The following is a 56207-nucleotide window of genomic DNA, read 5'->3' on the forward strand; positions in this document are numbered from 1 at the left end:
AAGAAACTGTAATCACGGCGCCCGGCAACGGGCGCTAATTTAGGTTGAGGCAATCAGATGGCTATGACAGTCCATTGCGACATCGTCAGTGCGGAAGGGGAAATCTTTTCCGGCCTGGTCGAGATGGTGATTGCGCACGGTGCACTGGGTGATCTGGGTATCGCCCTGGGTCACGCGCCGCTGATCACCAATCTCAAGCCGGGTCCGATCCGCCTGATCAAGCAAGGCGGGGATGCCGAGGTGTTCTACATCTCCGGCGGTTTCCTCGAGGTTCAGCCGAACATGGTCAAGGTTCTCGCCGACACCGTGCAACGTGCTGCCGACCTGGATGAAGCCTCTGCTCAGGAAGCCGTCAAGGCCGCCGAGCGGGCTCTGCACGACAAAGGCGCTGATTTCGATTACGGCGCTGCGTCCGCACGTCTGGCCGAGGCCGCAGCTCAGCTGCGTACCGTCCAGCAGATCCGCAAGAAGTTCGGCGGTTAATCCACCGCCCGCTTGTTGTGCGATTGATAAAAAAGGGTAGCCTCGGCTACCCTTTTTTATTTCCGATTTTCACAACCCGGTCGCAGTCGCTGACCACCCAGGATTGGTAGCCAGTCATGTCTCTTGAAATCGTAATCCTCGCGGCCGGCCAAGGCACCCGCATGCGTTCGGCGCTGCCGAAGGTGCTGCATCCGATCGCCGGCAACTCCATGCTCGGCCATGTTATCCACAGCGCCCGCCAGCTGGAGCCACAGCGTATTCATGTGGTGATCGGGCACGGTGCCGATGCGGTGCGTGAGCGCCTGGCGGCCGATGACCTGAATTTCGTGCTGCAGGACAAGCAACTGGGCACCGGCCACGCGGTGGCCCAAGCGGTGCCGTTCATCCAGGCCGATACCGTGCTGATCCTCTATGGCGACGTGCCGCTGATCGAAGTCGACACCCTGCGCCGCCTGCTGAAGCAGGCAGGCCCCGAACAGTTGGGGCTGCTGACCGTCGAACTCGACGACCCGACCGGTTACGGCCGCATCGTGCGCGACGCCGACGGCAAGGTCACGGCCATCGTCGAGCAGAAGGACGCCAACGAGGCCCAGCGGGCCATCACCGAAGGCAACACCGGCATTCTGGCCCTGCCGTTCCGGCGCATGGGCGACTGGATGGGCCGGCTCTCCAACAACAACGCCCAGGGTGAGTACTACCTGACCGATGTGATCGCCATGGCGGTCAGCGACGGTCTGGTGGTGGCCACCGAGCAGCCCGACGACGCGATGGAAGTGCAGGGCGCCAACGACCGCAAGCAGCTGTCCGAACTGGAGCGCCACTATCAGTTGCGCGCCGGCCGCCGGCTGATGGCCCAGGGCGTGACGCTGCGCGACCCGGCCCGTTTCGATGTGCGTGGTGAAGTGACCGTCGGTCGGGACGTGCTGATCGACATCAACGTCATTCTCGAAGGCAAGGTGGTCATCGAGGATGACGTGGTGATCGGCCCGAACTGCGTGATCAAGGACAGCACCCTGCGCAAGGGCGCGGTGGTCAAGGCCAACAGCCACCTCGAAGGGGCGGTGCTGGGCGAAGCCAGCGATGCCGGCCCGTTCGCCCGCCTGCGTCCGGGCACCGTGCTGGAGGCCCGGGCCCATGTGGGTAACTTCGTCGAACTGAAGAACGCCCACATGGGCGAGGGCGCCAAGGCCGGGCACCTGACCTACCTGGGCGATGCACAGATCGGCGCCCGCACCAACATCGGCGCCGGCACCATCACCTGCAACTACGACGGCGCCAACAAGTGGAAGACCGTGCTGGGCGAGGACGTGTTCATCGGCTCCAACAACTCGCTGGTGGCGCCTGTGGATATCTCTGCCGGTGCGACCACGGCGGCCGGATCGACCATCACCCAGAATGTGGATAAGGCCCAATTGGCGGTCGGCCGCGCAAAACAGCGCAACATCGATGGCTGGAAGCGCCCGGAGAAGATCAAGAAGGGCTGAGTTATCCACATCAGCGGGCGGGCCGACAGTTATGCACAGGTCGACCTAACCCTTTCGCGGGCAATCCCGCTCCCACAGGTTCCGTGAGAATCATGGTGGGAGCGGGCTTGCCCGCGAAGCTTTTCCACAGAAGAAAATCCTGCGGCAGGCTTGACCATTTCTCGCTGATAGGTTTTGATTGCGCCACTTATCTTTCGAATCGAAACTTAATCGGCCATGTCGAAACGCAACACGCCCCAACGCCGCCATAACATCCTGGCCTTGCTCAGCGAGCAGGGCGAAGTGAGTGTGGATGAACTGGCGAAACGCTTCGAAACCTCCGAAGTTACGATTCGCAAGGATCTGGCCGCGCTGGAAAGCCATGGCCTGCTGCTGCGCCGTTACGGCGGCGCGATCACCATGCCGCAGGAACTGGTGGCGGACACCAGCCAGAACGTCTCGAAATACAAGCAGGCCATCGCCCGCGCAGCGGTCAAGCGCATCCGCGAACACGCCCGCATCATCATCGACAGCGGCAGCACCACCGCCGCCATGATCCCGGAGCTCGGCCATCAGCCGGGCCTGGTGGTCATGACCAACTCCCTTCACGTCGCCAATGCCTTGAGCGAGCTCGAGCACGAGCCCGTGCTGCTGATGACCGGGGGCACCTGGGATCCGCATTCGGAGTCCTTTCAGGGCCAGGTCGCCGAGCAGGTACTACGCTCATACGACTTCGACCAGTTGTTCATCGGCGCCGACGGCATCGACCTGGTGCGCGGCACCACGACGTTCAACGAGCTGCTCGGCCTGAGCCGGGTGATGGCCGAAGTGGCGCGGGAGGTGATTGTGATGGTCGAGGCCGACAAGATCGGCCGCAAGATTCCCAACCTGGAGCTGCCCTGGAGCAGCGTCCATACCCTCATCACCGATGATCGCCTGCCCCACGAGGCACGGGATCAGATACAGGCCCGCGGCATCAATTTGATTTGCGCGACTGTCAGCCAGGAGAAATAAGCATGTGTGGAATTGTCGGCGCCGTAGCTGAACGCAGCATCACCGCCATCCTGCTCGAAGGCCTCAAGCGCCTCGAATACCGGGGCTACGACAGCGCCGGCGTGGCGGTGTACACCAACGCCAACACGCTGGAGCGCACCCGCCGCGTGGGCAAGGTCAGCGAACTGGATGCGGCGCTGGCCGAGCATCCGCTGGTCGGCCGCCTCGGCATCGCCCACACCCGCTGGGCGACCCACGGCGCGCCGAGCGAGCGTAACGCCCACCCGCACTTCTCCGGCGACATCGCCGTGGTGCACAACGGCATCATCGAGAACCACGAAGCCCTGCGCGAGCAACTGAAGGCGCTCGGGTATGCCTTCTCGTCGGACACCGACACCGAAGTCATCGCCCACCTGCTCAACCACAAGCTCAAGGAACTGAAGGACCTGACCGTCGCCCTCAAGGCCACCGTCAAGGAGCTGCACGGCGCCTACGGCCTGGCGGTGATCAGTGCGCAGCAGCCCGATCGCGTGGTCGCCGCCCGCAGCGGCAGCCCGCTGGTGATCGGCCTGGGCCTGGGCGAGAACTTCCTCGCCTCCGACCAACTGGCCCTGCGTCAGGTCACCGACCGCTTCATGTACCTGGAAGAGGGCGACATCGCCGACATCCGCCGCGACAGCGTGCAGATCTGGGACGTCAACGGCCAGGCCGTCGAGCGCCAGACCGTGCAGTACAGCGACGGCGCCGAAGCCGCCGACAAGGGCGAGTTCCGCCACTACATGCTCAAGGAAATCCACGAGCAGCCAACGGTGGTGCAACGCACCCTGGAAGGCCGCCTGAGCCAGGATCAAGTCCTCGTTCAAGCCTTCGGCCCGCAGGCGGCTGAACTGTTCGCGAAGGTGCGCAACGTACAGATCGTCGCGTGCGGCACCAGCTACCACGCCGGCATGGTCGCCCGTTACTGGCTCGAAGAACTGGCCGGCATTCCGTGCCAGGTCGAAGTCGCCAGCGAGTTCCGCTACCGCAAGGTGGTGGTGCAGCCGGACACCTTGTTCGTCACCATTTCCCAGTCCGGCGAAACCGCCGACACCCTGGCGGCGCTGCGCAACGCCAAGGAACTGGGCTTCCTCGCCAGCCTGGCGATCTGCAACGTCGGCATCAGCTCGCTGGTGCGCGAGTCCGACCTGACCCTGCTGACCCAGGCCGGCCGCGAAATCGGCGTGGCCTCGACCAAGGCCTTCACCACACAGTTGGTTGGCCTGCTGCTGCTCACCCTGTCCCTGGGCCAGGTGCGCGGCACCCTGGGCGCCGGCGTCGAAGCCACGCTGGTGGAAGAACTGCGCCGCCTGCCGACCCGCCTCGGCGAGGCGCTGGCCATGGACAGCACCGTGGAGAAGGTCTCCGAACTGTTCGCCGAGAAGAACCACACCCTGTTCCTGGGCCGTGGCGCGCAGTTCCCGGTGGCGATGGAAGGGGCCCTGAAGCTCAAGGAAATCTCCTACATCCACGCCGAGGCCTACCCGGCCGGCGAGCTGAAGCACGGCCCGCTGGCGCTGGTGGACAATGACATGCCGGTGGTCACCGTCGCGCCGAACAACGAACTGCTGGAGAAGCTCAAGTCCAACCTGCAGGAAGTCCGCGCCCGCGGCGGCGAACTGATCGTGTTCGCCGACGAAAAGGCCGGGATGTCCAACGGCGAAGGCACCCACGTGGTGCAGATGCCGCACATCAACGACATCCTGTCGCCGATCCTCTACACCATCCCGCTGCAACTGCTGTCGTACTACGTCGCCGTGCTCAAGGGCACCGACGTGGATCAGCCGCGCAACTTGGCGAAGTCGGTGACGGTGGAATAACTTATCCACAGCTGACGTACCCTCAAGAATCGCAGCTTCGGCTGCGATTTTTTTCGACTCGAGGATTCCGATGGACCGCTTCCAGGAAATGCAGGTCTTCACCGCCGTCGCCCAGGAGCAAGGCTTCTCGGCGGCGGCGCGGCGGTTGGGGTTGTCGGCGGCCAGCGTCACCCGGGCGGTGGCGGCGCTGGAGCAGCGGATCGGTACGCAGTTGCTGGTGCGCACCACCCGCAGCGTTCACGTCAGCGAGGCGGGGCAGCGGTATCTGGAGGATTGCCGGCGGATCCTGGCCGAGGTGCAGGAGGCCGAGGATTCCGCCGCCGGCAGCCATGCCCGGCCCCGCGGGCAATTGACGGTGACCGCGCCGGTGCTGTTCGGCGAGCTGTTCGTCACGCCGGTCATGGCCGGTTACCTGGCGCAGTATCCCGAGGTGTCGATCAATGCCTTGCTGGTGGACCGTGTGGTGAGCATGGTCGAGGAGGGCGTCGACGTGGCGGTGCGCATCGGGGAGTTGCCGGACAGTAACCAGCACGCGATCCGGGTCGGCGAGGTGCGGCGGGTGATCTGCGGTTCGCCGTCGTATTTCGCGCGGCATGGACGGCCCGTCTGCCCGCAGGATCTGGCCGGCGCGCCGGTGGTGGCCACCTCGGCCATCGGCCAGTTGCGCAACTGGCCGTTCATCGAGCACGGCGAACCGGTCAGCGTGCGCCCGGAGCCACGGCTGGTGGTGACCGCCAACCAGGCCGCGATCGCCGCCGCCTGCCTGGGGCTCGGGCTGACGCGGGTGCTGTCTTATCAGGTGGCGGGCAAGATCGCGTCCGGCGAGCTGGAGATCGTCCTCGCCGAGTTCGAGCTGCCGCCGCTGCCGATCCATGTGGTGTATCAGGGCGGGCGCAAGGCTGCGGCGCGGGTGCGCAGTTTTGTCGACTACGCCGTGAAGGCGCTGCGTGAGCATCCGGCGCTGAAGGATGCGGCTTTATTTCACTCAGTGAAATAATCGATTGCGTTTGCTGGTGATTCTACTGATCAGGTGAAGGGTGGAAGATGGCCGCCACGGTTGTCGCCCATTCCGGGCGGCGCTTTTATCCAGCGGAGTCGACCATGCAAGCGATCAAACTCTACAACTTCCCGCGTTCCGGCCACGCACACCGCGTGGAGTTGATGCTCTCGCTGCTGCAATTGCCCGTCGAGCTGATCCTGGTCGACCTGGCCAAGGGCGAGCACAAGCAAGCGCCGTTTCTTGCCCTCAACAGCTTCGGCCAGGTGCCGGTGATCGACGACGGCGGCGTGGTGCTGGCCGACTCCAACGCGATCCTGGTGTACCTGGCGCAGAAGTACGGCAACGGCCGTTGGCTGCCGGCCGATCCGGTGGGCGCGGCACGGGTGCAGCGCTGGCTGTCCGTGGCGGCGGGTCCCATCGCCTTCGGCCCGGCGGCGGCGCGCCTGGTCACGGTGTTCGGCGCGCAGTTGAATGCCGACGAGCTCATCACCCGCGCCCACAACCTGCTCAAGGTCATGGACCTGGAGCTGGGCAAGACGCCGTACCTGGCCGGTTCTGAGCCGACCATCGCCGATGTGTCCGCCTACAGCTACATCGCCCACGCGCCGGAAGGCAACGTGTCGTTGGACGACTACGCCAATGTCCGTGCCTGGCTGCAGCGTGTCGAAGCGTTGCCCGGTTTTGTCGGCATGCCGCGCACGGTGGCCGGCCTGCAGAAAACCGCCTGATGTCCACGGCCCGGCCGAGCCGGGCCATCCACACTGCGCCGGCGGCGTAGGGGAGGCACTGTGATGGAACGTTCACCCTGGCACGCCGGCGAACGGCAACTGCAGAACCACGTCGGCGTCGCCGAGCGGATGGAGGCGTTCGGGCGCAAGGTGATCCGCACCTGGATGCCGGACCAGCATCGCGAGTTCTACCGGCAACTGCCGTTCATGCTGTACGGCGCGGTGGATGGCGAAGGCCGGCCCTGGGCCAGCGTGCTGGAGGGCGAGCCGGGGTTCGCCCGCTCGCCGGACCCGGAGCATCTGCACTTCCTGGGCCTGCCCGCCGCCGATGACCCGGCGGCGTTGCAGGACGGCGCCGCCATCGGCCTGCTCGGCATCGAATTGCACACCCGTCGGCGCAACCGCCTCAACGGGCGCATCGGCAACCTTGGGGCCGACGGTTTCGAGGTGACGGTGGAGCAATCCTTCGGCAACTGCCCGCAGTACATTCAGTTGCGCCAGTTCCAGCGCGTGCCGCTGACGGATCCGGCGACCCGGCCGGCCACGCACCTGGACGCCCTCGACGATGACGCCCGCGCCCTGATCGAAGGGGCCGACACGTTCTTTGTCGCCAGTTACGTCGAGGTCGACGGCCAGCGTTCGGTGGACGTGTCGCACCGCGGCGGCCAGGCCGGTTTCGTCCGGGTGCAGGGCAATCGCCTGACCATTCCCGACTTTGCCGGCAACCTGCATTTCAACACCCTCGGCAACTTGTTGCTCAACCCCCGGGCCGGGCTGCTGTTCATCGACTTTTCCACAGGCGACCTGCTGCAGCTCAGCGGGCGCACCGAAGTGATCCTCGACGACCCGCAGATCGCGGCGTTCCAGGGGGCCGAGCGGCTCTGGACGTTCGAGGTGGAAAAACTGGTGCGGCGTCCGGCGGCGTTGGCCTTGCGCTGGCGCTTCGAGGGCATGTCGCCCACCAGCCTGCTGACCGGCAACTGGCCCCAGGCCGAGGCGCGCCTGCAGGCCCAGGCGCTGGGCGACCGCTGGCGGCCGTTGCGGGTGGCGCGGATCGAGACGCAGAGCCGCAACATCCGCTCGTTTTATCTGGAGCCGGTGGACGGCGCCGGCCTGCCGGTGTTTCAGGCCGGCCAGCATTTGCCGCTGCGCTTCACCCTCGACGGTGAGACGCACATCCGCACCTACAGCCTGTCCGGGGCGCCGTCGGACGATTTCTTCCGGATCAGCGTGAAGCGCGAGGGGCGGGTGTCGACGCACCTGCATGACCAGGTGCGCGTCGGCGATGTGCTGGAGGCGCGGGCGCCCCAGGGGCACTTCACCGTGGCGGCGCTGGAGCGGCGGCCCTTGGTGCTGCTGGCGGCCGGGGTCGGGGTCACGCCGTTGCTGTCGATGCTGCGCGAGGTCGTGTACCAGGGCCTGCGCACGCGGCGGATCCGGCCGACGTGGTTCATCCAGAGTTCCCGCAGCCTGGCGGATCAGCCGTTCCGCGCCGAGCTGGACCGGCTGCTGGAGGACACCGGGGACGCGGTGCGGGTGCTGCGCCTGCTCAGCCAGCCCGAGGACGGCTTGCGAGAAGGCGAGGATTACGACCTGCGCGGGCGGATCGACGGTGACCTGCTGCGCAACCTGCTGACGATCGAGGACTTCGACCAGGTCGATTTCGTCCTCTGCGGCCCCGGCGCCTTCACGCAGGGCGTGTACGACAGTCTGCTGGAGCTGGATGTGCGCGATGCGCAGATCCACGCCGAAACCTTCGGCCCGTCGACGTTGCGGCGGCGGGCCGACCCGGACGCGGTGGCGTTCGTGCAGCCGCCGGCGGCCACCACGTCGGTGCCGGTGGTGTTCGAGCGTTCGGCCAAGGAGGCGCGCTGGCAGCCGGAGGGCGGCAGCCTGCTGGAGCTGGCGGAAAGCCGCGGTCTGCGTCCCGAGTTCAGTTGCCGCGGCGGTTCCTGCGGCACCTGCCGGACGCGGCTGATCAGCGGCGCGGTGAATTATCCACAGCCGCCGGCGGAAGAGCCGGAGGCCGGGCAGGTGCTGATCTGTTGCGCGGTGCCGGCGCAGGGCGGGCAGCCGCTGGTGCTGGATCTGTGACCGGCGCTTCGGGCTTGCCCGCGAAAGCCTTGCTGGCGATGGCGTCAGTACGGACGCCGCAGGTCAGGCGCAGGACAGCGCCTTTTCCTCCAGCAGTTCCTGATACAGGGCGGCCCACTGGCGGCCCATCTCCTCGGCGGTGAACAGCGCCCGGTAGCGGGCCTCCGCCTTCGCGCCCATTTCGGCGGCGCGGGCCGGGTTTTCCCACAGGGTGCGCATCGCTTCGCGAAAGGCCTGGGGATCGCTCGGCGGCACCACCAGCCCGGTCTCGTTGTGGATATTGATGAAGCTGGTGCCGGTGCCGATCTCGCTGGAGATCATCGGCTTGCCGTACATCGCGCCTTCCAGCAGCGAGATGCCGAACGCTTCGGAGCGCAGGTGCGACGGGAACACGATGGCGTAGCTCAGCTGCAGCAGCGCGACCTTGTCCTCTTCGCCCAGGCGTCCGACGAAATGCAGGTTGCGCAGCCCCAGCGCGGCGGCCTGGGCGTGCAGTTCCTGCTCCAGCGGGCCGGCGCCGACGATCACCACCGGATAGTCCACGTCCTTCAGGGCATCGAGCAGGATGTGCAGGCCCTTGTAGTAGCGCATCACGCCGACGAACAGGAAGAACTTATCCCCAAGCTGCCGGCGCCAGCGGTTCATGCGTTCGCTGTCGGCCTGTGGATAACCGGCCTTGTTCAGGCCGTAGGGGATGACCCGGGTCTTGCCCCGGAACCGCTGCAGCACATCGCTGGTGTGCAGGTAGTTGGGCGAGGCGGCGACGATCCGGTCGGCGCTGGCGAGGAAGCGGTTCATCAGCGGCCGGTAGAGCTTGAGCAGATGCTTCTGGCGGATGATGTCCGAGTGGTAGGTCACCACGCTCGGCTTGTCCGTCGAACTGGCGAAATGCACCAGGTCCATGAACGGCCACGGGAAGTGGTAGTTGATCACGTCCGCTTCGGCGGCCATCTCGCGGAACTGCTTGAACACGCTCCAGGAAAACCCGGTGGAGGCGAACTGGATGTCGAGCTTGGCGCGGTGCACCTGGTGCTGGCCGAGCTGCACCACGGCGGGAACCGGGTCGGGGCTGAGGGTCAGCACCTGGCCGTCGATGCCGTGCCGGGCGCCGCTTTCGCACAGTTGGAAGATCACCTGTTCGATGCCGCCGACCGAGTCGGGCAGGTATGTCTTGAAGAAATGCAGGACTCTCATTCAACCTCCCATGGCCTGTCGGTAGGCGCCGGCCGTGGCCTGCGCGCAACGCTTCCAGGAAAAAAGCCGGGCCTGCCGCAATCCGGCTTCGCGGCATGCCTGCCAATGCGCCTGATCGTCGATCAGCCGGTTCATCGCATCACGCAAACCGTCTGCATCGTCAGGCTCGATATAGTTGCCCGCCGCCCCCGCCACTTCCGGCATCGCCGAGGCGCGGGTGAGCGCCACCGGCGTACCGCTGGCCATCGCCTCCAGCACCGGCAGGCCGAACCCTTCGTAGCGCGACGGGAAGATCAGCGCGCGGGCGCCGGCCAGCAGCTGCGCCACCTGCTCGTCGGGCAGGTAGCCGAGCAGGCACACATGACCGCTGGCCAGTGCCTGGTGCAGTTCCGCGCTGAACTGTTCGCGCTGCCAGCCGGCCATGCCGACGATCAGCAGCGGAAAGCGCTGGCGCACGGTTTCCGGCAGCAGGGCATGGGCACGCAGGGCCAGGCTCAGGTTCTTGCGCGGCTCCAGGGTGCCGACGCACAGGAAGTATTCCCGTGGCAGGACAGCGTGGGCCTTGAGCACCGCGTCGATCCTGTGCGGCTCACGCGGACCAAAGCGCTCGGCCACACCCAGCGGCGCGACGACGAAACGTTGCGCCGGCAGGCCGAAATGGCTGGCGGCCTCGTCGGCGATGGCCTGGGAATCGGTGAGGATCAGCCGCGCCTGCTGCACGCCGGCCGCCAGCCGCCGCTCGATTTCCCGAAGGCGGGCCGCCGGTTGGGTGTCGGGGTAATGCAGGTGCGTCAGGTCGTGCAGGGTGATCACGGTCGGGCCGTCGAAGGCCAGCGGCCACAGGCTCGGTTCGTGATACAGGTCGAGGCCTTGCGTGCGGCCCCGGTCGAAGCGTTTCTGCTCCAGCCAGCGCCGCGCCTGATAGGCGCCGGGGATCTGCCGCAGCAGGGGCGTCAGGCGCGAGTAGCCGGGCATGGCCGCTTCCGGCACCGCAGGGCTCCAGCCCCAGCCGTGGAACAGGGCGACCTCGATGTCGGTGTCGCGGCGCAAGGCGTTCACCAGTTCGGCGACGTAATGGCCGATGCCGGTCCGCGGCGCCTGAAGGATGCGGGCGTTAAGGGCAATGCGCATGGGCCCCCGCTTGCGCCTGCGGCGCTTCCAGGACATTGCGCGCGGTGCGTTGCGCCAGTTGCGCGCTGGCTTCGCGCCAGCCGATCCATCGCCAGTCCGTCACCGGCCGGGGCGCCGGAAACTCGCCGCTGCGTTCAAAGGCCAGCACCTGGCCGGCCAGGCTTTGCGGGGCCTGCAAGTCGAAATAGGCCATGAATTCGCCGCCGATTTCGCGGAACACCGCGATGTCGCTGCCCATCGCCGGCAGGCCGCGCTGCATGGCCTCCACCAGCGGCAGGCCGAAGCCTTCGACGAACGACGGGAACACCAGGGCGGCGGAGCGGGCGTAGGCGAATTCGAGGCTGGTGTCGCTCAGGTCGTTGAACATGAACAGGCGGCGGTTCAGCTCGGGGTGCCGGCGGATCCGCTCCAGCAGGGCGTCGCACTTCCAGCCGACGCGGCCGGCGATGCACAGCCGGGCGCTGGAGCCGGCGGCCCAGGCCAGTTCGAAGGCGTCCAGCAGGTAGCCGTGGTTCTTGCGCGGCTCCAGGGTGCTGACCATCAGGAACACCGGGCCGGCCGCGCCGAACAGACGCTCCAGCTGCGGCTCGACCACGTCCCCGGCGGTGTGCAGGTCCAGTTCCGAACCGAGGTGGAAGTAATCGAACCAGCGCCGGTCGGCCTGGGTCGTGCCGATCCGCCGGCGCAACTCGTCGTGCACCTGGTCGCGCACCGTGGCGGAGATCGCCAGGTAGCCGTCGGCGGTGCGGGCGATCCAGTCGAACCACTGGCCGAAGACCTCGACCAGCCGGGTGTCGTAGAACTGCGGATGGGTCAGCGGGATCAGATCGTAGATCACCGCCACGATGCCCACGCCGTCGCGCTTGAGCCGTTCGGCCTGGGGGAAGAAGTCCGAATGCCAGGAGGAGTCGAGCAGCACCAGCTGATCCCCAGGCCGGTGCTGCAGCGGCGTGCAGCGCTTGGGCAGGTGATGGCGGTTGATCCGTTCGATCAGGCGCAGCGGCAGGCCGAAGGCGCCGAACGACGCCAGGCGGTAGCCGACGTACAGCAGGCGCCGCGCCAGTCGGCTGCGGACCTGGCCGTCCAGGCGCTGATGCGACTGCCAGAACCGGTGGGCGAGGCGTTCCAGCCGCTCGCCGAACGTCGCCACGGCATTGAGCAGCGGCGAGTCCAGCGCCGCCAGGCGCGTCACCCGGTGCAGCCGGCCCTTGAGCAGCACCACCGGCAGGCATTCGACGCCGTCCGCTTCGGGCGGCAGCCGGTTGATCACGTTGCGCACCACGCGCTGGATCCCCGAGTTGACCTTCGGGTGCTTGAACACGTGGGTGCATTCCACCAGCAGACGGGTCATGGCGCACGCTCGGCGACGGTTTCGGCGTTGCGCACGACGGTGGTCTTCGCCCCGAGCCATGAGCAGCCGACGAAGTCTTCCCGGCGGTTGTTGATCACGTGGAACACCAGGCCGTAGTCGCGCCACTCGAAGTTGCGGTCCAGGTGCGAATCCAGTCGCGACAGGCTCAGGGCCACGGAATAGTTGCCCTTGCCCAGGCCCATGACGAAGTCGAAGCGGTAGGTGATGCGTTCACCCGCCCGCAGGTGTTCCAGGGCCTGGTTCTGGCGGTGGGTGTTGATGCCGTACATGGCCTGGCCGAGACGGTCCTTGATCAGGAAGCCGAGCACCAGCCGTTCGATGTCCTGGCGGATCTCCACCTGCACCTCCAGCGTCACCGGCTGGCCGACCTCGGCGGCGTCGATGGCGCGTGCGCGCTCATCGAGCAGGCGCACGCCGAGGATGCCGGCCTCGCCGGTGCCGGACACCGTCTGCACCTGGCCGCCGGCCAGCAGCTCCTGGCGCACGGTCTGGCCTTCGCGTTCGGCGAGCAGGGCGTTGTAGTAGTCCATCACGGCTTCGGGCCGGTCGTGCATGACCATGTGCCCGCCTTCGAGCAGGATGGCCGAGTCGCAGATCGACTGGATCGCGGAGCGGTCGTGGGACACGATCAGCAAGGTGGTGCCGGCCTTGCGGAAGCTGCGGATGCGGTCGAAGCTCTTGTGCTGGAAGTAGGCATCGCCCACCGACAGCGCTTCGTCGACGATCAGGATGTCCGGGCGGCGCGCCGTGGCGACGCTGAACGCCAGGCGCATCTGCATGCCGCTGGAGTAGGTGCGCACGGGATGGTCGATGGCTTCGCCGATTTCCGCGAAGCGTTCGATGTCCGGCATCAGGGCTTCGAGCTCTTCGAGCGGCATGCCCAGCAGCTGGCCGGCCATCACCGCGTTCTGCCGGCCGGTGAAGTCGGGGTGGAAGCCCATGCCCAGCTCCAGCAGCGCGGCGACCCGGCCCTGCAGCCGGATCTGGCCGCAGGTCGGCTGGGTGGTGCCGGTGATCATCTTCAGCAGGGTGCTCTTGCCCGCGCCGTTGACCCCGACGATGCCCACCGCTTCGCCGGGCGCGATCTCGAAGTTCACGTCCTGCAGCACCCAGTGCTGGCGGTGGCGCGGCGGCGAGAACGGAACCAGCCATTCGGCCAGGCGGCTCCAGCGCGTGGGGTATTGCTTGTAGGCCTTGCCCAGGCCGGTGACGCGAATGTGCCCCATCAGAGTTCATCCACCATTTCGCCGACCCGCCGGCGGAACAGGCGCAGGCCGATCACGCAGAACAGCGCACCGGTCACGGCCAGCGGCAGCAACGAGCTCCACACCGGCCATTGGCCGTAGAGGAACAGGTTCTGGTAGCTGCCGATCAGGTTGGTCAGCGGGTTGAGCTGCAGCAGGCGCTGTACCCAGTCCGGCAGGATGCTCAAGGGATAGACGATGGGCGTCAGCCAGAACCAGAACTGCAGGCAGATGGCGAACAGTTGGCCGACGTCGCGGAAGAACACGTTGAGCACGCCCAGGATCATCCCCAGGCCGGCGCAGAACATCACTTGCAGCGCCAATAGCGGCACCAGCGCCAGCAGCGCCGGGCCCGGCCAGCGGCCGCTGACCAAAAGGAAACCGAGAAACAGGCCGATGATGATCGCGAAGTTGATCCCGGCGTTGAGCAGCACGATCACCGGCAGGCAGATGCGCGGGAAGCTGATTTTCTTCAGCAGGTTGGCGTTGTCCAGGAACATGGTCTGGCTGCGCAGGGTGATTTCCGAGAACAGCCCCCAGGTCAGCAGGCCGGCGCACAGGTAGACGCTGTAGGCCATGCCGTCGTCCACGCCGGGCAGGCGGGCGCGCATGATGTGGGAAAAGATCACGGTGTACACGACGATCATCGACAGCGGGTTGAGGACCGTCCACAGGGCGCCGAACAGCGAATTGCGGTAGCGCGCCTGGAACTCCCGCTGCACGCTGCCGAGGATGAAGCCACGGTAGCTGCGCAGCGAGCGGTGCAGGGAAAGCAGCATTCAGACCGTCCTGCCGTATTGGTCCTCGAAGCGGACGATGTCGTCCTCCCCCAGGTATTCGCCGCTCTGCACCTCGATGATCACCAGGTCGATCACACCGGGGTTTTCCAGGCGGTGCTTGTGGCCGGCGGCGATGAACGTGGATTCGTTCTTGGCCACCAGCGTGGTGCCGCTGCCGTTGTTGGTGACCTTGGCCATGCCTTCGACCACCACCCAGTGTTCGTTGCGGTGATGGTGCATCTGCAGCGACAGCTTGCCGCCGGGCTTGACCACAATGCGCTTGATCTTGAAGCGCGGGCCTTCCTCGAGCACGGTGTAGGTGCCCCACGGACGGCTGACCGTGCGGTGCAGGCGGTAGGCTTCGTGGGACTTGTCCTTGAGCTGCCTGGCCACCCGCCGCACATCCTGGGCGCGGTCGGCGTGGGCCACCAGCACGGCGTCGGCGGTGTCGATGACGATCAGGTTCTCCACCCCCACGGCGGCCACCAGCCGGCCTTCGCTCTGGATGAAGTTGTTGCGGCTGTCGATGAACACCGACTCGCCGCTGGCGCGGTTGTTGTCGGCATCGGCCGGCACCAGGGCCGCCACGGCGCCCCAGGAGCCGATGTCGCTCCAGTCGAAGCCGGCGGGCACCACCACGACTTTGTCCGAGCGTTCCATCAGCGCGTAGTCGATGGAGATGTCGGTGATCTCGGCGAACAGCGTCGCCGACAGTTCCTGTTGCAGGCAGCCGGCGGTTTCCACCGGTTCGCTGGCGGCCATGCAGGCGCGGGTCTGCGCCAGCAGTTCGGGGGCGTGGCGTTCGAGCTCGGCGATCAGGGTGGCGGTGGAGAAACAGAACATCCCGGAGTTCCACAGGAAATTGCCGCTCTCCAGGTACTGGGTGGCGGTCTGCAGATCGGGTTTCTCCACGAAGCGCTGCACCTTGGCCGCGCCCTTGTCGTCCAGCGGCGCGCCGGTCTCGATGTAGCCGAAGCCGGTTTCCGGGGCGTCCGGCACCACGCCGAAGGTCACCAGGAATCCGTCCTTGGCCAGGTTCACGGCGTGTTCGACCGCGCTCTTGAGGGCGGCTTCGTCGGTGATCAGATGGTCGGCGGGCATCACCACCATGATCGCCTGGTCGCCGTGCAGGGCTTGCAGCGACAGGGCCGCCGCCGCGATGGCCGGGGCGGTGTTGCGCCCGGTCGGCTCCAGCAGGAAGTGCCCGCGGTGCCGGGACAGGCGCGTGGCCTGATAGTGATCTTTGCTCTGGAAGTAGTACTCGCGGTTGGTCACCGTGACAATGTCGCCCCAGCCGTCCAGCAGCGCGGCCGCGCGCCGGTAGGTCTTGCCCAGCAGCGACTGGCCGTCGGGCAGCGTCATGAACGGTTTGGGGTGGCCCTCGCGGGACACCGGCCACAGACGGGTGCCGGCACCGCCGGACAGAATCACGGGAATCAGCATGGCCTACTCCTTGGCGACGCGTTTCATGTCCGCATCCATCATCATGCGGATCAGGGTGTCCAGGTCGGTCTTCGGCTTCCAGCCCAGCACCCGCTGGGCCTTGGCCGGGTTGCCGAGCAGCACTTCGACTTCCGCCGGACGGAAGAACGCCGGGTCGATCTTCACGTAGTCGCGGTAGTCCAGGCCCACATGGCCGAAGGCGATGCGGCACATCTCGCGCACGGTGGTGGTGACGCCGGTGGCGACCACGAAATCGTCGGGCTTGTCCTGCTGCAGCATCAGCCACATGGCTTCGACGTAATCGCCGGCGAAACCCCAGTCGCGCTTGGCGTCGATGTTGCCCAGGCGCAGCTCCTGCTGCTTGCCCTGCTTGATCCTGGCGGCGGCGTCGGTGACCTTGCGGGTGACGAACTCGATGCCGCGCAGCGGAGACTCGTGGTTGAACAGGATGCCGCTGCTGGCGTGCAGGCCGAAGCTTTCACGGTAGTTGACGGTGATCCAGTGGCCGTACAGCTTGGCCACGCCATAGGGGCTGCGCGGGTAGAACGGGGTGTTCTCGTCCTGTTGCTCGGCCTGGATCAGGCCGAACATCTCGCTGGTCGAAGCCTGATAGAAGCGGGTGTGCGGGCTGAACTGGCGGATCGCCTCCAGCAGGTGGGTGACGCCCAGGCCGTCGACGATGCCGGTGGTCACCGGTTGGTCCCAGGACGCGGCGACAAAGCTCTGCGCGGCCAGGTTATAGACTTCGTCCGGGGCGGACTTGATGACGGCGCGCTGCACCGAGCAGGCATCGGCCATGTCGCCGTCCAGGTAGACGATGTCGGCCTCGATCCCCATCTCGCGCAGGCGCCAGCGCGAATCGCTGCTGCGCCGCGCCACCAGGCCGTGGACCTTGTATCCCTTGTCCAGCAGCAGTTTGGCCAGATAGGCGCCGTCCTGGCCCGTGATCCCTGTGATCAATGCACTCTTTGTCATTCTTGTCGTACTCGCGTCTCCCAGTCGGACAGGATCGCCCGCAGGGATTGTTGTGTAGAGATTTCAGGCGTCCATCCTGTGGTCCGGGCGAGCCTTTGGTGACTGCCGCAAACGCGACGCTGATCCGCTCGGCGAAGCCGCGCCGGATCCTGAACCAGTTGCACCTGCACCTGCGCCAGGTCGGCCAACTGCTCGATCAGGCTGCGGATGCTCTGTTCGCGCCCCGAGCAGATGTTGTAGACCTGCCCGGGCGCGCCCTTTTCCAGCAGCGCGAAGTAGGCCGAAACGACGTCGCCGACATCGAGGAAATCCCGTGTCACATCGATGTCGCCGACTTCCAGTTGCGGTGCCTGCAATCCTTGCTTGATACGGTTGATCTGCCGTGCGGCGCCGGCCACCACGAAGCTGTCCTTCTGCCCGGTGCCGATGTGATTGAACGGCCGCGCCACCAGCACCGGCCAGCCCTCGCTCATGCCCCATTGCAGGCTGAGGAACTCGGCCGACAGTTTGCTCACCGCGTAAGGGTTGCGCGGGCAGGGCGGCTGCCGCTCGGTGATCGGCAGTTCCGGCTCGGCGACCTGGCCGTAGACGTCGCCGGAGCTGACGTACAGGAACGTGCCCCGGAAACCGCGGGCCTTGAGGGCCTGCAGCAGGTTCAGGGTGCCGGTCAGGTTGATGTCCAGGGTACGGGCCGGATCGCGGAAGGCCTCGGGGACGAAGGTCTGGCCCGCGAGGTGGATGACCGCGTCGGGCAAGTGCGGCCAGAGGCCGGCGAGGCTGTCCGGCTCAGTCAGGTCGTAGGGTGAGGCGGCAGGCAGCAGTTCCCACGGCGAATCCGTCCGGTTCAGGTGCGACTGGATATGGTGTCCCACGAATCCGCTGAGACCCGTGACGAACAGACGCTTTTTCAAACAGCGATCCCTTGGTCTTTAACTTTTGCCGCTTCCTGCAGGCTAATGCGGAAGGTCTGTCAGACCGGAGGAAATACCGGCAGGACGACAGGCAAAGTCGTTGTTGTAGTTGTTTGGTTGCCAATCTGTGCCAATTGCTCGGCAATTTCAACAGGCCAAACCGTGACTGGTCAGTTCTCGTCAGCGTAGCCGGATTTATTCTCGCCGGGCGGTTCGCGAATCCTCGACGGATGTGTTTAGAATGCCCTTCGCCGCGATCGTCAGGGCGTTGCCGGGACGGTTGCGCAACGGGGTGAACCGACCATTAAAACAAGAACGAAGACGTACCCGAAGACGCAGTTCGAGCGCAGGCATTGCCCGCCCGGGCCGGCGCCGGGCCGTCACAGCATGACGCTGCCGGGATGGCGGCTTCATCGTGGGATGCCATGAATTTCATTCTCTACTCGGACGTCAACGACAGTTCCATCAGCCAGAGCCTGGGACGTCCCGAATACAGCTACTACTTCGTGCTCAAGGCCTATCGCCCGGTGCTCGAAAGCCTCGGGCGGGTGCACGTGGTGTCCTCCACCGCCGAGGTCGACCCGCTCCACCGGCAGTTGCTCGCCGCCGGCGAAGACAGCGTGTTCCTGTCGTTCACCCCGCCGCAGAAAACCCCCGCCGACCTTCAATGCCCCACGATCTGCGTCGTCGCCTGGGAGTTCGACTCCATTCCCGACGAGCAATGGGACGGCGACCCGGGTCAGGACTGGACGCGGATGCTCGCCCGCCACGGCCGCGTGATCACGCTGTCCAGCCATACCGCCCGGGCGATCCGGCGGGCCATGGGCGAGGACTTCCCGGTGCTGGTGTTGCCGACGCCGCTGTGGGAAAACTTCGCCGCCCTGCGCGAGCCGCCCGCCGGCGCAGCGGTCAACCCCGGCGCGGCCCTGGCGATCAAGGGCTGTCTGTTCGACAGCCGCACGCTGGGGCTCTGCGCCGATGATCTCGCGCCCAAGCCGCTGACCCCCGAACAGGAGGCCGAGCTCGAGGCCCTCCGCCCGCCGCCGCTGACCCTCAAGCGCCGCTATGTCATCGCCCGGCATTACCTGCGCCTGTGGCTGCTGAACCCGGAGCGGGCGCCGAGGGTGAAGTACCTGCACCATTGGTACTGGGAAGGGATCCAGGACCTGCTGTCGGAACCGCGGCGCAAATGGCTTGCCCGGCAGTTCCCGGCGATTGCCGGCCCGCAGGCGGTGGCCGTGGCCGGGCCCGCGCCGCAGGATCTGCCGGCCACGGACTCGGTGGTCGAGACCGAGGTCGAAGGCGTGGTCTACGTCAGCGTGTTCAACCCCAGGGACGGCCGCAAGAATTGGCACCATCTGGTCACCGCGTTCTGTGCGGCGTTCCGTGAAACGCCTGACGCGACCCTGGTGCTCAAGATCACCCAGAACGACCTGTCGTCCTACTACGGCGAACTGATGACCTTGCTGGCGCAGCTGTCGCCGTTCGCCTGCCGGGTGCTGGTGATGCACGGTTACCTGGACGACGCGCAGTACGCCCGGCTGTACCGGGCGGCCAGCTTCTATGTGAACGCCTCGCGCTGCGAAGGGCTGTGCCTGCCGCTGATGGAGTTCATGGCCAGCGGCAAGCCGGTGATCGCCCCGGACCACACGGCGATGGAAGACTACATCGACGACTCGGTGGCGTTCGTGGTCAAGTCCAGCGAAGAGCTGACGATCTGGCCCCAGGACACCCGCATCGTCTACCGCACCCTGCGCCACCGGCCGGACTGGGGCTCGCTCAAGAGCGCCTACGAGAACAGCTACCGGATGGCCACGACGCAACCCCAGGACTACCGGCGCATGTCCGCCGCCGCGGTCGAGCGCATGCGCGGCTACTGCGCGTTCGCCCCGGTGCAGCGGCGCATGGCGGACTTCTTCGGCCTGGTGCCGCTGGCCGCAGACGCGGCGCCCGTGACGGATAACGCCTCATGCTGATCATCATCCATTCGGAAACCAACCGACACACGATTGCGCAGAACCTGGGCCGTTCGGAGTACAGCTATTACTTCGTGCTCAAGGAATACCGGCCGGTGCTCGAACGGCTCGGGCGGGTGATCGAAGTCACCGACCCGGCGCGGGAAGTCGATGCGCTGTACCTCGAATGCCTGGGCCGGGGCGAGCCTTGCGTGTTCCTGTCGTTCTCGCCGCCGCACCGCACGCCGGTGCACCTGGCCTGTCCGACGCTGCCGGTGTTCGCGTGGGAATTCAGCACCATCCCCAACGAACCGTTCGCCGGCGAGCCGCGCAACGACTGGCGCACGGTGCTGGCGGCCTGCGGCGCGGCGATCACCCATTCCAGCTATACGGTCGATGCGGTGCGCCAGGCGATGGATCCCGGTTACCCGATCGTCGCGGTGCCGGCGCCGGTGTGGGACCGTTTTGCCGAGCGCGGCGCGCAGTTGTCGCGCGAGCCGCTGGCCGGCGCCGTGCAGCTGAAGATCAAGGGGCTGGTGGCCGACAGCCGCCGGCTGGCGCTCGATGCCTTCGGGCCTGTGCACCTGCGCCGGGGCAAGGGCATCGACTTTGCGGCGCCGGTCGCCGAGCAGACGCTGACGCTCGATGGCGTGGTCTACACCTCGGTGTTCAATCCCGGCGACGGGCGCAAGAACTGGGAAGACATGCTCAGCGCCTTCTGCGTGACGTTCCGCGACACCGAGGACGCAACGCTGGTGCTGAAGCTGACCCATCACGATGCCGAGGAGGCGCTCGGCGACATCCTCCATCACCTGTACAAGAACCAGCCGTACCGTTGCCGCATCGTGCTGATCTACGGCTACCTCGCCGACGCCGACTACGAACGGCTGGTGCAGGCGACCCGCTATGTGGTGAACACGTCCTACGGCGAAGGCCAGTGCCTGCCGCTGATGGAGTTCATGTCGTGCGGCAAGCCGGCCGTGGCGCCGCGCACCACGGCGATGATCGATTATCTGGACGCCGGCAACGGCTTTCTGGTCGAGTCCACCGATGAACTGACGTCCTGGCCCCACGATCCGCGCAAGGCGTTCCGCACCCTGCGCTACGTGACGAACTGGGCGTCGGTGTGCGCGGCCTACCGGGCCAGCTACGAGGTGGCCAAGCACGATCCCGAGCGCTATGCGCAGATGTCGGCGCAAGCGGTGAGCAGCCTGCAGGCGTTCTGCAGCCAGGCCGTGGCCGAGCAACGGCTGCGGCTGTTCCTCGCACAGGTGACCGAACGCCGTGCCGCCCCGGCGGCGGAAGCGGCCGGCACATGATCCGGGCCTGGCTGCGACGCCTGCTGCCCGCCGCGCAACCTGCGCCCGTTGCCGCCCCCGAACCGGTGCCGGCGGGCGTTTCGCCGCGGGACATCGGCCTGCACGACGCGATGCTCGACGGCTGGTTTTGCGGCGACCGCGGCGAACTGCTCAAGGGCTTCGCGATCACCCCCGGCGACACCGTGCTCGACGTCGGCTGCGGCGAAGGCGTGGCGACCCTGTTCGCGGTGCGCCAGGGCGCCTCGGTGATCTTCACCGACAGCGAACACGACAAGGTGCGCGACCTTGCCCGGCAGGTGCAGGCGCAGTCGGAGCAACCCAACCTGGGACTGGTCAGCAACAGCCTGCCGTTGCCGCTGGCCGATGGCTGCGCCAGCAAAGTGGTGTGCATGGAAGTGCTGGAGCACATCGACCATCCCGAGCCGTTCATGGCCGAACTGGTGCGCATGGGCCGTCCCGGCGCGCAGTACCTGCTCAGCGTGCCGGCGCCGGTGGGCGAACACTTGCAGCAGGGCATCGCCCCGGCCAGCTACTACCGCTCGCCCAACCATGTGCAGATTTTCACCCCGGAGCGTTTTGCGGCGCTGGTGGAGGAGGCCGGCCTGGTGATCGAGCACCGCCAGGCCACCGGGTTCTTCTGGGTGATGGGGATGATCTTCTTCTGGGCCAGCGAACGGGCCGCCGGGCGTGACCTGGGCGGCGCGGTGCGCGACCGCATCCAGGCGCCGTACCCGCCGCTGATGGAAAGCTGGGCGCGCACCTGGCAGGACCTGCTGGCGCAGCCCGACGGGCTGGCGATCAAGCGGATGCTCGACGGCTTCATGCCCAAGAGCCAGGTGATCATCGCCCGCAAGCCGCCGGCGGCCGAGGTCGCGCGATGAGCGGCAAGCGGATCATGGACATCGAAGTGCTGCGCGCCGTCGCGGTGCTGGGGGTGCTGTTCCATCACCTGCAAGGCAGCCTGTTCACCGATACGGTGCCGCTGCTCGAGAAGATCCACGCCTGGGCGCAGCCGTGGTGGGGGGTCGACCTGTTTTTCGTGATCTCCGGGTTCGTCATCGCCCGTGGCCTGATTCCCGCGTTGCGCGCCTGTGAGACCCGCCAGGCGCGTTGGGCGCAGATCCGCGGCTTCTGGCTGCGCCGGGCCTTCCGGTTGCTGCCCTCGGCCTGGCTGTGGCTGGCGCTGATGCTGCTGGCCTGCGTGTTCCTCAACCGTTCCGGCGCCTTCGGCACCTGGCACGCCAACGTGCAGGCCACCCTGGCCGGGGTGCTGCAGTACGCCAACTTCCGCTTCGCCGACAGCTTCTTCCATTACGAGTACGGCAGCAGTTTCGTGTACTGGAGCCTGTCGCTGGAGGAACAGTTCTACCTGCTGTTTCCGCTGCTGATCCTGGTGTGCCGCAAGCATCTGGCCTGGGCCTTGCTGGCGCTGGTGGCGGTGCAGCTGTTCACCGTGCGCACGCCACTGCTGATGGTGATCCGCACCGACGCGCTGGCGCTGGGCGTGCTGTTGGCGATGTGGAGCGCACAGCCGTCCTGGCGGCGCTGGCAGCCGACGGCCCTGGGCAAGCCCTGGCTCGGCGTGTCGGCGCTGGCGGCGATCGCGGCGCTGCTGAGCTTCATGGCCACCGACCGCTTCACCTTCGCCCCTTACCGCATCGGTTCGATCGCCGTGCTGGGGGCGGTGCTGGTCTGGATCGCTTCGTACAACCGCGATTACCTGCTGCCGGCAGGTCGGCCGCAACGGCTGATGGCCTGGATCGGCAGCCGCTCCTACGGCATTTACCTGATCCACATTCCGGCCTATCAACTGGTGCGCGAAATCAGTTTCCGCCTGCAGGCCGCCGGCCTTCCCGACTTCGGCGGGCACCCGGTCGCCACGCTGCTGGCCGCCGCCGGCCTGATCGCGCTGTTGAGCGAACTGAATTACCGCCTCATCGAAATGCCCATGCGCCACCGCGGCGCCGCCCTGGTGCGGCGCCTGGGCACGCCACCCACCGCCGTTCCGTCCCCAGGAGCCACCTCATGCTGAGCCTTTTGAAGAAACTCACGGCGGCGCCGTCCGCCGAGCCCGCCGCCCCGGCCGTCGACAAGGTCGACCCGTACATGCTCGGGCTGCGCGACGCCATGCTCAGCGGCTGGTTCAACCAGGAGACCGGCGAGCTGTTCACAGGCTTCCCGGTGACGGCCGACGACACCTTGCTCGACGTCGGCTGCGGCGATGGCGGCAACGTGCATTTCTGCGGGATGCGCGGGGCGAAGATCATCATCGCCGACATCGACGGCGCCAAGGTCGAGGCCACCCGCCAGCGCCTGGGCGATACGCCGGCGCGCGGCGTGGAATGCCATGTCACCGACTGCAACCCGCTGCCGATCGCCGACGCCACCGCCACCCGCGTGGTGTCCACCGAAGTCATCGAGCACGTCGACGACCCGGCGCAGTTCCTCGCTGAACTCGTGCGGGTCGGCCGGCCGGGGGCGCTGTACCTGCTGAGCGTGCCGCACCCAAGCTCCGAGGACCTGCAGAAGGACATCGCCGCGCCGGAGTATTTCCAGAAGCCGAACCACATCCGGATCATCAGCGAAGAGCAGTTCAAGGGCATGGTCAGCGATGCCGGCCTTGAGATCATCAGCCACAGCCAGTACGGCTTTTACTGGTCGATGTGGATGCTGCTGTTCTGGGAGGCGAAGGTGGAGTTCAGCAACGCCGACCATCCGTTGCTCAACCACTGGGCCGACACCTGGAAAACTGTGCTCGACTCGCCGCGCGGGGCGCAGATCAAGCAGGCGCTGGACGCGGTCGTGGCGAAAAGTCAGGTGATCATCGCCCGCAAGCCGTAGCGCCGTCGCGAGGGTTGTGCGGGCTTATGCGGTGCGGTGACTGACGCCATCGCCAGCAGGCTGGCTCCCGCTGTTTGCGGGCCGCGCCGGCCACTGCGGGAGCGGGCTTGCCCCGGGCGGCGATCCGACGAAGGCGTCAGCTCAGGCAACCAAGATGTCGGTCGCTCCCGAAGGTTTTGTGTACCCTTGGCGCTTTGCGTGGCCAGGGAGTCGCAAGCAATGCGGTTTATCATCGGGCTGTCGGCGGTGCTGGCCATCGCCTCTTGGCTCACGGCCTGCGAGCGGACGCCGGCGCCGCCCCTCGACCAGCAACTCTATATCTGGCAGCGCCAATGGACGCCTGCCCACGAAGCCGCGCTGCGCGACAGCCGCGCTGACTTTTCGACGGTGCGGGTGCTGGCGTTGCAGGCGTTTCCGCAGGCGGGATGGAGCCGGGCGCGGATCGATCCGGGGCTGCTCCGCCAGGACGGCCGGCCGCTGATCGCGGTGATCCGGCTCGACGGCCAGCTCAAGTCCCTGGACCTTGCGCAAGCCACGGCGCAGATCCTTCAGGTGCTCGACGACTGGCGGGGGCAAGGGCTGACGTTGGCCGGCGTTGAGATCGACCACGATGCCGGCAGCGCACGGCTGCCGGCCTATGCCGAATTCCTCGCCCATCTGCGCTCGGCGCTGCCGCCCTCGTTGCCGCTGAGCATCACCGCGCTGCCGGCGTGGCTGGACAGCCCGCAGTTGCCGGCGCTGCTGGCGGCGGTCGACAGCAGCGTGCTGCAGGTGCATGCGGTCAGCGATCCGCGCCGGGGCCTGTTCGATGCGCAGCAGGCGCGGCGCTGGGCGGACGCCTGGGGACGGGTCAGCGACAAGCCGTTCTACCTGGCGCTGCCGGCCTACGGCGTGGCGCTGTTGCCGGACAGCGGCGGAGCGCCTGAGGTGGAGAGCGAGGTCTCTATCCCGCGGCGCGGCGAACGCCGCGAACTGCTTGCCGATCCACAGGCCTTGAGCCGCCTGGCCAGCGGACTGCGCGAAGACCGCCCGGCCCACCTGGCCGGCCTGATCTGGTTCCGCCTGCCGCTGGCCAACGACCGCCGGGCCTGGAGCCTGACCACGTTGCGTGCCGTCGCCCGCGGCGAACCCTTGTCGAGCCGCCTCGGCGTGAGCTTCGCGGCGCAGGATGGGCTCTACGACATCGGCCTCGCCAACCGGGGCAATCTCGACAGCCCTTGGCCCGCGCGGCTGACGGTCAAGGCCCGGGGTTGCGTCGGCGCCGACGCCCTGGCCGGTTACTCGTTGCAACAAACGCCGGATCTGCTTACCTTCACCCGCCTGCGCGACGGCCGGCTGCCGGCGGGCGGTCAGCGCGCCGTCGGTTGGGCGCGTTGCGCAAACATTGATCAAGGAGGTTCGCATGTTGACCCGTAACTGGCCCCGCCACCTGCTCTGCCTGAGCCTCAGCCTGCCGCTGGGCACGGCGCTGGCCTGCGGCCCGGACTTCCCGATGCGCCTGCTCGACAACCGCGGGCAATCGCTGGCGGAGCTGCCGGAGGGCAACTTCAACTTCGAGATCAGCCGTCTGGGCAAAGCCATCGACGGGCTCAAGCTCACGACGGTGGCCACCCATAACCCGGACGCGTACGGCGAGCCCGGCGAATACGTCGACGAGCGCGAGCAGGCCGAGCAAGCGGACCTGAGCGAAGCTGCGCAGGCGCAGGTCAAGCGCTTGCGCAGCCTCGGCGATGCCCGCCAGGCCTATGAGCAGGGGGCCGACCTTCCCGCCGAGGTGCGCCTGTACGTGGCCGGCGCCGTGGCGTTCGCCGCCGCCGATTACCCGCTGGCCGCCGACTACTTCAGACAGGTGCTGGCGCTGCCGGCGGATCAGCGTCCGTTGCGCAGCACGTGGGCGGCGTACTCCCTGGGCCGTTCCCTGTACGCCATGAGCGGGCAGGCGGACGACGCCCTCGACCCGCTGGAGCAGGCGCTCGCCGCGTTCCGCCAGACCCGCCAATTGAACATCGACGGCTTCAGCGACCCGCTGGAGCTGGGCGTGGCCAGCCTCGGCGAAGAGGCCCGGGTGCTGCGCACCGCCGGGGACTGGAACGGCGCCATCGAACTGTACGCGGCGCAGAACCAGCATGGCTCGGCGGTGGGGGCGTCTTCGCTGAAACTGCTGGTGAACGACCTGGTGGCGCTGCCTGAGGATCAACTGGCCAAGCTGCTGCGGGGCAAAGCGGTGCAGCAACTGGTCACGGCCTCGCTGATCAGCCGGATCGGCTGGTCGTTCGGCGAGCAGCCGGAACGCGAGAAGGCACTGATCAAACTGCTGCAGGACAGCACCCGCGGCAGCCTGGACAACGCCGACCGCCTGGCGGCGATGAACTATCAGCAGGGCGACTACGCCACCGCCAAGGCGCTTCTCGAACACGCCGGGGACGGCGGGCTGGCCTGGTGGCTGCGGGCGAAACTGGCGGTGCGCGACGGCGACGCCAACGCCGCCGCAGCGGCCTACGCCAAGGCCGCCCAGGCCTTCCCTAAGGACGAATCGTGGGGCGAGCGGCGCACGCCGGACTGGGCCTTCGAAACCCTGCGGCCCAAGTGCCGGGTGGACGGCGAAAGCGCGATCCTCGACCTGCAGCGCGGCGATTACCTGCAAGCCTTCGACCGCTTGTACCAGAGCCAGGACATTTACTGGTTCGACGCCGCCACCGTGGCCGAGCGGGTGCTGACGCTCGATGAGCTCAAGCGCTACGTCGATGAGAAAGTGCCGGCGCCGCCGGTGCTGAGCCAGCAGGACCGCGACAACTACGTGCCGCTGTCGGTGGCGGCGAACCTGCGCAACCTGCTGGGCCGGCGCTTGCTGCGCGAAGGCCGCTACGAAGAGGCGGTCGGCTACTTCGACAACCCCGACCTGCAGAACAAGGCCCGGTTGTACGGCCAGCAACGGCTGAACGCCGATGCGGCGTGGTGGCCGACCAAACGCGCCGCCGCGCTGTTCAACGCCGCCTGGACCGCCCGGGAATGGGGCATGGACATCCTCGGCTACGAGATGGCGCCGGACTACGCGACGTTCGGCGGCAACTACAGCCTGGAAACCGCCGAACTGAAAGTCGGCCCGCTGGTGGCCGACGCCGAAGTGCAGCGCCAGAAGGCCAGCGAGGCGCAGCCCGACGTGCGTTACCACTACCGGTTCGTCGCCACCGCGCTGGCCAACCGCGCGGCCGACAACCTGCCGCACACCAGCCAGGCGTTCGCCGCCGTGCTGTGCTCGGCGGCCGGCTGGAACAGCAGCGAAGAGGATCAGCGCGGGCTGTACCAGCGCTATGTGAAGGAAGGCCCTTACGTGCCGTGGGCGGTGGACTTCGGCCACCAGTGCCCGTATCCGGACTTCGAGAACGCCGACAAGCGCTACGTGACCCAGGTCACCGACGCCGTGCGCTCGACGCTGCGCCCTTACAAGTGGCCGGTGCAGATCGGCGCGGTCGTGGCGTTTGCCGGCATTGCGCTGCTGCTGATCAACCGCCGCCGGCGCAAAGCCTAGGCCTGCTGGACGAACGTCAGGCGCACGGCGAAGCCGATCAACAGGCTGCCGAACAGCCACTGTTGCAGGCGCTGGGCCGACGGGCTGTTGTGCAGCCAGCGGCCCAGGGCGGCGCCGGCCAGGGCGTAGGCGCTGTCGAACAGCAGCCCTGCGCCCACCAGCAGGGCACCGAGCACGGCGAACTGGGTGAGCACCGGCGCACCGTCGGCGACGATGAACTGCGGCAGCAGCACCGAACAGAACAGCAGCGCCTTGGGGTTGAGCAGGTTGGTCAGCAGGCCGCGGCGCACCGCTTCGCGCCACTGCGCCTTCGCGTCCGGCAGCGGCGCAGCGTTCAGGTCCGGCAGCAACGTGCTGCGCAGGCACTGGACGCCGAGCCACAGCAGGTAAGCCGCCCCGGCCAGGCGCACCACGTCGAACGTCCACGGCGCGGCCTTGAACAGCGCCGCCAGCCCCAACCCCGCCAGCGCCACATGGCAGCCCCTTGCCACCGCCAGCCCGACGGCAGTGGCCAGCGCCGCGCCGCGACCCTGACGGGCGCCGGTCTGCAGCAGGAGGATCATGTCCGGGCCGGGCAGCAGGTAGACCACCGCCAATGCCAGGAAAAACAGCCAGAGACTCGCCACGCCGCACCCCTTTCGTTGTCGATTCGGTCGGCTCAGTCTAGGGCCGAAGGGCAGGGCAGGTGGTTGCGTAGTTCGCTTCAAATGCGCTTGTGATTGGCATAACCTGCTTTCTTTTTGCGCATAGACCATCAGGATCTGCCAACCATGAAACTGGACGCCTTCGACCGCAAGATCCTCGCCGCGCTGCAACGCGACGGACGCCTGAGCAACGTGCAGTTGGCCGACGAGATCGGGCTGTCGGCGTCGCCGTGCCTGCGTCGGGTGCGGATGCTGGAGGAGGCGGGGGTGATCCGCGGCTACCAGGCCAACCTGGATCGCGATGAAGTGGGGCTGGGGCTGACCGTGTTCGTCGGGGTCAAGGTGGAGCGGCACAACGACGAACGGGCCGAAGCGTTCCGGGCGGCGGTGACGGCGCTGCCGGAGGTGATTTCGGCGTTTCTGGTGTCCGGCGAGTCGGACTTCCTGTTGCAGGTGGTGGTGCCGGACCTGCGGGCCTATGACCGGTTTCTCACCGATTGCCTGCTGAAGTTGCCGGGGGTGAGCGACATCCGCAGCAACTTTGCGATCAACACGGTGAAGACGCCGGGGGCGTTGCCGTTGGGGCACCTTCCGGATTGAGGCCGGGTTGAGCCCATCGCGAGCAGGCTCGCTCCCACAGGGAATGCAGCAATCTCTGTGGGAGCGAGCCTGCTCGCGATAGCGGTCTGTCTGCCGGCGGCCTACATCTGGGTCGCCATCCCCTCCACATCCATCGCGGCCTGGCGCAGCGCCTCCGAGCGGGTCGGATGCGGGTGGCAGGTCAGGGCGATGTCCTCGGCCGAGGCGCTGAACTCCATGGCCACGCAGTATTCGCCGATCATCTCGCTGACGCTCGGGCCGACCAGGTGCACGCCCAGCACTTCGTCCGTGCGCTCGTCGGCGATGACCTTGGCGAAACCTTCGGTCTCGTGGTTGATCTTGGCCCGGCTGTTGGCGGTGAACGGGAACTTGCCGACCTTGTAGGCCCGGCCTTCGGCCTTGAGCTGCTCTTCGGTCTTGCCGACGCTGGCCAGCTCCGGCCGGGTGTAGATGACGTTGGGGATCAGGTCGTAGTTGACCTCGGCCGCCTTGCCGGCGATCCGCTCGATGCAGGCCATGGCTTCGTCTTCGGCCTTGTGCGCGAGCATCGGCCCGGACGTGACGTCGCCGATCACCCACACCCCGGCGGCCTCGGTGCGGTGGCGGTCGTTGGCGAGCATGCCGCGCTTGTCGGTGCCCAGGCCGACGTTCTCAAGGCCCAGCCCGCGGGTGTACGGCCGGCGGCCGATGGCGACCAGCACATAGTCGGCTTCCAATAGCTCGGCGGCGCCGCCGGCGGCGGGCTCGACGCTCAGTTGCACGCCGTTGGCGGTGGACGTGGCGCTGGTGACTTTCGAGCTCAGCCTGAAGGCGATCCCCTGCTTGGCCAGCGAGCGCTGCAAGGCCTTGCCGGCTTCGCCGTCGACACCGGGGCAGATGCGATCCAGGTATTCGACCACCGTCACTTGCGCCCCGAGCCGGCGCCAGACCGAGCCCAGCTCCAGGCCGATCACCCCGGCGCCGATCACCACCAGGTGCTTGGGCACTTCGCCGAGCGACAGCGCGCCGGTGGAGTCGAGGATGCGCTGGTTGTCGATCTCCACGCCGGGCAGGGGCGTGGGCTCGGAGCCGGTGGCGATGACGATGTCCTTGGCGGTGAGCTCGATGCGGCTGCCCTGGTCGCCGGTCACGCTGACCTTGCCGGGGCCGTCGATATGGCCCCAGCCCTTGATCCAGTCGACCTTGTTCTTGCGGAACAGGAACTCGATGCCTTTGGTCAGGCCGGCGACGCTTTCGTCCTTCTGCTTCATCATCTGCGCGAGGTTGAGCGACGGCTTGACCTCGATGCCGAGGTTGGCGAATTCCGGCCCCAGGGCCGCTTCGTACAGTTCCGAGGCATGCAGCAACGCCTTGGACGGCATGCAGCCGACGTTCAGGCAGGTGCCGCCGAGGGTGGCGCGACCTTCCACGCAGGCGGCCTTGAGGCCGAGCTGGCCGGCGCGGATCGCCGCGTTGTAGCCGCCGGGGCCGCCGCCCAGAATCACCACGTCATAGTTGCTCATGCGCTTGCTCCTGGTTGAAGGATGCGGATCGGTAAAAGTAGCCCGCACTAAAAATTACGAACGTAATATGTGCGTTCGCGGACATTTCGGTCAAGGCTTCAGGCAAGCGACAGGTCGGTCGTCTTTAGATAGTGGATTTGTGTACGAATATTTCACGGCATTTGTTATATCGTAACGATATGTGCCGATAGCCAAAGGTTTTGGGGGGATATGCAAGTCGATCTGGAGGTGGATGGCACGCAGGTGACCGGATTGCCGCGCTTTCAGCAGGCCGCGGCCCAAGGACGCCGCGTGCGCCGGTTGGCCGTCGGGTTGGGCGCGCTGGCCGGGGCAGGGTGGGTGCTGGCGTTCTTTGTCGGGTTGTTTGCGCCGCAATCGTTGTGGCCGGCGTTGCTGGTCAATCTGAGCGCTGCGCTGTTGGTGCTGGTTGCCGGATTGCAGTCGGCGTGGTGGGTGAGCCGCTGGCGGACGCGGGTGATCAGTCCTGACGCACCGGTCGTGGCGGAGCCAGAACACCCTGCGCCGGACGGTTGGTACGAGCGGTTGCTCGACCGGTTGAGCCGGCGCGGCCTGCACCTGCTCGGGCAGATCGGCGAGCCCACCTTGTGGCTGGGAGGTTGGGCGCTGGCGGCGCTGTCGAGCATCGACGCGGTGTGGAACCTGGCGTTGCCGGCCGCCGCGGTGGGCCTGGCTGCGACGGTCGGCGCCGCGCTGGCGCTGCTGCTGGCGTTCGGACTGCTGGTGCTGGAACGGCAGCTGGCCCAGGAGTCTGAGGCGCAATGGCCGGAGGCGGGAACGCTGGCGCAATTGACGCGTGTGGCGATCATCAGTCTGGTGTTGGCTGCGCTGTGCCTGCTGTTCGCCGGCGACAGCGCGGTGTGGCCGGTGCGCGTCGCCGTGCTGATCGGCATTCTGCCGGGCCTGGTGGCGCTGGAGCTGCTGTTGCGTGCGGTGCTGGCGCTGTTCAGTCCGCGCCGGGAAACACTCGAACCGACCCTGCTGGCGCGCAGTGTCGTGGCCGATCTCTTGCGGTGGCCGCCACGGCCGCTGCTGGCCCTGCAGCATGAGCTGCACAACCGGTTCGGCATCGACCTGCGCCAGATCTGGGCCTTCAGTTACATGCGCCGGGCCCTTGTGCCTGTCCTGGCGCTGGTCGCGGCGGTGGGGTGGCTGCTGACCGGCCTCCACGAAATCCCGCTGCAAGGCCGTGGGATCTACGAGCGTTTCGGCAAACCGGTGCAGGTGTTCGGCCCCGGTCTGCACGCCGGGCTGCCCTGGCCGTTGGGGCGGGTGCTGAGCGTCGAGAACGGCGTCGTGCATGAACTGGCCACCAGCGTCGGCGAAAACCCCGCGCCGGTTCAGCCGGAGCCTGCCGAAGGTCCGCCGCCCATGACGGCCAACCGGTTGTGGGACGCCAGCCACGTCGCCGACAAATCCCAGGTGATCGCCAGCAGCCGTGGCGGGCAGCAGAGCTTCCAGATCGTCAACATGGACGTGCGTTTTGTCTATCGGATCGGTTTGAGCGATGAAGCCGCATTGGCCGCAACCTACAACAGCGCCGATGTGCCGACTCTGATCCGCAGCACGGCCAGCCGGATTCTGGTGCACGACTTTGCCTCGCGCACCCTCGACGGATTGCTCGGGCAAGACCGGACGGGGCTCGCCGAGGAGATCGGCCGGGCAGTGCAGGGTGATCTGCGGAAGCTCGACAGCGGCGTGGAAATCCTCGCCACGGTGGTCGAGGCCATTCATCCGCCGGCCGGTGCGGCCAATGCCTACCACGGCGTGCAGGCGGCGCAGATCGGTGCGCAGGCGTTGATCGCCCGCGAGCGCGGCGCGGCGGCCGAGGCCAGTAACCAGGCGCAGCTGCAGGCCAGCCTCGCCGGGGATCAAGCCACCGCCAACGCCCGCGAAACGGAAGCGGCGGCGCGGGCGGCGGACCTGAAGTTCTCGGCCGAACAAAAGGCCTACGCCAGCGCCGGTCAGGCATTCGTGCTGGAACAGTACCTCAGCCAGCTTAGCCAAGGCCTGAGCAAGGCCCGGTTGCTGGTGCTCGATCACCGTCTGGGCGGTAACGGCAATGCGCCGACCATCGACCTGCGTACCTTCACGCTGCCGGCCGATCCCGCGCCGGCACGCAATTCCGCTCAACCAGGAGTCACCCATTGAGCCAGTCGCACACTCACGATCATTCCGATCACAGCGGCCACGGTCATGCTCATGGCGGGCATCACCATCATCACGGCCATCATCACCATCACCACGGCGAGCCGGAAGAGGCCGGGCCGTTCCCTTGGCGGCGCATGGGCTGGGCAGCGTTGCTGGTGGCGTTCGCCGTCGCGGCGGCGAGCCTGGTGCAGGTGCGCTCCGGGGAGGCGACGGTGATCACCCGCTTCGGCAACCCGTCCAGGGTACTGCTTGCCCCAGGGCTGAGCTGGCGCTGGCCGGCGCCGTTCGAAGCGGCGATCCCGGTGGACCTGCGTCTGCGCACCACGTCCAGCGGCTTGCAGGACGTCGGCACCCGCGACGGCCTGCGCATCATCGTGCAGGCGTATGTGGCGTGGCAGGTGCAGGGCGATCCGGACAATGTGCAACGCTTCATGCGTGCGGTGCAGAACCAACCGGATGAAGCCGCGCGGCAGATCCGCACGTTTGTCGGCTCGGCGCTGGAGACCACCGCCAGCAGCTTCGATCTGGCGAGTCTGGTGAACACCGATGCCGGTCAGGTGCGCATCGCCGATTTCGAGGCGCAGTTGCGCCAGCAGATCGATCAGCAATTGCTCGCCACCTACGGCGTGCGGGTGGTGCAGGTCGGCATTGAGCGGTTGACCCTGCCGTCGGTGACGCTCACGGCCACCGTCGACCGGATGCGCGCCGAGCGTGAAACCATCGCCACCGAACGCACGGCCATCGGCAAGCGCGAGGCAGCGCAGATCCGCTCCGCCGCCGAACGCGATGCCCGCATCGTGCAGGCCGACGCCACGGTGAAGGCGGCAGAGATCGAAGCGCAGTCCCGGGTCGAAGCGGCGCAGATCTACGGGCGCGCCTATGCCGGTTCGCCGCAGCTGTACAACCTGCTGCGTTCGCTGGACACCCTGGGCACCCTCGTCACGCCCGACACCAAGCTGATTTTGCGTACTGACGCCGCGCCGTTCCGGGCCTTGGTGGACGGCCCGCCGACACTCGACAGCAAAAGCGGATCGCAGCCATGAGTGAAGTTCCACGTGGAACACATTCGCTGAACAGCCCCTGGATCCAGGCCGGACGCCTGGCGTTCTTTGCGCTGTACGCCGTGACGGTGCTGGCGGCGCTGGCCTGGGCATTCTCCAATGTGCGGCAGATCGATCCGCAGAACCGCGCGGTGGTTCTGCATTTCGGTGCGTTGGAGCGGATTCAGAATGCCGGTTTGCTGTTGGCCTGGCCCGAACCCTTTGAGCAAGTGGTGTTGCTGCCGGCGGCGGACCGGGTGATCGAGCGTCGGGTCGACAACCTGCTGCGCAGCGACGCAGCCTTGCAGGCGGACCGCGTGGCGACATTCGCCACACCCTTGAGCGATGCGCTGGCTGGTTCCGGCTATTTGCTCACCGGGGATGCTGGCGTCGTGCAGCTGGATGTCCGGGTGTTTTACAAAGTGACCGACCCTTATGCGTACGTGCTTCAAGGTGATCATGTGCTGCCCGCGCTGGATCGCCTGGTGACCCGCAGTGCGGTGGCCCTGACGGCGGCCCGGGACCTGGACACGATTCTGGTGGCCCGGCCGGAACTGATCGGTGCCGACAACCAAGCCGCCGAACGCCGCGAACGGCTGCGCGGCGATCTGGTGCAGGGCATCAACCGGCGCCTGGCCGAATTGCAGGCCAGCGGGCAGGGGATCGGCATCGAGGTGGCGCGGGTGGATGTGCAATCGAGTCTGCCGGCGCCGGCGGTGAGTGCGTTCAATGCGGTGCTGACCGCCAGCCAGCAGGCCGACAAAGCCGTGGCCAACGCCCGCACCGAAGCGGAGAAACTCACCCAGACCGCCAACGAACAAGCCGACCGCACGTTGCAGGTGGCCCATGCGCAATCCGGTGAACGGCTCGCCAAGGCCACGGCCGACACGGCGACGGTCTTGAGCCTGGCCAAGGCCCGGCAACAAGGCGCCGACCCGCAGATGCTGCTGCGTCTGTACCGCGAACGCATTCCGAAGATCCTTGGCCAGGCCGGTTCAGTCACCACGGTGGATCCGAAGGACGATGCCCGCCTGATCATTCAGGGAGCCAGCAAATGACCGCAAGCACCACTCCTGCGCCGAGCCTGTTGTCCTCGGCCGAACAGCGTCGGGCCGCGCGCCAGTTGACCTTGGCGATGCTCGCCCTCGGCCTGCTCGGGCTGGGGCTGATCTGGCGCTGGCTGATGCCGGAGCAGACCGGCGTCAGCCAGTTGCTGCTGGGCGTCGCGTCGGTCCTGGTCGCGGTGCCGGTCATGCGTTCGGCGTGGTTCAGCCTGCGCTACCCGAGCCTGCACGGCATCACCGACCAATTGATCGCGCTGGCCATGCTCGGTGCCTGGGCCACCGGAGACCTGCTCACGGCGGCGCTGCTGCCGATCATCATGATCTTCGGCCATGTGCTGGAGGAGCGCAGCGTGATCGGCTCCCAGGAAGCGATTCATGCGCTGGGCCAACTGACCCGCAGCCATGCGCGCAAGCTGCAGGCCGACGGTTCGGTCATCGAAGTCGACAACGGCACGCTCAAGGCCGGCGACAAAGTCGAAGTCCGTGCGGGAGACCGGGTGCCGGCGGACGGTCGGGTGCTGTTCGGCCAGGCCAGCCTCGATACGGCGTCGATCACCGGCGAGTCGGTGCCGGTGGAGGCGGGCGCCGGCATGGAGGTGTTCGGCGGCGCAATCAACCTCGACGGCCTGCTGCGCATCGAGGTGACCCGCACCGGCGATGAGTCGACCCTCGGCAAGGTCATCGGCCTGATGCAGAACGCCGAACGCTCGAAGCCGCCGATCACCCGTCTGCTGGAGCGCTATGCCGGCAGCTACATGGTGCTGGTGTTGTTGCTGGCGGCGGTGACCTGGTTCATCACCCACGATGCGCAAGCGATGCTCGCGGTGCTGGTGGCGGCTTGCCCGTGCGCCTTGGTGCTGTCGGCGCCGGCCACGGCAATCGCCGGCGTGGCGGTGGCGGCGCGGCACGGGATCCTGATCCGCAGCTCGGCGTTCCTTGAGGAGCTGGCCGATCTCACGTCGCTGGTGGTGGACAAGACCGGCACCCTGACGTTCGGCACCTTGCGCTTGCAGTCGGTCAACAGCCCGCGCGTCGAACACGGCACGGTGATCGCGCTGGCGGCAGCGCTCGGTGCGGCCAGCAGCCATCCGGTCAGCCGTGCATTGGCCGGTCTGGCCGAGCCGGACAGTGACCTGGCGCTGACCGACATCCATGAGCGGCAAGGGCTGGGCGTCGTCGCCATGACGACGCAGGGCGAGGCGGCGTTGGGCCGCCCGGAGCTGTTCTCGCAGTTGGGCATCGTCACCACCGCCGTGCCGGAACATGACGGCTCGATCGCCGGACTGGCCCTGAACGGCGAATTCCTCGCCTGGCTGCTGCTCGCCGACAGCGTCAAGCCGGAAGCGCGGCTGGCCTTGGGTGAGTTGCGCGACCTGGGCCTGGGCCGGCAATTGCTGCTGACCGGCGACCGCCACAGTGTCGCGCACGCGTTGGCCCGGGATGTCGGCCTGCATGAAGTCGAAGCCCAGGCGTTGCCGGAGGACAAGCTCAACCGGGTGCTGAGGGAGATCGACAGCGGCTTCCGGCCGATGGTGGTGGGCGACGGCATCAATGATTCGCTGGCGCTCAAGGCCGGGGTGGTCGGTGTGGCGATGGGGGCGGGAGGCGCCGACATCGCGCTGGCCTCGGCCGACATCGTGCTGATCGGCAGCGACCTGCGGCGCCTGGGCACCTGCGTGCGGCTGAGCCGCCAGTGCCGGCGGACGTTGCAGGTGAACGTGATCATCGGCCTGGGCTGGACGCTGGCCATCGTCGTGTTCGCCGCGTTCGGCTGGCTCGGCGCCGCCGGGGCCATGATCGCGGCGTTGCTGCACAACCTCAGCACCTTGCTGGTGCTGGGCAATGCCGGACGTCTGCTGCGGTTCCAGGAGCCTCTGTTGAAGATCAAGGAAGACTGATCATTTTTTGAACGGTGCGCTTGGCCTGAAGTCTTCAGAACAGGCGCACCGATGCAAGGATAACGGTGCTGTAGCCGCTTCTGAGGCTCATAGCGAACGGCTATTAAATCGATAGCCTGCTATTTTTCAAGGATGGTCTACCCTCAGATCAGACGTCTGAAACCAGGGGGATATTCCATGCTCGCGCAACTTCCACCGGCCTTACAGAAACTGCAGCTACCGCTTCGCCTGCGGCTCTGGGACGGCCATGAATTCAATCTCGGGCCGACGCCCAGCGTCACCATCGTGGTCAAGGACCCGCAGGTGGTGACCCAGTTCACCCATCCAAGCCTGGACGCGCTGGGGGCGGCGTTCGTCGAGGGCAAGCTTGAACTGGAAGGTTCGATCAGCGAGGTCATCCGGGTCTGCGACGAGCTGAGCAATGCGCTGCTCGATGAAGACGAAAGCAGTCAGCCGGTGCGCTCGCTCCATGACAAGGAAACCGACGCCAAGGCCATTTCCTATCACTACGACCTGTCCAACGCGTTCTACCAGCTGTGGCTGGACAGCGACATGGCGTATTCCTGCGCCTATTTCGAGACCGGCAGCGAAACCCTGGAACAGGCCCAACAGGCCAAGTTCCGCCACCTGTGCCGCAAGCTGCGCCTGCAGCCCGGCGACTACCTGCTGGACGTCGGCTGCGGCTGGGGCGGGCTGGCGCGGTACGCCGCCCGCGAGTTCGGCGCGAAGGTGTTCGGCATCACGTTGAGCAAGGAACAACTGGCGCTGGCCCGCGAGCGGGTCAAGGCCGAAGGCCTGGAAGACCAGATCGAGCTGCAACTGCTCGACTACCGCGACCTGCCGCAGGACGGTCGTTTCGACAAAGTGGTCAGCGTCGGCATGTTCGAGCATGTGGGCCACGCCAACCTCGCCGAATACTGCAAGACCCTGTTCGGTGCAGTGAAGGAGGGTGGCCTGGTGATGAACCACGGCATCACCGCCAAACACACCGACGGCCGTCCGGTGGGGCGCGGCGCCGGGGACTTCATCGAGAAGTACGTGTTCCCCAACGGCGAGCTGCCGCACCTGGCGATGATTTCCGCCGAGATCAGCGAAGCCGGCCTGGAGATCGTCGACGTCGAAAGCCTGCGCCTGCATTACGCGCGCACGCTGGATCACTGGAGCGAACGCCTGGAGGACAACCTGGAGACCGCCGCCAAACTGGTGCCGGAGCAGGCGCTGCGGATCTGGCGCCTGTACCTGGCCGGGTGCGCCTACGCCTTTGCCCACGGCTGGATCAACCTGCACCAGATCCTCGCCGTGAAGGCCCACCCCGACGGCAGCCATGAACTGCCGTGGACCCGGGACGACATCTACAACCCATAAGCCTTAGAGAATCGGCGAAATGAGCCGGGCGATCCGCATGCCGACCTGTTGCAGGCGGTGGATCTCCCGGCTTTCGTCTTTGGCGATCTCGTTGGCCTGGGCGAAGTCGTCGTCGAGCATCTGTTCCACGCGGGCGGCGAATTCGCCGTCCACGGTCAGCAGCATCACTTCGAAGTTGAGCCGGAAAGAGCGGTTGTCCAGGTTGGCGCTGCCGATGGCGCTGATTTCGTCGTCGATCAACACCACTTTCTGATGCAGGAACCCGGGCTTGTAGCGAAACACCCGGACGCCGGCGCGCACGGCTTCGAACGCGTAGAGGCTGGAGGCGGCGTAGACGATGCGGTGATCCGGGCGCGACGGCAGCAGCAACCGCACATCGACCCCGCGCAGAACCGCCAGGCGCAATGCCGCGAACACCGCTTCGTCGGGAATGAAATAGGGGCTGGTGATCCACACCCGCTCGGTGGCGGCGTGGATCGCTTCGACGAAGAACAGCGAGCAGGTCTCGTAGGGGTCGGCCGGGCCGCTGGCGAGCAACTGGCAGAGCACGCCGTCCTCCGGATAGGCATCCGGCAGGATCATCGGCGGCAGGGCGCGCGCGGCCCAGAACCAGTCCTCGGCGAACGACTCCTGCATGCAGGCCACCACCGGGCCGCGCACCTGGACATGGGTGTCGCGCCAGGGCGCGAGCGGCGGCTTCTCGCCCATGTACTCGTCGCCGACATTGTGGCCGCCGACAAAACCGGTCATGCCGTCCACCACGACGATTTTGCGGTGGTTGCGGAAGTTCACTTGAAAGCGGTTGAGCCAGCCGCTGCGGGTGGCGAACGCCTGCACCTCGACGCCGCCGTCGCGCAGGGCCTGCACGTAGCTGTGGGGCAGGGCATGGCTGCCGATGCGGTCGTAGAGCAAATGCACCGCGACGCCTTCGGCGGCCTTCTTCAGCAAAAGGTCGCGCAGGCGCAGGCCGAGCTGATCGTCGTGGATGATGAAGAACTGGATCAGCACCGCTTCCTTGGCCTGGCTGATGGCGTTGAACAGGGCCTTGAACGTGGCAGGGCCGTTCACCAGCAGTTGCACCTCATTGTTGGCCAGGCACGGCATCCGTCCCAGCCTGGGCATGGCGCGCAATGACGCGTAGGCGCTGGAGGCGCGGGCCGTCAGGGCTTCTTCCACCCAGGGGCGCCAGTTGAGTTCGGAGATCGCCTGGCGCATCTGCTCGTTGGCCTGGCGCCGCGCCTTGATGTAGCCGTCGAAGGTGCTGCGGCCGAAGACCAGGTACGGGATGAGCGTCAGGTAGGGAATGAAGATCAGCGACAGCGCCCAGGCGATCGAGCCCTGCGCGGTGCGCACGGTCAGCACCGCGTGAATGGCGGCGATCGAACCCAGGGTGTGGATCAGGGCGATCAGGTAACCGAAGAGGTGCGGTCCGAAGTAATCCATGGGGCAGCCGTGCTCCTGAAGTTTCAATGCCTAACAGACCATGTTCCGTTGCGGTTGTCGCCATTTAATTGGAGCATGAACCGAAGCGACCGGCCGACGTCTAACGGCCACTACTGATCAGGAGTCTCGCAATGAACGTTCGTCTGCTGGGTTTGGCGCTGGGCCTGGGTTTGGCTTTGCCGGTGGTAGCTCATGCGCAAATGCTGCAGCCGGGTTTGTGGGAAATGACGTCGAGCAACGTCAAGGTCGATGACCAGGCCATGGACGTGCAATCGATCCTCGGCCAGATTCAAGGGCAAATCACGCCGCAGCAAAGGGCGGCGCTGGAGAAGCAGGGCATCAACATCGGCGGCAAGGGCATCCGCGCCTGCCTGACGCCGCAGCAAGTGGCGACCAACGACATTCCGCTGGCGGATCCGCAATCGGGCTGCAAGCAGCAGATCACCGAACGCAACGGCAACCAGTGGAAATTCCGCTTCAGTTGCCCGCGGGCCCAGGGCACCGGCGTGGCGACGTTCCTCAGCGACCGGGAGTTCACCACGGTCGCCAACGGCACCTTCAATGCCATCGGCATCAACCAGAAGGGCAGCCTGGAAACCCGCGCGGTGTGGCTGGGGCAGGACTGCGGCACCGTCAAGCCAAGGGCATAAAAGCTTCGCGGGCAAGCCGGGCCGGCTTGCCCGCGAACGCGTCACCGATTCAACGCATGAACCTCAGGGGCAATCCCTGACACCCTTCGTTCACCCGCTGGCCATCCCAGGCGACCTGTCCCGACACGACGGTCAGGCTCACCCGGTGCCTGAACCGCCAATCGGCGAAGGGCGTCCATCCGCACTGCGACAGCACCGGTTGGCGCGCCACGGCGACACCTTCCGGCTCCGGTCGAATCAACACCAGATCCGCCCAATATCCTTCACGCAAGTAACCCCGATCCGGGATGGCGAACAGATCCGCCACCCGATGGCTGGTCTTCGCCACCAGGGTCGTGATCGGCAGCACGCCGTCGGCGACCAGTTCCAGCAGCGCCGACAAGGCGTGCTGCACCAGCGGCAGTCCTGCCGGCGCCTGGCCATACGGCCGCTGCTTTTCAGCCCAGGTGTGCGGCGCGTGATCGCTGCCGATCACATCCAGGCGGTTACTCAGCAGGGCCTGGCGCAGGGCGTCGCGATCCGTCGGTGATTTGATCGCCGGGTTGCATTTGATCCGGTTGCCCAGGCGCGCATAGTCGCGGTCGTCGAACAGCAGATGGTGCAGGCAGACTTCGGCGGTGATGCGTTTTTGGGTCAGCGGCTTGTCTTCGAACAGTTCCAGCTCGCGGGCGGTGGTGAGGTGCAGGACATGCAGACGGGTGCCATAGCGTCTGGCCAGATCGACGGCGAGCGAAGAGGAGCGGTAGCAGGTCTCGGCATCACGGATCAGCGCATGGGCGTCGGGCGGCAGGTGCTCGCCGTAGCGTTCGCGCATCGATGCGGCGTTGGCTTCGATGCTGGGCGTGTGCTCGCAGTAGGCCAGCAGAATCGTCGGTACGTCGGCGAACAGACGTTCCAGGATCCGGGGATCGTCCACCAGCAGGTTGCCGGTGGAGGCGCCCATGAACACTTTGACCCCGGCCACTTCACATGGGTTGAGCGCGGCCACCGTGTCGAGGTTGCCGTGGCTGACGCCGAAGTGAAAGCCGTAGTTGGCCACCGAACCGATGGCGGCGCGGCGTTTCTTGTCGGCCAGCGCGTCGAGGGTGAGGGTGGCCGGCGAGGTGTTGGGCATGTCCATGAAACTGGTGATGCCGCCGGCGACCGCCGCCCGCGACTCTGAGTGGATGCTGCCCTTGGCCGGCGAGCCCGGTTCACGGAAATGCACCTGGTCGTCGATCATCCCCGGCAGCAGCCATTGGCCGTCGGCGTCGATTTCCTGTGTCGCGTTCTCGCCGAAGATGCTTGAGGCGATCTTGACGATGCGTCCGTGACTGACCAGCACGTCCGCCTCGAATTCCCGTCCTTCGTTCACCAGCCGCGCGTTGCGGATCAGCAGGCTGCCCATGGCTCAGAACTCGTTCTGCAGGGCTTTGTAGCCGCGCACCAGATCGACGTTGGTGCGCGCCACGTCCTCGGAAAACTCTGAAGCGCTGACGCTCACCGGCGGGAACTGCGAAAGGTCGGTGCCCGGCCCGATGCGGGTGGTGGAGGGGACGTAGAACGCATCGGGGAGGTCGCGTCCGTCGACCACCGAGTTGTGCCGCACCACGCAACCGTCGCCGACGGCGCAGTTGAACAGCACGCTGTTGAAGCCGATGAACACCCGGTCGCCGACCTTGCACGGGCCGTGGACGATGGAGCGGTGGGCGATGGAACTGTACTCGCCGATGGTCACCGCCGCGCCGGATTTGGAGTGGATCACCACGCCGTCCTGGATGTTCGAGTTGGCGCCGATGGTGATCGGCTCCATGGTGCCGGAGGCATCCACTTCGTCGGCGCGGATCACCGCGTAGGGGCCGACGAACACGTTTTCGCCGATCACCACCTTGCCGCAGATGATCGCGGTTTTGTCGACGTAGGCGGATTCGGCAATCAGCGGCAGGTCGCCGGAAGGGTTTTTGCGGATCATGGCTGGCCCAGGGCTTGGTAGAGGGTGTTTAGGTTGTATTCGAACAGACCGGCAAACGTGCTGGCCGGCCCGGTGGCGGCGAGGGCGTCGGAGTACAGGGTGCCGCCGATGCGGGCGCCGGTCTCTTCGGCGATCTGCTTGAGCAGGCGCGCGTCCTTGATGTTTTCCATGAACACCGCCTTGACCTTCGCCTGACGGATCTGGGTGATCAGCGCGGCGACTTCGGCGGCGGACGGCTCACGTTCGGTGGACAGGCCCTGCGGTGCCAGGAACTCGATGCCGTAGGCCTGGCCGAGGTAACCGAAGGCGTCATGGCTGGTGACGATCTTGCGGTTGCCCGGCGGCAGAGAACCGAGCTTGGCGCGGGCGTCGGCGAGCAGCGCGTGTATCTGTTTCAGGTAGGCCTGGCCGTTGCGCTCGTAGTCGGCCTTGTTGGCCGGGTCGGCGGCGGACAGCGCCTTGGTGATGTTGGCGATATACAGCTCGGTGTTCGCCAGGTTGTGCCAGGCGTGAGGGTCGGGGACGGTTTCGCCGTCCTCGTCCAGTGAACGGGGAATCACGCCGCGGCTGGCGGTGACCACGGTCGCCTTTGTGCCAGTGCTGGTCACCAGGCGATCCAGCCAGGGCTCGAACCCCAAGCCGTTCTTCACGATCAGCCGGGCCTTGAGCAGGGCCTTGGCGTCGTCCGGTGTGGGTTCGTAGGTATGGGCATCGGCATCCGGACCGACCATGTCGGTGATCTGGACATGCTCGCCGCCGACCTGGTGCACCATGTCCGCGAGAATGCTGAAGCTGGTGACCACCTGCATTTTTTCCGCCGCCGACAACGACATCGACAGCGTCAGGCTGAACAGCAGTAATAGAGCGCGCATCGGAAACACCTCATGGGGACGTGAGCAAAGGCGGGCGGCGCAACAGACCGTGAACCGGTCCGAACACCACGGACAGCAGGTAGCCGGCGCCCGCGATCAGGACGATGGCGGGGCCGCTGGGCAGCGAGCAGTGAAACGACAGCAGCAAGCCGAGCCAGACCGACAGGCAGCCGATCAGCGCAGTGGTGGCGATCAGGATCGGCAGGCGTCGGCTCCAGAAACGCGAGGCGGCAGCGGGCAGCATCATCAGTCCGACCACCATGAGCGCGCCGATGGCCTGGAAGCCAATCACCAGGTTCAGCACCACCAGGGTCAGAAACACGCCGTGGGCGATGGGGCCGAGCCGGCTGACGGTGCGCAGGAACAGTGGGTCGAGGGTGTCGAGCACCAAGGGTCTGTAGATCAGCGACATGGCCATCAGGCTCAGGGCTGAGACCCAGAGCATGCCGTTGAGCGTCGGCCCATCGACCGCGAGCGCCGAGCCGAACAGCAGGTGCAGCAGATCCAGACGCTTGCCGGCGATGCCCAGGATCAGCACGCCGGCCGCCAGAGACATGGGATAGATGGCCGCAAGGCTGGCGTCTTCGCGCAGGCCGGTGCGGCGGGTGATCCACGCGGCGAGTCCGGCCATGCCCAGGCCGGCGCCGAGTCCGCCAAGGGTGAGGGCGGGCAGGCTCAGGCCTGCGAACCAGAAGCCGAGCGCGGCGCCGGGGAGGATGCCATGGGCGACGGCGTCGCCGATCAGGCTCATGCGACGCAGGATCAGGAACGTGCCCAGCGGTGCGATGCTGCAGGCCAGCACCAGTCCGCCCAGCAATGCCCGGCGCATGAACATGAATTCGTGGAACGGCTGCCAGAGAGGGGCGAGGGCGAGCATCAGGCCACCTGGGAATGAGGTGTTGGCGGTATCAGTTCGGCGGTGCCGCCGTACAGGCAGCCGGTGCTCTTGATCAGCAGGGTTTGCGGAATGTGCTCACGCACGGCGGCAAGGTCGTGGCAGACCGCAACCACGGTTCTTCCTTGTGCGTGCCAGGTGTGGAGGTGTCGCCAAAGCAGAGCCTGGCCATGCTCATCGAGTGCGGCGTGAGGCTCGTCGAGCAACAGCAGGGGCGAATCGGCGAGGCTCAGTCGGGCGAGCAGGGCGCGTTGCAGCTCGCCGCCGGAGAGCGCCATCAAGGGACGCCTTTCCAGACCGCTCAGCTGCCAGTCTTCCAGCGCCGCCACGAGGCGTTGCGCACGCAATCGCGATGACAGTCGACGCCCCCAGAAACCCGCTGCCACCAACTCCTGCAGGCTGATCGGGAACTGTCGATCCAAGTGCTGCTGCTGGGGCAGGAAGGACAGCCCGCCTTGGCGTGGAACACTCAGGTCGACTCGTCCCGATAAAGGCTTTTGCAGCCCGGCGATGACTTTGAGCAGGCTGCTCTTGCCGCTGCCGTTCACCCCGATGACGGCTGTCAGGCTGCCGCTGTCCAACTGGAGGGTGAGGGATGGCGTCAGGGGTTGGCCCGGTGCACCCCACGTCAGGGATTGGCAGCGGATCATGGTGCCTCCCGACGCCAATGGCTTTCGGCAACTGCGTCGTGTGCGTGCAGGCTTTCGGCGTGGGTCACCCGCAAGTGGAACTCACGGAGATGCGGTGACCGGCGCAAGGCCAGGCTCAAGCGACGGGCAGCATCTTCGCAGAACATCAGGTTTTGTCCGTTGGCGAGGGCGAAGGCTTGTTCGTCCGCGCGCTTCACGGCGGTTTGCACCGCCGTGCCGAGGGCGGCTTCGGCCTGGTTGATGAGGTGCGTCAGCGGCAGATCGTCCACCTCATCATCCAGCGTCAGGTGCAGTTGCGCGGTGCTGCGTTGGCTGTGCGGTGTGGCGACGATGCCGTGGGTGGATCCAAGCCAGGTCAGAACGTCGGCATGTTGAAGGGGCTTGTTGGCGAAATCATCTACGAACTGTTGCTGAATCAATTGCCGTGCGAGTGCTGCTGAGCAAGGGCAGGTGGAGGAATACGGCACCTCGATTGTGAGTTCCACGTGGAACATTCTGTTTTTCAGGTGTGCGGCGAGGGTGACGGGATAGGTCTTCCAGCCGGCCAATGGGCTGACCAGTGCCGGTCGTTTGAGCAACAGATCGGTATGGAGGGTCAGGTAGGCGTTGTTCGACAACCCTGTGTGACTGTCGAGAAAGCTCTGAAGCACCTCCCGCAAAAGTGCGGGGCTCAGATTCTGCTGTTCCAGTCTTTCCAGTGCCAGATACAACCGGGACATATGAATCCCCCGAGTTGCGCCGTCGTCCAGGCTGACGCCTGCATCAGCCTTGCCACTGAGACGTTGGCCTTCAATGAAAACAGGCAAAGCGATACCGCGCATTCCTACCCACTCCAGCGGGAGGGCCTGGCGGGCGGCTTGCGCAGCGATGTCCGGAAGCGTCAGCGCATTCATGAGCAGATCCATCGTGTTGATTGAAATTGATGTTACATTATAACAATTCAAAGCACGATGCCTTTTTCATCAACAGGCTTTCCCATGCACAGACGTCACTTGCTCAACCTGATGCTGGCCAGCGCTGCCCTGGCCCTTCCTTTTGATGTCAGCTCCGCGCAAATCCTCAATGCGAGGCTTTGGCGATCCGATGACAAGCTCCGATTGGTGTTCGATCTCAGTGGTCCGGTGAGCTACAAAACCTTCTCCCTGAGCTCGCCGGATCGACTGATTCTCGACCTGAGCGGTGCGAGTGTGAGTGGTGATTTCAGTCAGTTGCCGCTAGGCAACACCGTCATCCGTTCGATCCGCTCCGGGCGCTATGGTCAGGGGGACACGCGGATCGTGCTCGACCTGACGGGGCCCGCACAGCTGAACACTTTCTTGCTGGCGCCCCAGGATGGCCAAGGTCATCGTCTGGTGCTGGATCTCGTGAGCGGCACGGTCGGCGCGCCGAAGGTTCCACGTGAAACACAGGCGCAAGCCTCCCGGGGACACCCCAAGCGCGACATCATTGTCGTGGTGGATCCAGGGCACGGCGGCAAGGATCCGGGCGCCGTAGGGGCCAAAGGAGAGCGGGAAAAGGATGTCGTGCTGTCCATTTCGCAGTTGCTCGCGCGGCGACTGAAGCGGGAGAAAGGGTTTGATGTGAGGCTCGTGCGCAACGATGACTTCTTCGTCCCCCTGCGCAAGCGGGTGGACATCGCCCGTCAGCACAAGGCCGACATGTTCATTTCAGTGCATGCCGATGCTGCGCCGCGCCTGACGGCCTCCGGCGCATCGGTGTACTGCCTGTCGGAAGGTGGTGCAACGTCGGCCACTGCGCGCTTCATGGCGCAACGGGAAAACGGGGCGGACCTGCTAGGCGCCACGAGCCTGCTCAACCTCAAGGACAAGGACCCGATGCTGGCCGGCGTGATCCTCGACATGTCGATGAACGCCACGATCGCCGCCAGCCTGCAGTTGGGCAGTACGGTGCTCGACAGCTTGGCCGGCATCACCACATTGCATCAGAAGCGCGTGGAACAGGCAGGGTTTGCGGTGCTGAAGTCGCCCGACGTGCCGTCGATTCTGGTGGAGACCGGGTTCATCTCCAACGCTCGCGACAGCCAACGGCTGGTGACCGCACGCCACCAACAGGCGATCGCGGACGGTTTGTTCAATGGATTGCAGCGCTACTTCCAGAAGAATCCGCCCATCGACAGCTACATCGCCTGGCAACAAGCACAGGAAAAGCCGCTGGTTTAGCAGCCGGCGATGCGGTTGCAAGTGAATTTCGCACTGCTGCCGCCCGAGCTGGAGAAGCGGTTGATCGTCGTCCAGCCCACCCGACGGTTGTAGCCAACCCAGGTTTCACCGTCGGTTGCGATGCCCGTGAAAAAGGTCAGTTGGCCGTAGCGGCTGTTGGTTTGGGCCCAATAGCGTTGGCCGGCCTTGTCGAATCCACGCAGGTAGATCGTGCTGCCTGCGGTGTTGACGCTATAGGCGTTGCCTTCGGCGTCGACACAGGCCAGGAGATTGGCGCTGCGTGTGCACGTGGCCAAGCCGGGCAATTGCCCCCAGGCCGTTGAAGTGGCCAGCAAACCAAGCCCAAGGAGCGTGTGTTTAAGCGCTTGTCTCATGGCAATTCTCGACAGGTGACGATGTAGCAGCTTCCAGCGCTTTGGCGCTCGGGGCAAGAGAAGAGTGGTCAATTCATATTGTTATACTATAACATTTGTTTGAGTTGCTGATGATGACCTCGCTTTTCCAATGCCAAGAGCGCCAGAGCGCTGAAATCGAATGCCTGATGAGGATTACCCCATGTTATACACATTGCCCGTGACCGTTTTGTCAGGCTTTCTTGGCGCCGGAAAAAGTACACTTTTGAATTACGTACTACGTAACCGAGGTGGGCTCCGCGTTGCGGTCATCGTCAACGATATGAGTGAGATCAACATCGATGGCAGCGAAGTCCAGCGCGATGTCAGCCTGAACCGCTCTGAAGAGAAACTCGTGGAGATGAGCAACGGCTGTATCTGCTGTACGTTGCGCGAAGACTTGCTGGAAGAAGTCAGCCAATTGGCCCGTGACGGCCGTTTCGATTACCTGCTGATCGAGTCCACAGGCATCTCCGAACCCTTGCCGGTCGCCGAGACCTTCACCTTCCGCGACGAGCAGGGCCAAAGCCTGTCCGACATCGCGCGCCTCGACACCATGGTCACTGTAGTCGACGGCCTGAACTTCATGCCCGACTACCAGGCCGCCGAGAGCCTCGCTTCACGGGGCGAAATCCTGGGCGAAGAAGACGAGCGCTCGATCACCGACCTGTTGATCGAACAGATCGAGTTCGCCGACGTGCTGCTGATCAGCAAGATCGACCTGATCGGCAGCCGCGAGCGGGAGGAACTGATCGCGATCCTCAAGCGGCTGAACCCTCAGGCCGAGATCATTCCGATGGTGATGGGCGAGGTGCCGCTGGAAAAGATCCTCGACACCGGCCGTTTCGACTTCGAGAAGGCCGCCCAGGCCCCCGGCTGGCTGCAGGAGCTGCGCGGCGAACACGTTCCGGAAACGCAAGAGTACGGCATCGCCTCCACAGCCTACCGGGCCCGGCGGCCGTTTCACCCGCAACGTTTTTTCGACTTCCTCAACCGGCCCTGGCTGAACGGCAAACTGTTGCGCTCCAAGGGGTTCTTCTGGCTGGCCAGCAAACCCGCCGACGCCGGCAGTTGGTCGCAGGCCGGCGGCCTGATGCGCCACGGGTTCGCCGGGCGCTGGTGGCGGTTCGTACCGAAGGAGCAATGGCCGCAGGATCAGGCAAGCGCCGCCGCGATCATGGAAAACTGGACGGCCAGCGTGGGGGATTGCCGCCAGGAACTGGTGTTCATCGGTCAGGACATCGATTTCGCGCAGCTCACGGCGGATCTCGATGACTGCCTGCTGAGCGATGCGGAAATGGCTATCGGTGTCGAAGGCTGGAGGCAACTGCCGGATCCGTTCGGCCCCTGGCACGAAGAGGCCGCCTGATGCTTGCCTTGAGCCCGCCGTATCGCGCCGCCCGCGCGCAGCATCAAGGGCCGACCCCGCAGGATCTGGCGCGGATCCTTGAGGACGACATCAACCTCGCCGTCTGGCAACGGAGTCTGCCGCTGCACATCGCGGATTTCGCGGATCTGCTCCTGTCGCTCAATGTGCCGTTCGCGCAGGCGCTGTGCCTGGAGCTGCCCGACGAGGATGCCGAGCCGGATCTGTCCGGCCTGGCCGGCGGGTTCCGCGACCTGGCCGGCCACGAGGCCTTCGTCGCCGACCTGAAATGGCTGGTCGGCGCGTTCGCTTGCCTGCTGGGGGCCCGGCGCATCGGCCTGCGCCTGCGGGTGCTGGACAAGGCCATGTGCCCGCGGTTTCACGTGGATCACGTGCCGGTGCGGCTGATCACCACGTATGCCGGCATCGGCAGCGAATGGCTCGGCGAAGGATCGATGGATCGCCGCCTGTTGGGGCAATCCGGGGCCGAACCCGCAGAGCCGTCGCGCATCCGGCGGCTGAACGCCGGCGACGTGGCCCTGCTCAAGGGCGAGAAGTGGCACGGCAACGAAGGGTTCGGCCTGATCCACCGTTCGCCTCACCCGGCACCGGGGGAGCGTCGGCTGATGCTGACCCTCGACTGGCTCGGTTGACGGGTCAAGGCTTGAGCCACCGGCCTTGGCTCTGGCCTTCGCAGTACGGCTGCAGATACGCCGCGTCGGTGGCCACGCCGTAATAGTGGATATCCTGGCGATAGGGCATATTGGCGACTTGCGCGTTGCTGCAGACGCCGAAGGCGCCCGCAGGGCACTGGTCGACATATTCGACTTCGACCTTCTGTCCGGCCAGCGTTGGCCGGCAGAAACCGTCGGCGAACAGCTTCTGCGGGATGCTGCGGTTCTGCTGGCAGACCTTCACGTCCAGCCGTTCCGCTTGGCTGTGCACTACGCAAGCCTGGGCCAGCGCTTCGCCCGACACCAGCGCCAGCAGCAACGACCATCCCATCCACCGCATCTTCGACCTCCAGAACACGCTCACCATGTTGCAGAACATTCCGACCCACGTCATCGCCGGGCCGCTGGGCGCAGGCAAGACCAGCCTGATCCGTCAGCTCATGGCCCAGCGCCCGGCGCACGAGCGCTGGGCGGTGCTGATCAACGAGTTCGGCCGGATCGGCCTCGACGCCGCGCTGCTGACCCGCGACGCCGATGGTATCGCACTGGGCGAAGTGGCCGGCGGTTGTTTGTGTTGCGTCAACGGTGCGCCGTTCCAGATCGGCCTGGGGCGTCTTTTGCGCAAGGCCAGGCCGGACCGGCTGTTCATCGAGCCGTCCGGGCTGGGGCATCCGGCGCAGTTGCTCAAGCAGTTGGGCGAGGCGCCCTGGCAGGGCGTTCTGGCCGTGCAGCCCTGCGTGCTGGTGCTGGATGCCCAGGCGCTGGCGCAGGGCAACGCGCTGCCGGACACGCAGCAGCAGGCCCTGGCCAGCGCCGGCCTGCTGTTGCTGAACAAGTCGGAAAACCTCGCAGAGCCGACGCGGCAAGCGATCGCCGCGCGATTGCCGGCGCTCAGGATGATCTGGACGGAGCAGGCCCGGATGCCGCTGAGCGAGCTGCCGGGCCTGGCGGCGCAGGCGGTGGCGGGTGCGCAGCCGTTGAGTGTGCCGAAGGCATTGGCGCAGATGCCGGCGGTCTGGAGCGATCCGGCGCAGCCGATTTGCCTGAGTCAGGCGCAGGGCGACGGCTGGAGCATCGGGTGGCGCTGGCACCCCGGCCAGGTGTTCGATGGCGCAGGCGTCGGGCAATGGCTGGAAAGCCTGGATTGGCGCCGGGCGAAACTGGTGATCCACCGGGCGGACGGTTGGCGTTCGATGAACGCCCTGGACGGCGTGCTGGCCCATTGGCAGATCAGTGAGTGGCGCAAGGACTCGCGGATCGAGCTGATCTTCGCCGAACCGCAGGATGCCGCCGGGTTGCAGGCGGGGCTGGAGCGTTGCCGGATCAAGGCCGGCTAGCTTACGGCTTCCACTTGGTGTGTTCCTGCCGCCACTGGCTCAATTCGATCACCTCGGCCCTGGGCTTGGCGACGTCCGCCACCGGCGGCGTATCGTCGAACGGCGCCGGGTAGGGCGCCAGTTCGATCTGTGCGCTATGCGCGCCGAACTGGGTGACGGTGCCGTTGTGGCGGGTCTCGCCGGTCACGGTGAACTCGAAGCCGTAGACCCTGGCCAGCCGCCGGCGGCCGCTGGCGTCCTTGATGAGTCCGATCTTCTTCAGTGCGACATTGCCGTCGAGCAGTTCGACGCCGACGTTCGCGCAATGCTGCTTGACCCGTTCCAGCGCGCGCTCCCGCAAGCCGTGGTTGTGCCAGAGCCACGCGCCTGCGGCGGCGAACAGCATCAGCACGAATATGTTTTCCAGGGTGAGCATCGACAGGGAACTCCAAAAGAGGACTTCAGCTTAACTGCGTCGCCGGCCTGTCGTACAGGCTGCGTTTCGTCGCATACTGCGCGGCTTGAATTTCAATCGTTTTACGGAAAATCCCGAATGAAACGTATGCCTCATCTGCTCGCCATCCAGTCCCATGTGGTGTTCGGCCACGCCGGCAACAGCGCTGCGGTTTTTCCGATGCAGCGGGTCGGGGTGAATGTCTGGCCGCTCAACACCGTGCAGTTCTCCAATCACACGCAGTACGGCCAATGGGCCGGCGAGGTGCTGTCGCCGCAGCGGATTCCGGAGCTGGTCGAAGGCATCGCCGCCATCGGCGAGCTGGGCAACTGCGATGCGGTGCTGTCCGGATACCTCGGCAGCGCTGCCCAGGGCCGGGCGATTCTTGAAGGGGTGGCGCGGATCAAGTCGGTCAATCCGAAGGTTCTGTACCTGTGCGACCCGGTGATGGGCCATCCGGAGAAGGGCTGCAGCGTTCCGGCGGAGGTCAGTGACTTTCTGCTGGAAGAGGCGGCGGCGGTGGCCGACATCATGTGCCCGAACCAGTTGGAGCTGGACAGCTTCTCCGGCCGCAAGCCGCAGTCGCTGTTCGATTGCCTGGCCATGGCCCGCGCGTTGCTTGCCCGCGGCCCCAAAGCGGTGCTGGTCAAGCACCTGGACTATCCGGGCAAGCCGGCCGAAGGGTTTGAGATGCTGCTGGTGACGGCCGAGGGCAGTTGGCACCTGCGCCGTCCGCTGCTGGCGTTTCCGCGGCAGCCGGTGGGCGTGGGCGACCTGACGTCCGGTCTGTTCCTGGCGCGGGTGCTGCTGGGCGACAGCCTGCTGGCGGCGTTCGAGTTCACGGCGTCAGCGGTGCATGAAGTGCTGCTGGAGACCCAGGCCTGCGCCAGCTATGAACTGCAGCTGGTGCGGGCCCAGGACCGGATCGCCCATCCGCGGGTGAAGTTCGAGGCGACCGCGATCAGCCTTTGACCCACGCAAACTGTGGAAGCCAGCCTGCTGGTGATGGCGTCAGCAGGGGCACCGCCTGACAGCGGCGGTGCGACGTGCCCGCGAAGGCTGTCGATGAAACGGCGCCAAGCCGCAGGGCTCAAGCGTCGCCCTTGATTTCCTGATAGCGCTTCTCCAGCTCCTGGCGAATCTGCCGGCGCTGCTGGGCCTGCATGAAGCGGCGCTTCTCCTCGCTGTTCTGCGGCTGCAGCGGCGGCACCGGCGCGGGTTTGCGCAGGTCATCCACCGCGACCATGGTGAAGAAGCAGCTGTTGGTGTGGCGCACCGAGCGTTCGCGGATGTTCTCGGTCACGACTTTGATGCCGACCTCCATCGAGGTGTTGCCGGTGTAGTTGACCGACGCCAGGAAGGTCACCAGTTCGCCGACGTGGATCGGCTCGCGGAAAATCACCTGATCCACCGACAAGGTCACCACGTACCGGCCGGCATAGCGGCTGGCGCAGGCGTAGGCCACTTCGTCGAGGTATTTGAGCAGGGTGCCGCCATGGACATTGCCAGAGAAGTTGGCCATGTCGGGTGTCATCAGTACCGTCATCGACAGCTGGGCGTTTCCGGGTTCCATAACGTTCTCACGGGTCAAGGCAGGATTGCGGGAGGACGCGCCTCTGCGGGCGCCTGGTCGTTTTTCAGACCACCGTTATCGGGACGCCGGGCGACTGGCCGTCGTCACGCCGGATCGATCTGTTTCCATATATTGCACCGCCTTTCAGCCGGAAGTCGCGGTGTTACCCTGCCAAAGCCACTTCCCAAGGGCGATTCCCACACCCAAAGCGGATTTTCATTCAGCTTGCCCAGCCTGTTTGCCAGGCCATTGGCGAGCCTTGCCATTCAAGGAGCCCACGCCATGCATGCCATCAGTTTCATTCAGGACCTGGCAGTGATCATGTTGGTCGCGGGCGTGGTGACCGTGCTGTTTCACCGTTTCAAGCAGCCGGTCGTGCTCGGCTACATCGTCGCCGGGTTCATCATCGGCCCGCACACGCCGCCGTTCGGCCTGATCCACGACGAAGACACCATCAAGACCCTCGCCGAGCTGGGGGTGATCTTCCTGATGTTCTGCCTGGGCCTGGAGTTCAGCCTGCGCAAGCTGTTCAAGGTCGGTGCCACGGCGTTCATCGCAGCCTTTCTCGAAATCGTGCTGATGATCTGGATCGGCTACGAGATCGGCCGCTGGTTCGACTGGAACACCATGGATTCGCTGTTCCTCGGTGCGATCCTGGCCATTTCCTCGACCACCATCATCGTCAAGGCGCTCAACGACCTGAAGATGAAGAACGAACGCTTCGCCCAGCTTATCTTCGGTGTGCTGATCGTCGAGGACATCCTGGGCATCGGCATCATCGCCTTGCTGTCGAGCATCGCCGTCAGCGGCACGGTGAGTTCCGGCGAAGTGTTCTCCACGGTCGGCAAGCTGTCGCTGTTCATGATTGTCGCGCTGGTCATCGGCATCCTGCTGGTGCCGCGGCTGCTGGCCTACGTGGCGAAATTCGAAAGCAACGAGATGCTGCTGATCACCGTGCTGGGCCTGTGCTTCGGCTTCTGCCTGCTGGTGGTCAAGCTGGAATACAGCATGGTGCTGGGCGCGTTCCTGATCGGCGCGATCATGGCCGAGTCGCGGCAGCTGCTGAAGATCGAGCGTCTGATCGAGCCGGTCCGCGACCTGTTCAGCGCCATCTTCTTTGTCGCCATCGGCCTGATGCTCGACCCGATGATCCTGCTGGAGTACGCCTGGCCGATCGCGGTCATCACCGTGGCCGTGGTGCTCGGCAAGATGCTGTCCTGCGGGCTCGGCGCCTTCATCGCCGGCAACGACGGGCGCACCTCCCTGCGGGTCGGGATGGGGCTTTCGCAGATCGGCGAATTTTCCTTCATCATCGCGGCGCTGGGCATGACGCTGCAGGTCACCAGCCACTTCCTCTATCCGGTGGCCGTGGCGGTTTCGGTCATCACCACGTTGCTGACGCCGTACCTGATCCGCGCCGCCGATCCGCTGTCGATCAAGCTGTCCGCCGCGATGCCGCAGCGCCTGGGACGGGTGTTCGGTCTGTACGGAGAATGGCTGCGCAGCATCCAGCCCCGTGGCGAGGGTGCCTTGCTGGCGTCGATGATCCGGCGGATTCTGCTGCAGGTCGGGGTCAATCTGGCGCTGGTGATCGCGATTTTCCTGGCCGGCGCATTCTTCGCCGGGCGCCTTTCGGCCTGGCTGCAGGACTGGATCGCCGATCCCGGCTGGCAGAAGGCGTTGATCTGGGGGGCCGCGCTGCTGGTGTCGTTGCCGTTCCTGATCGCCGCCTACCGCAAGCTCAAGGCGCTGTCGATGCTGCTGGCGGAAATGGGTGTGAAGCCGGAAATGGCCGGGCGCCATACGCAGCGCGTGCGACGGGTGATCGCCGAGGTGATCCCGCTTCTCTCGCTGCTGGTGATTTTCCTGCTGCTGGCAGCCTTGTCGGCCAGTATCTTGCCGACCAACAAGTTGCTGGTGCTGGTCGCCGTGGTCGCGGCCGCCGTGGCGGCGTTGCTGTGGCGCTGGTTCATCCGGGTGCACACGCGGATGCAGGTGGCCTTGCTGGAAACCCTCGACAATCACAAGGAGCCGTCGGGGCACTGACGGCCGGCCGGGGCGGCGGGGGTGGATCAGCTTTCCAGCCAGACGTCCCGTGCCCAGTGCCAGACGGATTCCCAGGACTCTTCGGTGATCAGCTCTTCTTCGCCCGACCACAGCACCACGGTGCCGTCCTCTTCGACGCAGTAGTAGTCATCGCCGTCCTGGCAGATCGGGATCAGGTCGCGCGGCACGCCGGCGTCCCAGGCGTTGGCCGCCACTTCCGGCAGATAAGTGTGGGACTGCGGATCGGTGACGGTCACCGGCTCCAGGCTGCCATACACCACGTCGCTGACGGTCAGCAGGAACTCCTTGAAGACGAACGGGATGTTGATGAAGAGCTCTTCTTCGATCTCCACCAGTTGGTCTTCGTCCGGCAGTTCCAGCGGAACCGGCACGGGTTCGTTGGCTTCGCGCAGTTGTTCGATGATTTCTTCCACGTCCGGGATCCTCTTGCTTGTATGGCGCGGTTTGTATGGGGCGGTTTATACAGTAGCTTGCTATGGATGCAACCGCGAAATAGAAAACCCCGGCCTGGGCCGGGGTTTTCGTTACCGCATGCTTAACGCGTGTGGGATCAGCCGTTCTGGCGGATGCCGGCCACCAGCCAAGGCTGGTTTTCGCCCTGCGGACGTTCCATGTTCCAGCTTTCGTTGAAGGCTTCGCCCTGGTCGAAACGCGAGGTCTTCGACACGCCGCTGAAGGTCAGGGTGGCGATGGTCTTGTCTGCGCGGTCATCCACGCCTTCCAGTTGCACCTGGAGGTTGTCGATGAAGGTGGACTGGAAGCCGTCGCCCAGGTCCGCGCGCTCGCGCTTGAGGAACTCGAGCATCTGCGGGGTCACGAACTCGGCGATCTTGTCCATTTCGTTGGCGTCCCAGTGCTGCTGCAGCGCCTGGAAGTGGCTGCGGGCGGCTTCGAGGAAGCGCTGTTCGTTGAACCAGGCCGGTGCGTTGATCACCGGACGGGCGGCAGGGGCTGCCGAGCCGCCGAAGATCGAGCCCATGGCCGCAGGCTTCTGCTCGAACGCCTCACGCTGCATCGGCGCATGGCCGGCCGGCGCGAACTGCTCCTGCTGCTTGCGGCGACGGGCGGCGATGAAGCGGAAGATCACGAACGCGATGAGGGCCATGATCAGGATGTCGAAGAACTGCATGCCCTGGAAGCCGTCGCCCATGAACATGGAGGCGAGCAGGCCACCGGCGGCGATGCCGGCCAGCGGGCCGAGCCAGCGCGAGGCGCCGCCGGCCTTGGCGGCCGCGCCTGCGGCACCGGCAGCACCGGCGGTCGCCGCAGCGCCGCCCATGCCCGGGGAAGAAGGGGCCATCTGGCTGGTCTGGTGCGTCGGCGCGGCGCCGGAGCTTTTGCCACCACCGAAGCGCTTGGCTGCGTTGACATCGAGGCTCATCGTCAGGCCGATGCACAACGCCATGGCGATGCTGAGGAAACGTTTCATAAAGGGTATTCCCGTTTGTGGAGAGCACGCGCGCCATGTTGCACAGCTGAAGTGTCACTGGCTAGCGGCAGAGTGTTTCGGGCTTTTGCCTGACAGGTTAGGTTCAGCTCGGTCGAGGCAATAGGGTTATGTACTTTTGTCTGTAGGAAAAATATGAAGGTTCAGCGGGAAGTCTGTTCAGCGGCGCAAGGCCAACAGGATGACCCCGGCAGTGATCAAGCCGATCCCGCCCCATTGGCGCAGGTCGAGTTTCTCGCCCAGCAGGATCGCGCCGAGCACCGCCACCAGCACCACGCTGAGCTTGTCCACCGGGGCGACCAGCGACGCCGGGCCGACTTTCAGGGCGCGGAAGTAGCACAGCCATGAAGCGCCGGTGCCCAGCCCGGACAACAGGAGGAACAGGTAGCTCTTGGCGGAGATCGATCCCAACGACTGATATTGGCCTGTGGCGTACAGAATCAAGGCCAGGCTGACCAGCACCACGATGGTGCGCAGCAGGGTGGCGAAGTCGGAATTGACGTTCTCGATGCCGACCTTGGCGAAAATCGCGGTCAGCGCGGCAAACGTGGCCGAGAGCAGGGCCCAGAAGGTCCATGAAGAGAAGAAGCCTGAGCCCATGAAGTGTTCTCTGTCGAATCAAGGTTCACACAAGCCTCTGCGGGAGCGAGCAGGCTCGCTCCCGCAGAAGGGCCGGCTTCAGATC

Annotated in this window: 52 protein-coding genes (1 of these 52 running past the window's edge); 27 read left to right on the forward strand and 25 right to left on the reverse strand. The window is 66.1% G+C overall.

Translation table 11 applies throughout. From position 1 onward, the window contains the following. Nucleotides 1-57 precede the first annotated feature (57 nt). The 7 genes from ACIP0B_RS06585 (at nt 58) to ACIP0B_RS06615 (ending at nt 8617) form a co-directional block, all read left to right on the forward strand. Nucleotides 58-483: a F0F1 ATP synthase subunit epsilon gene (locus ACIP0B_RS06585; RefSeq protein WP_085579247.1), complete on the forward strand. Its 426-nt coding sequence runs from the start codon at nt 58-60 to the stop codon at nt 481-483. 116 nt (nt 484-599) lie between these two features. Continuing rightward, the gene (gene glmU, locus ACIP0B_RS06590; protein ID WP_400830639.1) at nt 600-1967 is read left to right on the forward strand and encodes a bifunctional UDP-N-acetylglucosamine diphosphorylase/glucosamine-1-phosphate N-acetyltransferase GlmU; all 1368 of its coding nucleotides are present in this window, start codon (nt 600-602) and stop codon (nt 1965-1967) included. A 216-nt stretch (nt 1968-2183) separates the two neighbouring features. Beyond that, complete coding sequence (locus ACIP0B_RS06595) at nt 2184-2960, forward strand: DeoR/GlpR family DNA-binding transcription regulator (protein ID WP_400830640.1); 777 nt, start codon at nt 2184-2186, stop codon at nt 2958-2960. Between the two features lie 2 nt (nt 2961-2962). Continuing rightward, nucleotides 2963-4795, forward strand: coding sequence for a glutamine--fructose-6-phosphate transaminase (isomerizing) (gene glmS, locus ACIP0B_RS06600; RefSeq protein WP_400830642.1), 1833 nt, complete (start codon nt 2963-2965; stop codon nt 4793-4795). Between the two features lie 70 nt (nt 4796-4865). Next, a complete protein-coding gene (locus ACIP0B_RS06605; RefSeq protein WP_400830643.1) occupies nt 4866-5792 on the forward strand; it encodes a LysR family transcriptional regulator in 927 nt (308 codons plus the stop codon). A gap of 104 nt (nt 5793-5896) precedes the next feature. Further along, nucleotides 5897-6523 (forward strand): glutathione S-transferase family protein, encoded by a 627-nt coding sequence (locus ACIP0B_RS06610; RefSeq protein WP_400830645.1) that lies wholly within the window; start codon nt 5897-5899, stop codon nt 6521-6523. Between the two features lie 63 nt (nt 6524-6586). After that, a complete protein-coding gene (locus tag ACIP0B_RS06615) occupies nt 6587-8617 on the forward strand; it encodes a pyridoxamine 5'-phosphate oxidase family protein (protein ID WP_400830647.1) in 2031 nt (676 codons plus the stop codon). Between the two features lie 63 nt (nt 8618-8680). Here ACIP0B_RS06615 and ACIP0B_RS06620 read toward each other — a convergent pair whose 3' ends face one another. The 8 genes from ACIP0B_RS06620 to ACIP0B_RS06655 are packed head-to-tail and all read right to left on the reverse strand — an operon-like array spanning nt 8681 to nt 17666. Then, a complete protein-coding gene (locus ACIP0B_RS06620) occupies nt 8681-9811 on the reverse strand; it encodes a glycosyltransferase family 4 protein (RefSeq protein ID WP_400830648.1) in 1131 nt (376 codons plus the stop codon). Then, the gene (locus ACIP0B_RS06625) at nt 9812-10942 is read right to left on the reverse strand and encodes a glycosyltransferase family 4 protein (protein ID WP_400830649.1); all 1131 of its coding nucleotides are present in this window, start codon (nt 10940-10942) and stop codon (nt 9812-9814) included. Then, complete coding sequence (locus tag ACIP0B_RS06630) at nt 10926-12293, reverse strand: glycosyltransferase family 4 protein (protein WP_400830651.1); 1368 nt, start codon at nt 12291-12293, stop codon at nt 10926-10928. Before ACIP0B_RS06630 ends, ACIP0B_RS06625 begins: the two co-directional genes overlap by 17 nt. Beyond that, a complete protein-coding gene (locus tag ACIP0B_RS06635; protein ID WP_400830653.1) occupies nt 12290-13540 on the reverse strand; it encodes an ABC transporter ATP-binding protein in 1251 nt (416 codons plus the stop codon). The genes ACIP0B_RS06630 and ACIP0B_RS06635 overlap by 4 nt, the downstream gene beginning before the upstream one ends. Next, nucleotides 13540-14337, reverse strand: coding sequence for an ABC transporter permease (locus ACIP0B_RS06640; RefSeq protein ID WP_400830655.1), 798 nt, complete (start codon nt 14335-14337; stop codon nt 13540-13542). The genes ACIP0B_RS06635 and ACIP0B_RS06640 overlap by 1 nt, the downstream gene beginning before the upstream one ends. Beyond that, on the reverse strand, nt 14338-15780 hold the full coding sequence (locus tag ACIP0B_RS06645; protein ID WP_400830656.1) for a mannose-1-phosphate guanylyltransferase/mannose-6-phosphate isomerase: 1443 nt from the start codon (nt 15778-15780) through the stop codon (nt 14338-14340). Between the two features lie 3 nt (nt 15781-15783). Continuing rightward, entirely contained in the window at nt 15784-16755 is a 972-nt protein-coding gene (gmd, locus tag ACIP0B_RS06650; RefSeq protein ID WP_400830658.1) for a GDP-mannose 4,6-dehydratase, read from the reverse strand. Beyond that, a complete protein-coding gene (locus ACIP0B_RS06655; RefSeq protein ID WP_400830659.1) occupies nt 16752-17666 on the reverse strand; it encodes a GDP-mannose 4,6-dehydratase in 915 nt (304 codons plus the stop codon). The genes gmd and ACIP0B_RS06655 overlap by 4 nt, the downstream gene beginning before the upstream one ends. Before the next feature lie 425 nt (nt 17667-18091). Here ACIP0B_RS06655 and ACIP0B_RS06660 point away from each other — a divergent pair, with 425 nt between their 5' ends. From ACIP0B_RS06660 to ACIP0B_RS06690, 7 genes are all read left to right on the forward strand, one after another. Continuing rightward, nucleotides 18092-19642 carry a glycosyltransferase gene (locus tag ACIP0B_RS06660; protein ID WP_400830661.1) on the forward strand — a complete coding sequence of 517 codons (1551 nt, stop codon included), beginning with the start codon at nt 18092-18094 and terminating at the stop codon, nt 19640-19642. Continuing rightward, complete coding sequence (locus ACIP0B_RS06665) at nt 19636-20940, forward strand: glycosyltransferase (protein WP_400830662.1); 1305 nt, start codon at nt 19636-19638, stop codon at nt 20938-20940. The genes ACIP0B_RS06660 and ACIP0B_RS06665 overlap by 7 nt, the downstream gene beginning before the upstream one ends. After that, nucleotides 20937-21821, forward strand: coding sequence for a class I SAM-dependent methyltransferase (locus ACIP0B_RS06670; protein WP_400830664.1), 885 nt, complete (start codon nt 20937-20939; stop codon nt 21819-21821). The genes ACIP0B_RS06665 and ACIP0B_RS06670 overlap by 4 nt, the downstream gene beginning before the upstream one ends. Next, entirely contained in the window at nt 21818-22972 is a 1155-nt protein-coding gene (locus tag ACIP0B_RS06675; RefSeq protein WP_400830665.1) for an acyltransferase family protein, read from the forward strand. The genes ACIP0B_RS06670 and ACIP0B_RS06675 overlap by 4 nt, the downstream gene beginning before the upstream one ends. After that, the gene (locus ACIP0B_RS06680; protein WP_400830666.1) at nt 22966-23781 is read left to right on the forward strand and encodes a class I SAM-dependent methyltransferase; all 816 of its coding nucleotides are present in this window, start codon (nt 22966-22968) and stop codon (nt 23779-23781) included. Before ACIP0B_RS06675 ends, ACIP0B_RS06680 begins: the two co-directional genes overlap by 7 nt. A 219-nt stretch (nt 23782-24000) precedes the next feature. After that, entirely contained in the window at nt 24001-25197 is a 1197-nt protein-coding gene (locus ACIP0B_RS06685) for a DUF3142 domain-containing protein (RefSeq protein ID WP_400830667.1), read from the forward strand. Then, entirely contained in the window at nt 25184-27310 is a 2127-nt protein-coding gene (locus ACIP0B_RS06690) for a hypothetical protein (protein ID WP_400830669.1), read from the forward strand. The genes ACIP0B_RS06685 and ACIP0B_RS06690 overlap by 14 nt, the downstream gene beginning before the upstream one ends. Here ACIP0B_RS06690 and ACIP0B_RS06695 read toward each other — a convergent pair. After that, nucleotides 27307-27936 (reverse strand): LysE family translocator, encoded by a 630-nt coding sequence (locus ACIP0B_RS06695; protein ID WP_217894385.1) that lies wholly within the window; start codon nt 27934-27936, stop codon nt 27307-27309. The two genes, ACIP0B_RS06690 and ACIP0B_RS06695, sit on opposite strands and share 4 nt — an antisense overlap. A gap of 144 nt (nt 27937-28080) precedes the next feature. Between ACIP0B_RS06695 and ACIP0B_RS06700 the strand changes: the two genes are divergently transcribed. Continuing rightward, on the forward strand, nt 28081-28554 hold the full coding sequence (locus ACIP0B_RS06700) for an Lrp/AsnC family transcriptional regulator (RefSeq protein ID WP_400830671.1): 474 nt from the start codon (nt 28081-28083) through the stop codon (nt 28552-28554). A 101-nt stretch (nt 28555-28655) separates the two neighbouring features. Here the strand turns inward: ACIP0B_RS06700 and lpdA are convergent, their stop codons facing one another. Next, nucleotides 28656-30056, reverse strand: a complete 1401-nt coding sequence (gene lpdA / locus ACIP0B_RS06705; RefSeq protein WP_400830673.1) for a dihydrolipoyl dehydrogenase — start codon at nt 30054-30056, stop codon at nt 28656-28658. A gap of 210 nt (nt 30057-30266) precedes the next feature. Here lpdA and ACIP0B_RS06710 point away from each other — a divergent pair, with 210 nt between their 5' ends. The 5 genes from ACIP0B_RS06710 (at nt 30267) to cfaB (ending at nt 37592) form a co-directional block, all read left to right on the forward strand. Continuing rightward, the gene (locus tag ACIP0B_RS06710) at nt 30267-32225 is read left to right on the forward strand and encodes an SPFH domain-containing protein (protein WP_400830675.1); all 1959 of its coding nucleotides are present in this window, start codon (nt 30267-30269) and stop codon (nt 32223-32225) included. After that, nucleotides 32222-33268, forward strand: a complete 1047-nt coding sequence (gene hflC, locus ACIP0B_RS06715) for a protease modulator HflC (protein WP_400830677.1) — start codon at nt 32222-32224, stop codon at nt 33266-33268. The genes ACIP0B_RS06710 and hflC overlap by 4 nt, the downstream gene beginning before the upstream one ends. Further along, on the forward strand, nt 33265-34323 hold the full coding sequence (gene hflK / locus ACIP0B_RS06720) for a protease modulator HflK (protein WP_400830679.1): 1059 nt from the start codon (nt 33265-33267) through the stop codon (nt 34321-34323). The genes hflC and hflK overlap by 4 nt, the downstream gene beginning before the upstream one ends. Further along, nucleotides 34320-36227: a heavy metal translocating P-type ATPase gene (locus ACIP0B_RS06725; protein WP_400830680.1), complete on the forward strand. Its 1908-nt coding sequence runs from the start codon at nt 34320-34322 to the stop codon at nt 36225-36227. The genes hflK and ACIP0B_RS06725 overlap by 4 nt, the downstream gene beginning before the upstream one ends. Nucleotides 36228-36404: 177 nt before the next feature. After that, entirely contained in the window at nt 36405-37592 is a 1188-nt protein-coding gene (gene cfaB / locus ACIP0B_RS06730) for a C17 cyclopropane fatty acid synthase CfaB (RefSeq protein WP_400830682.1), read from the forward strand. A gap of 3 nt (nt 37593-37595) precedes the next feature. Here cfaB and cls read toward each other — a convergent pair whose 3' ends face one another. Then, nucleotides 37596-39035 (reverse strand): cardiolipin synthase, encoded by a 1440-nt coding sequence (gene cls, locus ACIP0B_RS06735; RefSeq protein WP_400830683.1) that lies wholly within the window; start codon nt 39033-39035, stop codon nt 37596-37598. A gap of 131 nt (nt 39036-39166) precedes the next feature. On the opposite strand from cls, the gene ACIP0B_RS06740 reads away from it, so the two are divergent. Continuing rightward, the gene (locus ACIP0B_RS06740; RefSeq protein WP_400830685.1) at nt 39167-39685 is read left to right on the forward strand and encodes a DUF3617 domain-containing protein; all 519 of its coding nucleotides are present in this window, start codon (nt 39167-39169) and stop codon (nt 39683-39685) included. A gap of 49 nt (nt 39686-39734) precedes the next feature. On the opposite strand, the gene ACIP0B_RS06745 is transcribed toward ACIP0B_RS06740, so the two are convergent. The 6 genes from ACIP0B_RS06745 to folE2 are packed head-to-tail and all read right to left on the reverse strand — an operon-like array spanning nt 39735 to nt 44946. Further along, nucleotides 39735-41072, reverse strand: a complete 1338-nt coding sequence (locus ACIP0B_RS06745; RefSeq protein ID WP_400830687.1) for a dihydroorotase — start codon at nt 41070-41072, stop codon at nt 39735-39737. 3 nt (nt 41073-41075) lie between these two features. Continuing rightward, nucleotides 41076-41636 carry a DapH/DapD/GlmU-related protein gene (locus tag ACIP0B_RS06750; protein ID WP_400830689.1) on the reverse strand — a complete coding sequence of 187 codons (561 nt, stop codon included), beginning with the start codon at nt 41634-41636 and terminating at the stop codon, nt 41076-41078. After that, entirely contained in the window at nt 41633-42508 is an 876-nt protein-coding gene (locus tag ACIP0B_RS06755) for a metal ABC transporter substrate-binding protein (RefSeq protein WP_400830690.1), read from the reverse strand. The genes ACIP0B_RS06750 and ACIP0B_RS06755 overlap by 4 nt, the downstream gene beginning before the upstream one ends. Before the next feature lie 10 nt (nt 42509-42518). Further along, nucleotides 42519-43385: a metal ABC transporter permease gene (locus ACIP0B_RS06760; RefSeq protein WP_400830692.1), complete on the reverse strand. Its 867-nt coding sequence runs from the start codon at nt 43383-43385 to the stop codon at nt 42519-42521. Beyond that, nucleotides 43385-44053, reverse strand: a complete 669-nt coding sequence (locus ACIP0B_RS06765) for a metal ABC transporter ATP-binding protein (protein WP_400830693.1) — start codon at nt 44051-44053, stop codon at nt 43385-43387. The genes ACIP0B_RS06760 and ACIP0B_RS06765 overlap by 1 nt, the downstream gene beginning before the upstream one ends. Then, nucleotides 44050-44946: a GTP cyclohydrolase FolE2 gene (gene folE2 / locus ACIP0B_RS06770; protein ID WP_400830694.1), complete on the reverse strand. Its 897-nt coding sequence runs from the start codon at nt 44944-44946 to the stop codon at nt 44050-44052. The genes ACIP0B_RS06765 and folE2 overlap by 4 nt, the downstream gene beginning before the upstream one ends. Nucleotides 44947-45030: 84 nt before the next feature. On the opposite strand from folE2, the gene ACIP0B_RS06775 reads away from it, so the two are divergent. Beyond that, complete coding sequence (locus ACIP0B_RS06775; RefSeq protein ID WP_400830696.1) at nt 45031-46233, forward strand: N-acetylmuramoyl-L-alanine amidase; 1203 nt, start codon at nt 45031-45033, stop codon at nt 46231-46233. On the opposite strand, the gene ACIP0B_RS06780 is transcribed toward ACIP0B_RS06775, so the two are convergent. Then, nucleotides 46230-46607 (reverse strand): glutamine synthetase, encoded by a 378-nt coding sequence (locus tag ACIP0B_RS06780; protein ID WP_400830698.1) that lies wholly within the window; start codon nt 46605-46607, stop codon nt 46230-46232. The genes ACIP0B_RS06775 and ACIP0B_RS06780 overlap by 4 nt on opposite strands. A 181-nt stretch (nt 46608-46788) precedes the next feature. Between ACIP0B_RS06780 and zigA the strand changes: the two genes are divergently transcribed. Both zigA and ACIP0B_RS06790 read left to right on the forward strand, forming a co-directional pair. After that, the gene (zigA, locus tag ACIP0B_RS06785; protein ID WP_400830699.1) at nt 46789-47994 is read left to right on the forward strand and encodes a zinc metallochaperone GTPase ZigA; all 1206 of its coding nucleotides are present in this window, start codon (nt 46789-46791) and stop codon (nt 47992-47994) included. Next, complete coding sequence (locus ACIP0B_RS06790) at nt 47994-48644, forward strand: DUF1826 domain-containing protein (protein ID WP_400830701.1); 651 nt, start codon at nt 47994-47996, stop codon at nt 48642-48644. The genes zigA and ACIP0B_RS06790 overlap by 1 nt, the downstream gene beginning before the upstream one ends. A gap of 4 nt (nt 48645-48648) precedes the next feature. Here the strand turns inward: ACIP0B_RS06790 and ACIP0B_RS06795 are convergent, their stop codons facing one another. Then, nucleotides 48649-49005, reverse strand: coding sequence for an NADH:ubiquinone oxidoreductase (locus ACIP0B_RS06795; RefSeq protein ID WP_400830702.1), 357 nt, complete (start codon nt 49003-49005; stop codon nt 48649-48651). Between the two features lie 25 nt (nt 49006-49030). Between ACIP0B_RS06795 and ACIP0B_RS06800 the strand changes: the two genes are divergently transcribed. Next, entirely contained in the window at nt 49031-50002 is a 972-nt protein-coding gene (locus tag ACIP0B_RS06800) for a CobW family GTP-binding protein (RefSeq protein ID WP_400830703.1), read from the forward strand. Between the two features lies 1 nt (nt 50003). Here ACIP0B_RS06800 and ACIP0B_RS06805 read toward each other — a convergent pair whose 3' ends face one another. Further along, nucleotides 50004-50417, reverse strand: coding sequence for a DUF3301 domain-containing protein (locus ACIP0B_RS06805; protein WP_400830705.1), 414 nt, complete (start codon nt 50415-50417; stop codon nt 50004-50006). A gap of 117 nt (nt 50418-50534) precedes the next feature. On the opposite strand from ACIP0B_RS06805, the gene pdxY reads away from it, so the two are divergent. Next, entirely contained in the window at nt 50535-51407 is an 873-nt protein-coding gene (gene pdxY / locus ACIP0B_RS06810; protein ID WP_400830706.1) for a pyridoxal kinase PdxY, read from the forward strand. A 118-nt stretch (nt 51408-51525) separates the two neighbouring features. Here the strand turns inward: pdxY and ACIP0B_RS06815 are convergent, their stop codons facing one another. Next, nucleotides 51526-52008, reverse strand: a complete 483-nt coding sequence (locus tag ACIP0B_RS06815; protein WP_400830708.1) for an acyl-CoA thioesterase — start codon at nt 52006-52008, stop codon at nt 51526-51528. 282 nt (nt 52009-52290) lie between these two features. Here ACIP0B_RS06815 and ACIP0B_RS06820 point away from each other — a divergent pair, with 282 nt between their 5' ends. Continuing rightward, complete coding sequence (locus ACIP0B_RS06820; RefSeq protein ID WP_400830709.1) at nt 52291-54054, forward strand: cation:proton antiporter; 1764 nt, start codon at nt 52291-52293, stop codon at nt 54052-54054. Nucleotides 54055-54080: 26 nt separating this feature from the next. Here the strand turns inward: ACIP0B_RS06820 and ACIP0B_RS06825 are convergent, their stop codons facing one another. From ACIP0B_RS06825 to uvrD, 4 genes are all read right to left on the reverse strand, one after another. Further along, nucleotides 54081-54488 (reverse strand): SMI1/KNR4 family protein, encoded by a 408-nt coding sequence (locus ACIP0B_RS06825; RefSeq protein WP_217894406.1) that lies wholly within the window; start codon nt 54486-54488, stop codon nt 54081-54083. Nucleotides 54489-54625: 137 nt separating this feature from the next. Beyond that, nucleotides 54626-55504: a Tim44 domain-containing protein gene (locus ACIP0B_RS06830; protein WP_400830711.1), complete on the reverse strand. Its 879-nt coding sequence runs from the start codon at nt 55502-55504 to the stop codon at nt 54626-54628. A gap of 177 nt (nt 55505-55681) precedes the next feature. After that, entirely contained in the window at nt 55682-56122 is a 441-nt protein-coding gene (locus ACIP0B_RS06835) for an EamA family transporter (protein WP_400830713.1), read from the reverse strand. 78 nt (nt 56123-56200) lie between these two features. After that, nucleotides 56201-56207, reverse strand: the 3' end of a protein-coding gene (uvrD, locus tag ACIP0B_RS06840) for a DNA helicase II (RefSeq protein WP_400830714.1). 2177 nt of this gene lie beyond the right edge of the window; only the last 7 of its 2184 coding nucleotides appear in the window; the start codon falls outside the window, past its right edge — the gene reads right to left on this strand; its stop codon occupies nt 56201-56203.

Source organism: Pseudomonas sp. NPDC089534 (genome assembly GCF_044749305.1).
Classification (GTDB): Bacteria; Pseudomonadota; Gammaproteobacteria; order Pseudomonadales; family Pseudomonadaceae; genus Aquipseudomonas; species Aquipseudomonas ekonensis.

Excerpts from the sequence above, each read along its gene's own strand:
- ACIP0B_RS06585 (WP_085579247.1), top strand. The coding sequence starts at position 58 with ATGGCTATGACAGTCCATTGCGACATCGTCAGTGCGGAAGGGGAAATC.
- glmU (WP_400830639.1), top strand. The coding sequence starts at position 600 with ATGTCTCTTGAAATCGTAATCCTCGCGGCCGGCCAAGGCACCCGCATG.
- ACIP0B_RS06595 (WP_400830640.1), top strand. The coding sequence starts at position 2,184 with ATGTCGAAACGCAACACGCCCCAACGCCGCCATAACATCCTGGCCTTG.
- glmS (WP_400830642.1), top strand. The coding sequence starts at position 2,963 with ATGTGTGGAATTGTCGGCGCCGTAGCTGAACGCAGCATCACCGCCATC.
- ACIP0B_RS06605 (WP_400830643.1), top strand. The coding sequence starts at position 4,866 with ATGGACCGCTTCCAGGAAATGCAGGTCTTCACCGCCGTCGCCCAGGAG.
- ACIP0B_RS06610 (WP_400830645.1), top strand. The coding sequence starts at position 5,897 with ATGCAAGCGATCAAACTCTACAACTTCCCGCGTTCCGGCCACGCACAC.
- ACIP0B_RS06615 (WP_400830647.1), top strand. The coding sequence starts at position 6,587 with ATGGAACGTTCACCCTGGCACGCCGGCGAACGGCAACTGCAGAACCAC.
- ACIP0B_RS06620 (WP_400830648.1), bottom strand. The coding sequence starts at position 9,811 with ATGAGAGTCCTGCATTTCTTCAAGACATACCTGCCCGACTCGGTCGGC.
- ACIP0B_RS06625 (WP_400830649.1), bottom strand. The coding sequence starts at position 10,942 with ATGCGCATTGCCCTTAACGCCCGCATCCTTCAGGCGCCGCGGACCGGC.
- ACIP0B_RS06630 (WP_400830651.1), bottom strand. The coding sequence starts at position 12,293 with ATGACCCGTCTGCTGGTGGAATGCACCCACGTGTTCAAGCACCCGAAG.
- ACIP0B_RS06635 (WP_400830653.1), bottom strand. The coding sequence starts at position 13,540 with ATGGGGCACATTCGCGTCACCGGCCTGGGCAAGGCCTACAAGCAATAC.
- ACIP0B_RS06640 (WP_400830655.1), bottom strand. The coding sequence starts at position 14,337 with ATGCTGCTTTCCCTGCACCGCTCGCTGCGCAGCTACCGTGGCTTCATC.
- ACIP0B_RS06645 (WP_400830656.1), bottom strand. The coding sequence starts at position 15,780 with ATGCTGATTCCCGTGATTCTGTCCGGCGGTGCCGGCACCCGTCTGTGG.
- gmd (WP_400830658.1), bottom strand. The coding sequence starts at position 16,755 with ATGACAAAGAGTGCATTGATCACAGGGATCACGGGCCAGGACGGCGCC.
- ACIP0B_RS06660 (WP_400830661.1), top strand. The coding sequence starts at position 18,092 with ATGAATTTCATTCTCTACTCGGACGTCAACGACAGTTCCATCAGCCAG.
- ACIP0B_RS06665 (WP_400830662.1), top strand. The coding sequence starts at position 19,636 with ATGCTGATCATCATCCATTCGGAAACCAACCGACACACGATTGCGCAG.
- ACIP0B_RS06670 (WP_400830664.1), top strand. The coding sequence starts at position 20,937 with ATGATCCGGGCCTGGCTGCGACGCCTGCTGCCCGCCGCGCAACCTGCG.
- ACIP0B_RS06675 (WP_400830665.1), top strand. The coding sequence starts at position 21,818 with ATGAGCGGCAAGCGGATCATGGACATCGAAGTGCTGCGCGCCGTCGCG.
- ACIP0B_RS06680 (WP_400830666.1), top strand. The coding sequence starts at position 22,966 with ATGCTGAGCCTTTTGAAGAAACTCACGGCGGCGCCGTCCGCCGAGCCC.
- ACIP0B_RS06685 (WP_400830667.1), top strand. The coding sequence starts at position 24,001 with ATGCGGTTTATCATCGGGCTGTCGGCGGTGCTGGCCATCGCCTCTTGG.
- ACIP0B_RS06690 (WP_400830669.1), top strand. The coding sequence starts at position 25,184 with ATGTTGACCCGTAACTGGCCCCGCCACCTGCTCTGCCTGAGCCTCAGC.
- ACIP0B_RS06700 (WP_400830671.1), top strand. The coding sequence starts at position 28,081 with ATGAAACTGGACGCCTTCGACCGCAAGATCCTCGCCGCGCTGCAACGC.
- lpdA (WP_400830673.1), bottom strand. The coding sequence starts at position 30,056 with ATGAGCAACTATGACGTGGTGATTCTGGGCGGCGGCCCCGGCGGCTAC.
- ACIP0B_RS06710 (WP_400830675.1), top strand. The coding sequence starts at position 30,267 with ATGCAAGTCGATCTGGAGGTGGATGGCACGCAGGTGACCGGATTGCCG.
- hflK (WP_400830679.1), top strand. The coding sequence starts at position 33,265 with ATGAGTGAAGTTCCACGTGGAACACATTCGCTGAACAGCCCCTGGATC.
- ACIP0B_RS06725 (WP_400830680.1), top strand. The coding sequence starts at position 34,320 with ATGACCGCAAGCACCACTCCTGCGCCGAGCCTGTTGTCCTCGGCCGAA.
- cfaB (WP_400830682.1), top strand. The coding sequence starts at position 36,405 with ATGCTCGCGCAACTTCCACCGGCCTTACAGAAACTGCAGCTACCGCTT.
- cls (WP_400830683.1), bottom strand. The coding sequence starts at position 39,035 with ATGGATTACTTCGGACCGCACCTCTTCGGTTACCTGATCGCCCTGATC.
- ACIP0B_RS06740 (WP_400830685.1), top strand. The coding sequence starts at position 39,167 with ATGAACGTTCGTCTGCTGGGTTTGGCGCTGGGCCTGGGTTTGGCTTTG.
- ACIP0B_RS06745 (WP_400830687.1), bottom strand. The coding sequence starts at position 41,072 with ATGGGCAGCCTGCTGATCCGCAACGCGCGGCTGGTGAACGAAGGACGG.
- ACIP0B_RS06750 (WP_400830689.1), bottom strand. The coding sequence starts at position 41,636 with ATGATCCGCAAAAACCCTTCCGGCGACCTGCCGCTGATTGCCGAATCC.
- ACIP0B_RS06755 (WP_400830690.1), bottom strand. The coding sequence starts at position 42,508 with ATGCGCGCTCTATTACTGCTGTTCAGCCTGACGCTGTCGATGTCGTTG.
- ACIP0B_RS06760 (WP_400830692.1), bottom strand. The coding sequence starts at position 43,385 with ATGCTCGCCCTCGCCCCTCTCTGGCAGCCGTTCCACGAATTCATGTTC.
- ACIP0B_RS06765 (WP_400830693.1), bottom strand. The coding sequence starts at position 44,053 with ATGATCCGCTGCCAATCCCTGACGTGGGGTGCACCGGGCCAACCCCTG.
- folE2 (WP_400830694.1), bottom strand. The coding sequence starts at position 44,946 with ATGAATGCGCTGACGCTTCCGGACATCGCTGCGCAAGCCGCCCGCCAG.
- ACIP0B_RS06775 (WP_400830696.1), top strand. The coding sequence starts at position 45,031 with ATGCACAGACGTCACTTGCTCAACCTGATGCTGGCCAGCGCTGCCCTG.
- ACIP0B_RS06780 (WP_400830698.1), bottom strand. The coding sequence starts at position 46,607 with ATGAGACAAGCGCTTAAACACACGCTCCTTGGGCTTGGTTTGCTGGCC.
- zigA (WP_400830699.1), top strand. The coding sequence starts at position 46,789 with ATGTTATACACATTGCCCGTGACCGTTTTGTCAGGCTTTCTTGGCGCC.
- ACIP0B_RS06790 (WP_400830701.1), top strand. The coding sequence starts at position 47,994 with ATGCTTGCCTTGAGCCCGCCGTATCGCGCCGCCCGCGCGCAGCATCAA.
- ACIP0B_RS06795 (WP_400830702.1), bottom strand. The coding sequence starts at position 49,005 with ATGCGGTGGATGGGATGGTCGTTGCTGCTGGCGCTGGTGTCGGGCGAA.
- ACIP0B_RS06800 (WP_400830703.1), top strand. The coding sequence starts at position 49,031 with ATGTTGCAGAACATTCCGACCCACGTCATCGCCGGGCCGCTGGGCGCA.
- ACIP0B_RS06805 (WP_400830705.1), bottom strand. The coding sequence starts at position 50,417 with ATGCTCACCCTGGAAAACATATTCGTGCTGATGCTGTTCGCCGCCGCA.
- pdxY (WP_400830706.1), top strand. The coding sequence starts at position 50,535 with ATGAAACGTATGCCTCATCTGCTCGCCATCCAGTCCCATGTGGTGTTC.
- ACIP0B_RS06815 (WP_400830708.1), bottom strand. The coding sequence starts at position 52,008 with ATGGAACCCGGAAACGCCCAGCTGTCGATGACGGTACTGATGACACCC.
- ACIP0B_RS06820 (WP_400830709.1), top strand. The coding sequence starts at position 52,291 with ATGCATGCCATCAGTTTCATTCAGGACCTGGCAGTGATCATGTTGGTC.
- ACIP0B_RS06830 (WP_400830711.1), bottom strand. The coding sequence starts at position 55,504 with ATGAAACGTTTCCTCAGCATCGCCATGGCGTTGTGCATCGGCCTGACG.
- ACIP0B_RS06835 (WP_400830713.1), bottom strand. The coding sequence starts at position 56,122 with ATGGGCTCAGGCTTCTTCTCTTCATGGACCTTCTGGGCCCTGCTCTCG.